Raw genomic sequence first — 57671 nt, 5'->3', positions numbered from 1 at the left:
GCCCCAATGACTGGAATGTTTTCTTTAAAATCTGATGTTCTGAAATGCTCATCCATTTTATGAGCTCCACTTAGAAGATTTTCAAAATTATCATATCCTAAAGCAAGGCTTATTGACAAGCCAACAGCGCTCCATAATGAAAAACGTCCACCAACCCAATCTTTCATTGGGAAAATATTTGCTTCATCTATACCAAAAGCCTTTACACTTTCAATATTTGTAGATACCGCTACAAAATGATTAGCTATTGCCTCTTTTGGTAATGTTTGTAAAAACCAATCTCTAATTGAGTTAGCATTAGACAATGTTTCTTGTGTTGTAAATGTTTTAGACACAATTACAAAAAGTGTCGTTTCTGGATTTAGATTTTTCACTATTTCTTGATAGTGATCACCATCAACATTACTTACAAAATAAGTACTAAGATGGTTTTTATAAAACTTAAGCGAGTCTACCACCATTGCTGGCCCTAAGTCAGACCCGCCAATACCAATATTTACTACATCTGTAATTTGTTTCCCAGTAAAACCTCTATGGATACCACTAGTTATACTATTTGTGAAATCTTTAATTTTTTCTTTTACAGCAAAAACTCCAGGAATAACATTTTCTCCACCAACAAATACTTCAGCACTTTCAGGAGCTCTAAGTGCGGTATGAAGAACAGCTCTACCTTCAGTTTTATTAATGATGTCGCCATCGAAATATTTTGAAATAGCATCTTTAAGATGCAACTCTTTTGCCAAATCCGTTAGTAACGAAATGGTTTTTTTAGTAATTCTATTCTTAGAAAAATCAACATAAAAATCATCCCAAATCACAGTCAATTCTTCTGCTCGTTTTGAATTATTCTTAAATAATTCTTTAAGATGAACATCTTTTAATTCAGAAAAATGCGATTGTAAATCTGACCAAGCTTTGGTCGTAGTTGGATTGGTTGATTGTAATGCCATAATTATTGTATCTCTGAAAGTGTCTCTTCAGTTTCTGGAGGAAGTGAATCTTCAACCAAAATAATGTTATCTAATTGTTGCTTTATTGGAACGATGTATTCTAAAAATCTTGCTTTTAAACTATCCGAAATGGGTTTTGCTTCTGGTAATTTTTGTTTAAATGGATCGACTTGTCTTCCGTTTTTCCAAAAACGATAACAAACATGTGGCCCTCCTGTATTACCAGTCATTCCTATCCAACCGATAACATCTCCTTGTTTTACAAATTCACCCTTCTTTACTTTTTGCGCTTTCATATGTAAATACTGGGTCTCATAAGTTGCATTATGCCTAATTTTCACATATTTACCATTACCGCCTCGTCTTGTAGACTCTGTTACTGTTCCATTGGCTGTAGCTAAAATTGGCGTTCCGACTGGTGCTGCAAAATCAGTACCTTTGTGAGGTCGTATCTTATAGCCATAGTATCTTATACGACGCTTTAGATTATATCTTGACGATACTCTACCAAATCGTAATGGAGACTTTAAAAAAGCGCGTCTAAGATTTTTTGCGTCTTCAGTAAAGTAGTCAACTATTCCTTTTACACTATCGGTCTCAAACTCAAAAGCATAAATTGGTTTTTTATTATGCTCAAAATAAGCCGCCTTAACATGATCCACGCCAGCATAAATAGTGTCATCTATATATTTATCTGTGTAAATAACTTTGAATCGATCGCCTGGTTGAAGTCTATTAAAATCAATGGTCCATGCATAAATGTCATTAGCCATTTTATTAGCTAACAATTGACTCAACCCTTTTTTGTCTAAAACCATCGAAATTCCACTACCTTGAGGTATAACACCTGATGCTTCCCGCTCAACATATTTTATTGGTTTTCTACCCATATAAGTCTGAATAGAATCTTGGAAATCTATAACCACATATTCAATTTTATTTGGTTGATAAATAAAACTTTTTGGGGTCTCTAAACTGTCTTTTGCACAAAGCAAAGTATATGGTTTACCCACTTGTAGCTTTCTAATGTCAAATGAATCTTTAGCTTTTTCAGCAATTTGAAAGATTTTTGGATAACCTATATTGTTTCGCTCTAAGATTTCTCCAAAACTGTCACCGCTTTTAATGGTGTCTCTTTTAACAATAAAGTCATCCAGATTGAAGCCAAATTCAAGATTTTCTTTAACCTTTACAACTACTAACTCTTCGGTTATTTCTTCTGGCTTATCCTCTTTACATGTCCAAAAAATTGCAGATATTACTGCTATCCAAACTAATCTTTTAAAATGCATTAATCGTTCTTGGTTTATATATTTGTTCCCCAATTTTTTAATTCTTCTTCACTCCACAAATCTGGAAAGAAAATACGGCGTTGGTATTTTGGATGCATGTATTTCTTCCAATCACTACCGCCAGTAGCTTCACCATCACCAATACCACTTTCTATATAATGTTTTGCTGCATTATAATGTGCCATTACCCATGTTACATTTACTGTATAATCGTAATGTCGCATAGCTTTCACTAAATCTTGGTCTTCTTGGTCTTCTTTTGGTAGCTCTTTAAAGCGTGTCCACAAGTTTTTAGTATTGTAGGTTTCCATAAACCTTAAAAATTCGTCCTTATAACGTTTTTCAAAATTTACTAATAATGTAGATTTTTTTCCTGTCTTATGATCTTTCCCTGCTGCTTGCCAATACAAGTGTTCAAAAGCATGTGTATATGGCGTATTTCTATCAATATTTTTTCTGAATCTATAGTCTATAAGATTAATTAATTCTGTAGAAGCAAATTCTATAAAACGATACTGAGCACTTTGGAAACCACTTGCTGGTGTTAATGTATATCTAAATTTCATGTACTGCTCTACTTCCATACCTTCTCTCATAATATTAAAAGATGTGGTAAGCATATCAAAATATCTAGAAACTCGCATGATTTTACTTTCAAAAAAATCTGCTTTTAGATTTTCTTTTCCAGCAACTTGAGATATTTCCCAAAGAATCATCTTAAAAATAAGTTCATTGATTTGATGATAGGCAATAAAAACCATCTCATCAGGCAAGGTCGTTCGCTGAGTTTGTAATCCTAACAACGCATCTGTTTGAATATAATCCCAATACGTTATAGGCTTACTATATAAAAGACCTAGAAGATGGTCGTCTGTATCTTGGTCTATACCATTATACTTTTCTTGAAGTGCTTTTATAATATGTGAATAGTCTGGTTGGTTTGACATATGTTTTAATCAAATTGGACTTCAAAAGAATGTTTAAGTCCTTTATACTTTTCTAAGTCTGCACGTAAAGAGCCTACAGCTAAATCTGCTTTTATCTTTAAAGGTATTTTATTTTTATCTGCACTTACCCATAAGGTCAAGCTTTCTTCTTCTTTAAATACACGTCCAGCCATTACATATGGTCTAAATTTAAGTGTTTTAACTTTCACTCTACTACCATTTAATTTGACTTTTATTGTTTCACGACCCAAGAATTTAAGTTTAAATGGATAGTTCTCTTCATCAAAAAACATACTCAGCTTTACAACATCTCCTTTTTTAATACTCTCCGTATTATAGTTATTCCTGAGGTAATAAAATGCAGAAACTAAATCTTGAACATTTGTATCAATATCGACAGATTTTACTGTTTTATATTTTTTGTTATTGACTTTGGCCTTTTTGTTTTTATGATCAAAAGCAATCTCAACATCTTTTTTGTGGCCGCCTTCGTCAATTTTTCTGATAAACTTATATGGCAATCCCGTTTTTGTATCGAAATAACTTTCGTAACGATCTCTTACTTTAAAAAACCAATTTATAGCACCTGTTGTTTTTCCTTTGCCTACAACATGATAAACCGGCTTTCCGTCTAGACTTTTTTCTTTAATATTTAATGTAGCTTCACCAGCTTTAAGCCATCCACTATAACTCATACGAAACTTGAACCACTCTCCGCTTTTAAAGGCTGATTCTTGCTGAGCTACTACAAGTTGTAAGCTAACTATGGTAATAAAAAACAGTAAACACTTTTTCATAAAAATCTATAATGCAAATGTAACTTTTATATCTACATTTTATTAGTAATAGTATAACAATTACAATTACTATTCCAAAAGTATTAAAAGTAAAAAACACCGTCAATAGTTGACGGTGTTTTAACGTAAATACAACATTGTATATTATAATGTTCCGCGTTTGGCTTGTTCGCGTTCAATAGACTCAAACAAAGCCTTAAAGTTTCCTGCTCCAAAGCCTTGTGCTCCCATGCGTTGAATAATTTCAAAAAATAAGGTTGGTCTGTCCTCAACTGGTTTTGTAAAAATTTGCAGTAAATAACCTTCTTCATCTGCATCTACCAAAATAGATAATCGCTGTAGCTCAGCAATATCTTCTTTCATCATATCCATATGCACACCTAATCGTTCCGGAATCATATCGTAATAGGATTGCGGTGGTGGTGGTAAAAATTCAACACCTCGTGCTCTTAATTGAGCAACCGTTTTTATGATATCATCTGTTGCTACAGCAATATGCTGTACACCTGAATCTTCATAAAAATCTAAATATTCTTCTATTTGTGATTTTTTTGCTGCTTTGGCTGGTTCATTTATTGGAAACTTAATTCGCCCATTGCCATTACTCATTACCTTGCTCATTAAGGCTGAATATTCTGTATGAATTTGCTTGTCGTCAAAAGATAAAAAGTTAACAAAACCCATAACATCTTCGTACCATTTTACCCATTTGTTCATTTGCCCCCAACCTACATTACCAACCATGTGATCTATGTATTTTAAGCCAACAGGTTCTGGATTATAATCACTTTTCCACTCCGCAAAACCTGGTAAAAACGCACCTTTATAATTTTTACGCTCTACAAACATATGTACAGTTTCTCCATAAGTATATATACCAGCTCTCACTACCTCTCCAAAATCATCTGACTCAACTCTTGGTTCCATAAACGATTTTGCACCACGCTTAGTGGTTTCTTCGTAAGACTTTTTAGCATCATCCACCCATAATGCTACAACTTTCACGCCATCACCATGCTTTACGATATGGTCATTTACTGGGGATTTACTATTAAGAGGCGTCGTTAAGACAATTCTTATTTTATCTTGTTTTAACACATAACTCACCTCATCTTTTGACCCTGTTTCTAAACCTTTGTATGCATAGGATTGAAAACCAAATGCTGTTTTATAAAAATGTGCGGATTGTTTTGCATTACCTACATAGAACTCTACATAATCTGTTCCTAAAAGTGGTAAAAAATCTTGTGCACCTTCAAATATTTTCTCTAGTCCATAATCGACTGATTTTACTTCTTTTGCCATGATTTAATTTTTAAAATATTTAATCAATTTTTTTGACTGTTGTTTTTATTCTAACCAAGATTTATAGTAATCTTCATCGGCTATTTTTAAAGCTTCTTCTGTAACTTTTAAAGGTTTAAATGTGTCTACCATCACGGCCAGTTCATCTGTTTTTACTTTACCTATACTACGCTCCATAGCTCCTGGATGTGGCCCATGAGGTATGCCCGCTGGATGCAGAGAAATATGACCTTTGTCAATATCATTGCGGCTCATAAAATCTCCATCAACATAATACAATACCTCATCACTATCTATATTGCTATGATTGTATGGTGCAGGCACTGCTAAAGGGTGATAATCATACAATCTTGGCACAAAGCTGCAAACGACAAATGCATCAGTTTCAAAAGTTTGATGTACCGGAGGTGGTTGATGCACACGACCTGTTATAGGCTCAAAATCATGAATCGAAAACGCATATGGATAATTATAACCATCATAACCTACTACATCAAAAGGATGTGAAGCATAGATCATATCAAAAATTTCGTCTTGCTTTTTTACTTTAATTAAAAAATCTCCCGACTCATTATAGGTTTCTAATTCTTGAGGTTGTCTTAAATCGCGCTCACAAAATGGCGAATGCTCTAATAGTTGACCAAACCAATTACGATAACGTTTAGGGGTATAAATAGGACGATAAGATTCTACAATAAATAGACGGTTGTCTTCAGTGTCAAAATCTAGTTTGTATATGATGCCTCGAGGTACTAACAGATAATCTCCATACTTGAAATCTAAATTCCCCAGATGTGTTCTTAATTTACCTGTTCCTTTATGAATAAAAATTAACTCATCTGCATCAGTGTTCTTATAAAAATAATCTTTAGTTGAAGATTTTGGTGCTGATAAAATAATATTACAATCACTATTAGATAATACTATTTTTCGGCTTTGTAGATAATCGTTTTCTGGTTTCACTTTAAAACCATGCAAGCGATAAGACTGCATATTATTTGCCTTAGCAATTTTTGGCGCTACACTATAGTTTCCTTTAATTTCTTTGACTTGAGTTGGACGCTGTTCATGGTAGCTATTTGTTGACATACCATCAAAACCTATAGTTCCAAATAGTTGCTCGTAGTAAAAACTACCATCTGGTTTTTTAAATTGGGTATGTCGTTTAGGAGGGATTTCTCCGAGTTTATGATAAAATGGCATTTTTGAATTGTTTAGATGTTATATTGTTTAGGCATATAAAGTAACACTTACAATACCTGTCTCTAAAGTTACAAAAAATGCATGCTTATTCTGGGTTCCTTTTAATAAGGAAATGAAGATGAAGTTTTAAGTCTTTCCAGAATAGGGTCATAATAGTACAAATATCGGAAAATATGTGAAACCCTAAAACCAAAAACCAACATTAAAAAACCAGTAGCTCTCTTTTAATTCTGGTGAAATCGTGTACTTTGCCTCAATAGGCCCTAAAAATGTTTCAATAGAATAACCTAAAGCATAACCTGTATAATCTGGTACAGATATCCATTCGTCATCATCAAAAATGTTATCTTCTATGTTGGCAAAATTACCTGATAAAATGATATAATGTTTTTTAAACAATTCGTAATCTAGATTAATATCAGCTTTTACAAAGCTATTTCCTACTATTGATAAATAGTCATACCCATAAAAAGAATCTATATTATTAATAAAGTTTTCGCCATAACCACCAAAAGCAAAGTTTAAGAAGTTTGTTGAACGGTCTCCTAACTGAAACCCTCCAGAAGTTTTAAGATTAATAGATAGCTTATCTAATGGGCTAAAGGCATAACCTATTTCAGCTTTTGCAATAGAAAAGGGTTCGAAATCATTATTGAAACCACTAGCTGCCAAATACCAATGTAAATTGCCATCAAACCAAAAGCCATTATTAGGAAAATAACGGTTATCGTAATTGTCAATTTTTAGATTTCCAAATACGCTAAAATAATCCGTATTCTCGAATGTAAAATCTTCTCCTGTATTGTTATTATTTAAGTTCTCGGTTGTGATTTTAAGTCGTTTATGTTCAATACCTGAATTTATAGCAAACTCTTTTGCTAATAGGGTTTGAAAATACAACTGATTGGTTTGGTCTTGTAGCTCAACATCTACTTTGTTTAGGTTAACTAAAAGTGGGTCGTCTGGTTGCAATAGTAAATTTGCATTCACGCGTCTATCAAACTGATTATACCTAGATTTTAGACCTATACTGACATAAAACCCTTTATCTATAAAATAATCAAAGTCATACCTAATATTATCTCCAAGAACAATATCTAAAGCAGCTATATCATTCTTAGACAACAAGCGCTTTTGAGATATATTTATCAAAGCTGCGCTTTTATATAGACCGTCATAGTGCACACCTAATTTAATAAATGTACTTGTTTCCGATTCTTTAATTTTTGCATCTAAATCATAGACGCCTTCTAAATCTGTAGGTAATAATTTGTATCTAAATGCATCAAAATTGTTAGTTGCAACTAAGTTATTTACACCTTTATTTAATTCTTCATAACTAATATCATCGCCTCCCTTAAGTTTTAATTTTCCTAAAACATAAGAACGTGTATAACGTTTATTCCCAGTCACATTTATACTCCTAATCTTAATGCTATCTGTAACGCTAAGGTGTTTTTTTACTGTAAAATCTTTTTGGGCTTCTTTTAATTTCTTAAGAGCTTCTAATTGTTCTTTTGCAGCAACTTCTCCATTTTTAACAATATCTCTACCTTCATTAAATGAAATAACCGAAAAATTAGTGATATCTGGTTTTATATAAATGTCGGTAAGCTTTCGCTTTACTTTCATATCATTAATCGTTCTAAAATTATTTATTTGAAGTAAAATATCTGGAGCAGAATCTAAGGCTTCTCTATCTTTTAAACCATCTTGCACATCCACACCAATAATAATATCCATACCTTTTTCTCTTAACTCTTTAATAGGATAGTTATTAGTAACACCACCATCTATGTATATGTTATCATCAATTATAACGGGCTGAAACAAGGAAGGAAAAGCACCACTGGCAGCAACAACCTCAGCCAAATTACCTGAATCCAAAACTACGGGTTCTCCAGTTTCAATATTAGTTGCAATACAAAAAAAAGGAATTGGTAAATCTTCAAAATTAGAGACGTCATTTACAGGCAGCATCATTTTATATAATAAATTATATACATTTTGTCCTCTAGATAAACCTGAAGGCAAGGAAATTTTAAACTTCTGAAAAGGAAGACTAACCGCATAACGTTCAGAATTATTTCTTTCGGCTAAGGATTTAGATTTTCTAGAAAACTTATCGTTAATCAACATATCAAAATCTATAGTTTTGAATAGTGAGTCTAACTGCTTCCCTGTATATCCTGATGAGTATAAAGATCCAATTATTGCGCCCATACTAGTACCAGCAATATAATCTACTTTGATACCAAGACTATCTATAACTTTTAAGGCTCCAATGTGTGCAAATCCTTTTGCGCCACCTCCACTCAGAACTAAGCCTACTTTTGGTCTTTCGGTATCTTGAGCTTGCAATTGCAGCCCTGAAAACATTAAGACAAGTAATCCAAAAACGATAATATGTTTAGTCTTAATTCTCACTTTATTCTTTATGATAATAGTTATATACTTTATTGGCTCTTGACACACCTACAACAGTCTCAAGTTCATCTAGCTTAGCATTAGCAATTCGCTTTACAGTCTTAAACGCTTTCATCAAATCTACTATTGTTTGTTCACCTACTCCAGGAATATTTTCTAGCTCAGTTTTTAGTGCGCCTTTACTTCTCCTATTCCTATGGTGCTCAATACCAAAACGATGGGCTTCATTTCTGAGTTGTTGAATAATCTTTAGTGTTTCGCTTTTTTTATCTAAATATAATGGAATTGGGTCATCTGGGTAAAATAATTCTTCTAAACGTTTTGCTATGCCGATAATTGCTATTTTTTTTCGTAAACCCAAGAGGTCTAAACTCTTTAATGCCGAAGACAATTGCCCTTTTCCGCCATCTATAATAATGAGCTGTGGTAATGGCTGGTCTTCTTCTAGGAGTCGTTTGTATCTTCTATGCACGACCTCTTCCATAGATGCAAAATCATCTGGACCTTCAACCGTTTTTATATTGAAATGACGATACTCTTTTTTGCTAGGCTTGCCATTTTTAAAAACCACACAAGCAGCTACTGGATGTGTTCCTTGAATATTAGAATTATCAAAACACTCAATATGTCTTGGCTCGTCAGACAAACGCAAATCGGCCTTCATCTGCGCCATAATACGATTTACATGCCGATCTGGATCAGTAATTTTAATCTGTTTCATTTTATCCATACGGTAATACTTAGCGTTACGTATAGACAAATCCAAAATACTTTTCTTATCCCCAAGTTTGGGAATCGTAATTTTAATAGTATCTCCCAACTCTACTTTAAAAGGCACATAGATTTCTTTACTATTAGAATGAAAACGTTGCCTTATTTCTGTAATTGCTATCTCTAGCAATTCTTTATCTGTTTCTTGAAGTTTCTTTTTAATTTCTAAAGTATGCGACCTAATTATAGAGCCGTAAGACAATTGTAAAAAATTGATATAAGCATAACTTTCATCACTTACAATAGAGAAGACATCTACATTACTAATCTTGGGATTAACAACTGTAGATTTTGCTTGGTAATTTTCAAGAATATCTAATTTCTCTTTGACTTTCTGAGCATCTTCAAACTGCATCTGTTCTGCATAAGTCTTCATCTGTTTTCTGAATTGCTGAAGTGAGTCTTTAAAATTTCCTTTTAAAATCTCTCTAATCGCAGAAATGTTTCCATGGTATTGCACTTCAGTTTCTAGACCTTCGCAAGCACCTTTACAGTTTCCTAAATGGTATTCTAAACAAACTTTAAATTTTCCTGTTTCAACCTTTTGTTCAGTTAAATGATAATTACATGTTCTTAATTGGTACAAGCCTTTAATTAAACCTAATAAGGTTTTTACAGTTTTCATACTTGTATATGGCCCAAAATATTCTGACCCATCTCTAATAACCCGACGGGTAGAAAACACTCTAGGAAAACGTTCTTTCTTAATACAAATCCAAGGGTATGATTTGTCGTCCTTAAGCAACACATTATAGCGTGGTTTATACTTTTTTATAAGATTATTCTCTAACAACAGTGCATCACTCTCTGTCTCAACCACAATGTGCTTTACCGAAGCTATTTTCTTCACCAAAACACGGGTCTTTCCATAATCGTGATGTTTGGTAAAATAAGAGCTTACACGCTTTTTTATACTCTTAGCTTTACCAACATAAATTAAATTGTCATCAGCATCAAAATACTGATAGACACCTGGTTGATGAGGTAAGGTTTTTATCTGAATATCTAAAGTAGTTTCGGACATGTATCCAAAGGTATATAAAAGTTAAGAGTTATATAAGTTTGACTAACTCTAAATACTTTTTAACTTTAGCATTTTAAGCATCGGAAAATGAATATCGTAATACTTTCTAGAAATGAAAACTTATATTCCACGAGGCGCCTTATTGAAGAGGGCGAAAATCGTGGTCATGAGATCGAAGTTATAGACCCATTAAAATGCGATATTATTATTGAGCAAGAAAAACCAACCATCTATTACAAGGACCGTTATCTCAATTATGTAGATGCTATCATCCCAAGAATAGGTGCATCTGTTACCTTTTTTGGCTGTGCTGTTGTAAGGCAGTTTGAAATGATGAATGTCTTTACCACTGTGACGTCTGATGCTATTTTAAGGTCAAGAGATAAACTTCGTAGTTTCCAACGTTTATCTAAGGCCGGAATCGGAATGCCTAAAACAGTATTTACCAATTATTCTCGTGATGTTGAAGAAGTATTGAATCATGTTGGTGGGCCTCCTGTAATTATTAAACTTCTAGAAGGTACTCAAGGTTTAGGTGTGGTTTTAGCGGAATCAAAAAATGCAGCTGAATCTGTGCTAGAAGCTTTTAACGGTTTACAAGCTAGAGCTTTAGTACAAGAATATATTGAGGAAGCAAAAGGCGCCGATTTACGTGCATTAGTTGTAGACAACCAAGTCGTTGGTGCTATGAAACGCCAAGGAAAAGATGGTGAATTCCGCTCTAATCTACATCGTGGTGGCCATGCAGATTATATTAGATTATCTGAAAGTGAATTAAAACTTGCAATAAAAGCATCGCGTGCGTTAAAATTACCTGTTTGTGGTGTAGATATGTTACAATCTAATCGCGGCCCTTTAATCATGGAAGTAAATTCTACTCCTGGACTAGAAGGTATTGAAGGTGCTACACAAAAAAACATAGCTAGAGCAATTATTACGTTTATAGAGCGTAATAGAAAATAAAAGAATTAACAACTAAAGAAATTCCTGATTTCGCAGGAAATGCATATGAGTGAAAAAGAAGTTCTAGACATTTTAGGTCAAAAAGTAGGCCTTGGTGAAAGCGCCAAGGTTAGTTTTAATGTGGCCAAACTTCATACCCAAAACAGAATTGATGTCCCAGTCATTATAGAACGTTCCAAAAAACCCGGGCCTACAATTTTAATAACAGCTGGCATCCATGGTGATGAGGTAAATGGTGTAGAAATTGTGCGTCAAGTTATCGCAAAAGGTATTAACAAACCTAAACGAGGTACTATAATCTGTGTGCCTGTAATTAATGTTTTTGGGTTTATCCATATGGACCGTTTGTTTCCAGATGGGCGTGACCTTAATCGCGTTTTTCCTGGCGGAAAAGGTGGCTCCTTAGCTAGTCGTGTGGCACATAAGCTTATGACACAAATTGTACCTCATGCCGATTTAATTTTAGACTTTCATACTGGTGGAGCAGATCGTTTTAATGCAGCGCAAATACGAATCGTAAAAAATGAAGTTGTTTTAGATGAACTTGCACAAGTTTTTGGAGCTCCATTTATATTTAATTCGAAAAATTTAAATAAATCTTTTAGAAACTCTTGTTACAAGTTAGGCATTCCAATGTTATTGTTTGAAGGCGGAAAATCTTTTCATATCGATAATACGATTACAAATACTGGCGTAAATGGTGTTAAACGAGTGTTGAATCATTTAGAAATGCTTAATCGCAAATTCAAAGTATCTCGTCCCAAAAAACAATGTGTAAGAATCACAGAGAGTAAATGGATACGTGCAAAATATTCAGGGATGTTTAAGCCTACAGTAAATGTAACATCAAAAGTTGAAAAAGGTGATGTTATTGGTAATATTACTGACCCATACGGAAGTTTTAATCATTTTATAAAAGCACCAAATAACGGTTATATTTTTAATGTTAATGAGTCTCCCATTATATATCAAGGTGATGCTATTTTTCACATCTCTACAAAACTTGAAGACTAATGTCTAAGTCTGAAATACGTAAAAAATACAAAGCACTTCGTCAAGAATTAAGCTATGACGAGATAGAAAATAGAAGCCTCAGTATTGCCAATCAACTATTACAACTAGATATATGGAATCACTCTTTCTATCATATCTTTTTACCCATCCAAGAGCAGAAGGAAATAAATACAGAATACATCTTAAATATTCTTGCCGGAAAAGATAAAAATATTGTCATCTCTAAAAGCAATTTTGAAGATTCTACCATGTCTCATTTTCTACTTACCGACAATATTACTTTAAAGAAAAACGAATATAATATTCCTGAACCTATTGATGGTATTCCTATTTTGCCTCAACAAATAGACCTTGTTTTTGTCCCACTTTTGGCTTTTGACACTTTTGGAAATCGGGTTGGTTATGGTAAAGGATTTTATGATCGTTTTCTTTCGGGATGCAGACCAGAGACCTTAAAAATTGGATTATCTTTTTTTGAAGCAGAAACTAAAATTGCAGCTTCCGAAAATGACGTTAAGTTGGATTATTGTTTGACTCATAAGAAGAGTTATCAATTTTGATAAAACTATTTACTTCCCTAAAAGCTCTTTTATTAAACACAATCAAAATACCAATACCTGTACTAATAGCCACATCAGCAACATTAAAAACAGGATCAAAAAAGGAGAATTGTTTTCCGCCAAAAAATGGTAACCAATCAGGTAAAATACCATTGTACAACGGAAAGTTAAGCATGTCTACGACTTTACCATAAAATAAACCTGAATACCCACCTTCTTCTGGTAAAAATGTGGCGACTTGCCCATAACTATCACTAAAAAAGACACCATAAAAAACAGAGTCAATAATATTACCTAAAGCTCCTGCAAAGATTAGAGAAATGGCAAAAATTAAGGTTTTTGTTTTTTGTTTTTTTATGACATCGTAAAGCCAATAGCCTATTCCTGTTACTGCTAAAATTCTAAATATGGTCAGAATGAGTTTTGCAGATTTGTCAGTTATGAACGAAAAGATATCACTTAACTTTGTGCCCCAAGCCATTCCGTCATTTTCAATAAAGCTTATTCTAAACCAACTGAAAATTTCTAAATCTTCACCTAATTGAAAATTCATCTTAATGTATAACTTACTGATTTGGTCTATCAGTAAAATAATAATGATAATTAATAAAGACTTTTTTATAGACATATCACCTAAGACTTCTTATTCTTGCTTTTCAACTTTTATATTACCGCCGTTAGTTGTTAATCGCCATACATTAAAGCCTAACATATTACTAGGAAAGTCTACCAATCCATGATGAGAGTCAGTTTCTATTATGGCATTACTAGTCTTTACGTAAATATTACCATCTATGGTTTTTATCGTTGCTAGTTTAGCTATGGCATTAATAGTACAACCACCTTGAAATAAGTTTATGTTCAACTCATTAAACACACCCTTTGCTTCAACAGAACCTACATCACTCTTTATAGAAAGATTTAAGTGTTCTGGCATTTTTATTTGCAATGTAGCAGCAATGACTTTGTGGGCATTTCTTTTGTCATCAGGTGTTTTTTCCAAAGAGACTCGCTCTAACGAGATAAATAATTGATTATTCTTAACTTCTGAAACCACCTGATAATCATTGCCATACTCGCCATCAGACAATGATTTTACAGAAATATCTTCTACAACTTTAGTTTTAACAGAAATATTAAAAATTTGATTACCATCGACTATAACTTCAGAAATATCCTTTGCTTCAAAAAGGTATTCTGATTTATTCTGCGCCAAACTTAACAATGGTGATAAAAAAAGAAGTCCTAATAAAAAAGTCTTGAAATTAGTATTCCAAGACTCAAAGATATTTATATGATTACCCATGCAATACGATTACTTCTGCATGTTCTTAGCTTCAATGCTTAACGTCGCATGAGGTACTAATTTTAATCGTTCTTTATTAATAAGTTTTCCTGTAACTCTACAAACACCATAGGTCTTGTTCTCTATACGAATAATCGCATTTTTTAGGTCACGGATAAACTTCTCTTGGCGGATTGCCAAAGCCGAATTAGCCTCTTTACTCATAGTTGCACTACCTTCTTCAAAAGCTTTGAACGTAGGTGATGTATCATCCGTACCATTATTATGGTCGTTCATATAAGCACTTTTTATGAGCTCTAAATCGTGCTCAGCTTTATCTATTTTTTCTTGAATTAGTACTCTAAATTCTTCTAAAGCTTTATCTGAGTATCTATTTTTAGCGTCTGTTGCCATATTTTAATGTTTTTTAATAGACAATTTGGTATTTACATCATCGAAATTAATCTCTATACCATTGTCTAAGTTATCTACAATTTTTAAATCGTTTGTTAAAGTTTCCGTTTTAATGTAGGCTTCATTATCATTTACAGCTGCAATTACATCTCTATTGCTTAACAATTGCACATCAATTCTGTCAGTAACTTCAAATCCTGAATCTTTACGCAAATTTTGAATACGATTTACAAGTTCTCTTGCAATACCTTCTCTACGCAAATCTTCATTTATTGTAACATCTAATGCTACTGTTAATAAGCCTTCATTGGCTACAAGCCATCCTTCAATGTCTTGTGACGTAATCTCAACATCGTCTAGCTCTAATGTAATATTTTTTCCATTAATGTCAAGTTCAAAAGCACCTTTTTGCTCCATTTTGTTGATATCTTCTGAAGTGAAATTATTTACTGCACTGGCAATCAACTTCATATCCTTACCAAAACGAGGGCCCAAAGTTTTAAAATTTGGCTTAATTTGTTTTACTAGTATATCTGAAGCATCTGCTAAAAGCTCTATTTCTTTGATATTAACTTCATGTTTTATTAAATCTGCTACGGCTTCAATTTCTTGTTTCTGTTGACTATTTGTCACAGGAATCATAATTTTCTGAAGCGGTTGACGTACTTTTATTTTCTCCTTTGCTCTTAATGACAATACTAAAGATGATATAGTTTGCGCATTTTCCATTTTGCGTTCTAATGACTTATCTATCGCATTTTCATCACACACAGGGAATTCTGCCAAATGTACACTTTCAAAATTTTCCTTTTTGGTCACTGCATTCAGATCTAAATACAAACGATCCATAAAGAACGGTGCAATTGGAGCACCTAATTTTGACAAGGTAAGCATACATGTATAAAGCGTTTGGTATGCCGAAATTTTATCTGTTTGGTAATCCCCTTTCCAGAAACGTCTTCTACTTAAACGTACATACCAGTTACTTAAGTATTCTTGTGTGAAATTTGAGATAGCTCTTGCCGCTTTTGTTGGTTCATATTCTGCATAAAATGCATCTACTTTTTTGATTAAGGTGTTTAATTCTGAAAGTATCCAACGGTCTATTTCTGGTCTTTTGCTTAATGGAATATCTGCTTCAGAATAATCGAAACCATCTAGATTGGTATATAATGAAAAGAATGAATAGGTATTGTATAATGTTCCGAAGAACTTACGTTTTACCTCTTCTATCCCATCAACATCAAATTTTAAGTTATCCCATGGATTAGCATTGCTTATCATATACCAACGCGTAGCATCCGCACCGTATTTAGACAAGGTCTCAAAAGGATCTGTTGCGTTACCTAAACGCTTAGACATTTTCTGCCCGTTTTTATCTAAAACTAATCCGTTTGATACAACATTTTTGTAAGCTACAGAATCAAAAACCATAGTCCCGATGGCATGCAATGTATAAAACCACCCTCTTGTTTGGTCTACACCTTCTGCAATAAAATCTGCTGGGAATGATCTATTCTCATCAATTAAGGCTTTGTTTTCAAATGGGTAATGCCATTGTGCATACGGCATAGAACCAGAATCGAACCAGACATCTATTAAATCGCTTTCGCGTTTCATTGGTTTTCCTGAGTTAGAAACTAATACAATCTTGTCAACAACATTTTTATGAAGGTCTATTTTCTCGTAGTTGTCTTCAGACATATTACCTACTTCGAAATCGGCAAAGATATCTTCAGAAAGCACTCCGGCATTTATTGATTTTTCCATTTCGGCTTTAAGCTCTTTCATAGAGCCTATACAGATTTGTTCTTTACCATCTTCCGTTCTCCAAATTGGTAATGGAATTCCCCAAAAACGAGAGCGTGATAAATTCCAATCATTAGCATTTGCTAACCAGTTGCCAAAACGGCCTTCACCTGTAGATTTTGGTTTCCAGTTAATACCCATATTAAGCTCATGCATACGTCCTTTGACATCTGTAACTTTAATAAACCAAGAATCTAATGGGTAGTATAAAATTGGTTTATCCGTACGCCAGCAATTTGGATAACTGTGCTTATATTTTTCAACCTTAAAGGCTTTATTTTCTGTCTTAAGTTTAATCGCAAGCTCAACATCCACAGATTTTTCAGGTGCTTCACCATCAGCATAATATTCGTTCTTTACATATTTGCCTGCAAATTCTCCCAACTCTGGTCTAAATCTTCCTTGTAAATCCACAAGTGGCACCAAGTTATCATTATCGTCTTTAACTAAAAGTGGCGGCACTTCTGGTGAGGCTTGCTTAGCTACTAAAGCATCATCCGCTCCAAATGTTGGTGCTGTGTGTACAATGCCTGTGCCGTCTTCAGTCGTTACGAAATCTCCAGAAATTACTCTAAAGGCATTTTCAGGATTGTCATTTGGCAAGGCGTAGTCTAAAAGTTGCTCGTAAGTGATGCCTACCAAATCAGCGCCTTTAAATTCTTTGACAATGTAAAACGGAATTTTTTTATCGTCAGAATTGTATGCTAGTAATTCTGATTTCTCTTCAACTTGATTGAACTTTCCAGAAAATTGTTTTCCTACTAAGTTTTTCGCCAATATTACATTCATAGGTTTAAATGTATATTGGTTGTAGGTTTCAACCAATACATAATCAATTTTTGGCCCAACAGCTAATGCGGTGTTACTTGGCAGAGTCCAAGGTGTTGTTGTCCAAGCCAAGAAATAAATATCGCCTTCGTTTAGTAAAAAATCTGGTAAACTATCTTCATTGGCTTTAAACTGCGCCACAACTGTTGTATCTGTAACATCTTGATAGGTGCCTGGCTGATTTAACTCATGTGAGCTTAAGCCAGTTCCAGCTTTTGGAGAATACGGCTGAATAGTATAACCCTTGTATAATAAATCTTTATCATAAATCTGTTTTAGTAACCACCAAACAGATTCCATGTATTTAGACTTGTAAGTAATATATGGGTCATCCATATTCACCCAATAGCCCATTTTCTGAGTGAGGTCATTCCAGATGTCTGTATAACGCATTACTGCTTTTTTACAAGCAGCGTTGTACTCTTCTACTGTAATTTTTGTACCAATATCTTCTTTGGTAATGCCAAGTTCTTTCTCAACACCAAGCTCAATTGGTAAACCGTGGGTATCCCAACCTGCTTTACGTTTTACCTGAAACCCTTTCATGGTTTTATAACGTGGAAAAATATCCTTAATCGCTCGCGCTAAAACATGGTGAACACCTGGTAACCCATTTGCAGATGGTGGTCCTTCGAAAAAGACATAAGGTGGTTTACCTTCTCTTGTGGTTACACTTTTATTGAAGATATCATTTGCTTCCCAATAGTTACTGATTTCATCAGCAATATTTGGTAAGTTAAGTCCTTTATATTCAGGGAACTTTTGGCTCATTACTCGCATTTATTATAAGGATGCGAAAATACTAATTTTTGAGTAATTTATGGATGAGATAAGCTCAAAAAACAACTATTTCTTAACGAGCAATGGGCATTAATCAAAAGAGAAATCGGTTTCTATATTGATGATTTTATTTTTTATCGCATAAACCACCAATCCAGCAATGTTTTTTGACTGTGTTTTTAACAGCAGACTACTTCGATGAACTTCAACGGTTCTTGAACTTATTTCCAGAGTTTCTGCAATATCTTTAGCCGTATGTTGTTTACAAATAAGCTCTAGCACTTGAAGCTCTCTCTTGGAAAAAAATTTAGGGTCAAAATTAGACTTTACAGTTTTTCTTCTTGATTTTTTACCACTTTCTTTAATATAATTGTAGACGACTTTGTCGTAATAGAATCCTTTTTTATCAACCTCAACAATAGTTTTAATCATCAACTTAGGTGTGCTGTTCTTAGCTAAATAAGCTACTGCACCTGTAGAAATCATATTTAGAATAAAAGGTTTGCTAAAATAACTAGTCAAAGCAATAACTTTAATTTCTGGAAATTCTTTTCTAATAATTTTTGTGACTTCCACACCATTCAATTCAGGCATTTTTAAATCTGTAACAACAATACTAGGTTTAATTTTAGTGGCTCTTAATTTAGTTAATAAATCGTTTCCGTTTTTGGCATCAAAAAGAATATTAATGTTATCTTCTTTTTGAAGAATTGCCATCAACCCTTGACGAAACAACAACTCGTCATCTGCAATAGCTATTTTTATTTCATTCTCCATAGTTACATTGTATTACAAACAAACTACCATTGTCTTTACTACTCTCAATTTTAATTTCACCATTTAAAATTCTAACCCGGCTATTTATATTTTGTATGCCAATACCAGGTTTTTCACTAACATCTGTAATATTGAAGCCAATACCATTGTCTTGAAACTTTAGAACAAACCCTTTTTCATGTTCTTCCATAAATATTTCTAATACATTGGCCTTTCCGTGCCGTATAGAATTATTTATTAGCTCTTGAAATATTCTAAAAACATGGAGTTGATTTGTCCCAGACAAGCTTAAGTCTTCAATCTCATAGTCTATATCTATGTCGGTATTTTTACTAAACTCTTCAAATAACTCTTCGAGCGCCGCTTTTAGTCCAAATTTTGCTAAAATTGGAGGTAATAAATCATGGGCTATTTTTCTTGAACTCTCTAAGGTAGTTGACGTAATATCTAATATTTGCTCTAAAGAATCTTTCTGTTTTTTGTTGATGTTCTCATCCGCTAAAAGCACGTTAGTTGATAAGCTAACCACATTAAGCTTCGCGCTAATGGCATCATGAAGATCTTGCGCGATTCGTTTACGTTCTAACTCTTGTATTGCAATTGATGTCTGCAATATTTTTTGTTGATGCTCAATTCTTAAATCTGCCTTTTCACGTTCTTTTTGAATAATTTTTTTTCTTGAGAAAACAAAAAAAAGAATTAATCCTAAGCAGACTAAAAACAGAAAAAAAACACCAAAAATTAAGGCAAAAACTATTTTACTTTTATCCATTGGAATTTTTTAAGCCATTCTACAAAAATCAATACGTGGTATAATAAAAAAAATGCACTATTAAATTCCCAAAGTATATCAACAACTTGCATAGAATAAGATTCTGGATTATTCAATACACTAGCTAAAATAAATACCAATGTACTTATAGATATATATACAAGTATTCCTGTATTAACATAAGCGTAATTAAGGGTATTGTTTAATGAATTATACAAATGAATGATAGAGTAAACTATGATTGGAAATGAACAAATAAAAACTTCTAATGGATTAAAAGGCTCTACAGAATAATATGCTATTTCTCCTGTTAAGTATAAGATAGCTAAAGTAAAAACTACTATTCCAGTAAATTTAACAACTAATTTCTTCTGTCTCTTTTGAAATAATTCATAAAAAAACCAGGATAATAAAATGAACTGTACAACAAAGTAATAGTGTGATAGAAAAAGATTGTTTTCTTCATAAGAAGCCAAATAAGACATTATACCTGATATTACAGATATACTTATTAAGTATATAGTAAAAACATAATATTCTTTCTTATTTTTTGCTTTTTTCAAACCAACTAAAAAAAGAACTGTATTTACTATTAAAAAAAAAAATCCAATATCCTCTAGAGAAAAACTCATTTCTTAAAGCTTAATTATCCTCCTAATGGACTATCTCCATCACAATTATAAGGACATGGCCTCGTAAAATTATATGTATTACCATCTCCATCTTCTGATGATTTACTTCCAGGTTTAGAAACCATATCTCTATAAACTCCTTTTGCATCACGCTTTGTGCCTACAAAGACTAGTTTTTGCCCGTTAGCTTCGGATTGCGAAGAATCAACAGCCATATATGCTCTTAAAAATTCATTTTCAGTGCTATTTATTGTGAATTTTCCTCCACCATTATCTATGACAACCTTCATTTCTTTCAAAATATCCAACACAGTAGATGCATGAATTAGAAATGCTGATGCATCTCCTTCTCGCATTGTTTTTCTATAATTAGCAGTCCATTCAATAGCATCTTTAATAGGAACGATGGTTGATTTTTTACTCATAATATTTAATTTTTGGGATTAATCATCTTCTAAAATACAGAAAAATTCTACAAAAAAAGATTTTAGAATAGAGATTTTAAAGATTAAACCAGAAACTCAACTAAATCTTCAATCTTAGAAATTAATTGAATTTTAATCTTTGTATTCTTAAGACTAATTTTATTGTATTTAGATACAAATATGGTAGAAAACCCTAGTTTTTCAGCTTCTAATATGCGCTGCTCTACACGTTGCACAGGTCTAATTTCACCTGACAAACCTACCTCAGCAGCAAAACAAAAATCACTCTGCAATGCTTCGTCTTCGTTAGAGGACAATATGGCAGCAACTACGGCCAAATCAATTGCTGGATCATCTACAGTAATACCTCCCGTGATATTTAAAAATACATCTTTGGTTCCTAACCTAAAACCTGCTCGCTTCTCCAAAACGGCCAAAAGCATATTAAGGCGTTTGGCATTAAACCCTGTAGCTGAACGTTGAGGTGTTCCGTAAACTGCTGTACTTACTAATGCCTGAACCTCAATCATTAAGGGACGCATCCCTTCTAAAGTTGCGGCTATGGCATTACCAGATAATTCGCCATCCTTTTCTGAAATAAGAATCTCTGACGGATTACTTACTTCGCGTAAACCAGAACCTTGCATTTCGTATATACCAAGTTCATTCGTAGAACCAAATCGGTTTTTATTAGCTCTTAAAATTCTAAAAACATGATTGCGGTCACCTTCAAAATGTAAAACCGTATCGACCATATGCTCCAAAATTTTTGGTCCAGCAATATTTCCATCTTTTGTAATATGCCCTATTAATAATACAGGTGTTGCTGTTTCTTTGGCAAATTTTATGAGCTCAGTAGTACATTCTTTAATTTGTGAGATACTCCCAGCTGAAGACTCAACATAATCACTATGCAATGTCTGTATAGAATCTATTACCAAGATATCTGGCTCTAAAGCTTCAACTTGCTTAAATATGTTCTGAGTTTTGGTCTCAGTAAGAATATAGCAATTTTCGCTATTAGGCTGAATACGCTCGGCACGCATTTTAATCTGTTTCTGACTCTCTTCTCCAGAAACATAAAGTGTTTTATAGGGTAATTTTAAAGCCATTTGTAGTAACAAAGTACTCTTCCCTATTCCAGGTTCTCCACCAAGGAGTATTAATGACCCAGGTACCATACCACCACCCAAAACACGATTAAATTCATTATCAATCATATTTAAGCGAGCATCTGCTGAGCTATCAATCTCATTAATCTTTAATGGTTTTGAAACACGATTAGTTGAGGATGCTGGTAATTTCCAATCACTTTTTTCAGGTTTTTGGATAACCTCTTCTACAATAGTATTCCATTGTTTACAGGCTGTACATTGCCCTTGCCATTTACTATATTGACTACCGCAACTTTGACAGAAAAAGGAGGTCTTTACTTTTGCCATCAATATCCAAAATCTGCTTTAATCTGCTCCGCCTTTTCCAACATTAAATCTTTTGTAATACCACCTATCTCTTCTAGAACATATGCAGACTGAAAGGTTTTCATTGCTTTTTTAGATTCGCCAATATTTTCAAGATATAAGCCTTTATAATAACTAGGTAATACGGTATCAGGATAGTTCTTTTTAGCCAATTTTGAAAGATCTTCATAATACTCCCATTTCTGCTTCTTTTTTATCGCAGCTGCTACAGCCTTAAAATCATTAATAAGGATTTGTTTTTCGATACCGAACATGTTTTTTATTTCTTCGTATTTCTGTTCTAAATATTCTACTGGTGAGCCTTCAAATTTTAAGATAGACTCTTTGTACTCCTTTTTGCTAATAGGTTGAAAAATAGAGAAAATAGATTCCAATGCTTTAGGGATGGCATGAGCTGGCATGGCATAATGTGTCGGACCATCAAATTCCATAAAAGTGTATAGTAAATTACTATTATCTAATGCTTTTAATGTGCTATTTAGAGATGCCGAACCTTCCATTATATGTTTAATATCTGCATTTGAGACTGCCAAATAATAAAAAATCTTTTGCTCGATTGATCTTAATCTTTCTCCCAAATATTGTTCCATATCTATAGCCAAATCCGGGCTTATGGTTACATAAGCATTAAAAACAGGGTTTTGTCTTACGAGATAATAATTAATAAAATTTGCTGTTTCGCCATGACCGACAGCTACTCTAAAAGTTTCGGTTTTGTAATTATCTTCTATATAAGGTATGAGTTCTTTGCCCACAAATTCATAAAAATCGGCGCCACTTCCAACTGGTAATGAATTCTGTTCCGAATAGATTAAATCGTCTTCTCTAGATTCTATTTGATTAATGCCAACGACTATAGACTCCGGAATATCTTCCCAATAGGCATAGTAATCTACATTACCCGCTACAGCTTCAAAAAGATAGTCGCCATCAAAGACATAAATAACAGGATAAGCTTTATCGTCTTCGTCCGAATAACTTCTTGGTAATAATATTTTTAATTCTCGTTCTTCACCTAAAATACTTGAGGAAATTGTTTTGTATTTGGCTTGAGAAAAGCCCATAAATCCAACAAGTAGGATTATAAAAATAACCTTTAGCTTAGTCATGGTTAGTCAAGGTTTGGTTGCTAAGGCAAGGTAAAAAATATTTCTATACTTCTTTAACCTTACGATTATAGATTGGTAAGTAAATTAGAGAAAGACCTCCAAAAATTATAATCATAAACGTTTGAGACGCCCACATAATCCAACCAAAAGCATAACTTGGGTCTTTAGCAATACCAAATATTGAAAAAGCGGCAAAAACAGCAACAGGAAAAGAACCTATTCCTCCATTAGTTGCAGCAATACTAAAACTTGCAGAAATAAAGCCTATAAGAACGGCAGCAAATGGGATGTTTCTTGTTTCCTCTATTGAAAAAGAGGTAAAATAGAACATGAGCACATACATTCCCCAAATAAAAAGCGTATGAAAAATAAATGCCCATTTTTTCTTCATTTTAAAAATACTTAAAGCGCCTTCAATTACACCATTAATAAAATCCCTAATCTTTATTGCCCATTTGGATGAGCTGTTTTTTATAATTCTAAAAACTATTATAAAAACCAATAAAAAAGCACTTAAAGCAATGGCAATTTTAATTGGGTTAAATCTTTCTGTTAAGAACGCATAAATAAACTCGAACTGTAAAAAAAGTGTTATAACTATAATGCCCAAAAATACAATCATGTCTGCTATACGTTCTGCTACAATTGTTCCAAAACCTTTTTCAAAAGGCACACCTTCGTAATTTGTGAGAATAGAAACCCTTGCAATTTCACCAGCTCTCGGAATAGTATAATTAATAAGATACGTTGCAAAAACAGCCATTATACTATTACCTAGTTTAACGTCATAACCCAATGGCTCTAATTGAAATCGCCACCTATATGCTCTTGACAAATGACTTAAAAGTCCTAAAATTGCTCCAAAAATTATCCAGGTTTTATCAGCAGATTTCCAATAGTCTATAATTTTTGAAAGTGGAACATCTGTTAATGCATACCAAACCAAAGCTACACCTAATAAAAGAGGTAGAACTATTTTTAATACGGAAACAGATTTACTCAAAAGAGTTATTTTAATAAGTTGGTGGCTTCATCAGGGAACACTAATGAAGGTTTAAAAACTTTAGCATCTTCAATATCCATAAAAGCATATGTAATAAGTATCAATACATCTCCAGGAGAAACCAGTCTTGCGGCAGCTCCGTTTAATGTTATTTCGCCACTGTTGCGAGGGCCAGGAATTGCATACGTTTCCAGACGTGCGCCATTGTTATTATTAACAATTTGCACTTTCTCACCTTGGATAATATTAGCCGCGTCCATTAAGTCTTCGTCAATGGTAATACTGCCAATGTAATTAAGGTCTGCACCTGTAACTTTTACACGATGAATTTTAGATTTTACAACTTGAATTTGCATGAGGCAAAGGTAATTAATTTAGGGCGATATTGTCTATAAGTCTTATATCGTCTGCATATACTGCAATAAATGCTCTATATACTTTTTTTGTTGATTTTCGTTTTACTGGTTTTAAGGTTTTTACATCTGCAATTAAAAAATATTCTAGCTCTAAAAGCTCATGACTTGCAAACTGCTTATTAACCCATTCCGCTACTGCTTTAGCACTTTTTGTGCCAAACTTTGTTTTGGCAGTTTTAAGCGTTTTGTATATAAATGGAGCTGCAACTCTATATTTTGGCTTTAATCTTTCATTACGAGAACTCATGGCTAAACCATCTGCTGCCCTAAAAATTGGACAGCCTATAATTTCTGTGGGTATTTTATAAAGCTCAACCATCTTTTTGACAATCTGTAATTGCTGAAAATCTTTCTGACCAAAATAAGCTTTATTAGGCTTTACGATTTCTAATAGTCGCTTCACAATTGTACCAACACCGTCAAAATGTCCTGGTCTAAATGCACCTTCCATTTCATGCTCCAATCCATCAAAAGTAAAGCTTTCGGAAGCTATATTATTATCGTATATATCTTCTACACTTGGATTGTAAACAAAGATTTTAGAATCTGAAACAGTCTCTAATAATCTAACATCCCTATCTAATGTTCTTGGGTATTTTTCTAAATCTTCAGTATTATTAAACTGGGTTGGATTAACAAAAATACTTACGACCACAAAGTCATTATCGGAGAGTCCAAAATTCACTAAAGACAGATGCCCATTATGCAATGCGCCCATAGTTGGCACAAAACCAATACTAGCCTCACTTTTCCTTAAGTTCTGAAGGTGAGATGATAAGTCTGTTTTATTATGAAATATTTTCAATTCTGTAACATAAGTTTAACGCGTGCAAACTTAAGATTTTACTAGCAATTGGCATAAATTTTTGTAATTTTGCATGTTTTTTACTTTTAATTTCTAAATCAATCGGTATATGAAAGATAAACGAATATTGTATGTGTCCTCGGAAGTAGTTCCATATTTACCAGAAACCGAAATTTCTTCAATGTCATTTGAAGCACCTCGAATGGTGAATAAACAAGGTGGACAGATACGAATATTTATGCCACGATTTGGAAACATCAATGAACGTAGGCATCAACTTCATGAAGTTATTAGATTGTCAGGTATTAATCTTGTGATTAATGACCTAGATATGCCTCTAATAATTAAAGTAGCCTCTATTCCTAAAGAACGCATTCAAGTTTACTTTATAGATAATGAAGAATATTTTAAACGTAAAGCCACATTAACCGATGAAGATGGTAAGCTTTTCCCAGATAATGATGAGCGCGCTATTTTCTTTGCTAAAGGTGTTATCGAAACTGTTAAAAAATTAAACTGGGCTCCAGATATTATTCATGTTAATGGATGGTTGGCATCATTATTGCCGCTTTATCTTAAAGAATTTTATAAAACTGAGCCATTATTTACTGAGAGTAAAATTGTTACCTCTGTATACAATCAAAACTTTGATGGCACGTTAGATAAAGACATGAAGAAGAAAGTGAGTTTTGACGGGCTTGATGAAGAAGCTATACAAATATTAGATGAGCCTAATTACATTAATTTAATGAAGATTGCTATTGATAATTCTGATGCTGTGATTAAAGGGTCTCAAGAGTTACCAAATGAATTAGATAGCTATATTGACGAGTTAGATAAGCCAACTTTAGGTTATCACTCTCCAGAAGAATTTGCTGAACCGTATTCAGAATTTTACACGAACAGTATATTACAATAGTTAAAATACTTATGAAATTATATAAGAAAAACTTAAGAAACATATTAGTTTTTGGATTTATGACTTGTTTATTTATTGCTTGTGATGAGGAATTTTCAACAATAGATTCTGACATAATTAATGAAGAAACTGCTACTAACTTTAACACCACCTCTGAAAAGTTTGATGTTATTAGTTATACAGACAAACTCGACCCAGTACAAACAAGCGGACTTGGAATAAATATGTTAGGAGTATTTAATGACCCAACTTATGGACAAACTATTGCAAGTTTTTTAACACAGGTTAATACTACACTAGTAGACCCCTCTTTTGGGAGTAATGTCATATTAGATTCCGTTGTTTTAAGTATACCCTTTTTTAGCAGGAATATAGGCTTAGACGAAGACAATAACATTGCTTATGAGATTGATTCTATCTTACCAAGAGATGATATTTACAATCCTATTAAACTTAGCTTATATGAAAACAACTATTTTTTAAGAGATTTCGATCCAAATGAAGAATTTGACGTAGGTCAATCCTACTTTTCCAACAAATCTGCCTCTGCTAATGAACTAATCAGTATATCTGATTTAGAATTTACACTTATTGATGAGATAGAAACTTTAGAAATTAGTAATCAAGAAATTCTTTTAACTGATGGTGATGAGACCGAACCAACTATTAACCAAAGGTTATCACCAAGAATTAGAATTGTATGGGACAAAAACATCCCTGATGATAGCAATGTAATTAATTATTGGACTGAAAAAATCATCAATCAAGAAGGGGAGAGTACTTTAAGTAATATAAATAATTTTAATGACTATTTTAGAGGTTTATATTTTAAAGCAGAGCCTATTAATAATAATGGCTCATTGATGTTACTTAATCTAGCTCAGGAAGATGCAAATATTACTTTATTTTATTCATTTGATTCAACTTCAGTAGATGGAGAACGAGATAATTCTACCTATGTTTTGACTTTTAATCCAACTCGTGTTAATTTTTTTGAAAACAATTACACTCTACCATTTAGTGATGGTAATCAGGATGATGGTGATAGCAGGTTATACCTCAAGGGCGGTCAAGGTGCATTAGCTGGCATCAAACTTTTTAACGGGGAGAATTCTGATAATGATAACACAAATGATAATACTTTTGAAACTTGGAGAAAACAATTTGTAAATCTTGATGAAAATGGGGATTTTGAATCATCTAAAAGACTAATAAATGAAGCTAATCTTGTTTTTTATGTTGACCAAACTCTCGTAGAACAAGGAGAAGAACCTGAAAGGCTTTACATATATAATAAAACTAATAGAGGTCCATTATTTGACTATTTTGAAGATGTTCAAAATAATACCTCTCCTTCTCAATCTATAATAAATCATTTAGGTGTTTTAATTAGGGATCAAAATACCGAAAGAGGAATTCGTTATAAAATGACCATTACTACCCATATAAATAATTTATTAATAAATAATAGTGAAAATGTAGAATTAGGAATTGCTGTTTCTGGTAATGTAAACCTAGAAGGTAGTATACCTCAATATAGAGTACAGACTTCAAATGGTGAAACAGAAACAGTACCGGTAAGTAGTGTAATCAGCCCAAGAGGAACTGTTCTACATGGAAGTAACAGTGAAATTGAAGATAAGCGCCTTTTTCTAGAAATCTTCTACACCTGTTTAGAGACTGATATTGATTGTCCAAATAACTAATAAATAATTTATGTGTGGAATTGTAGGATATATAGGATATAGAGAAGCTTACCCAATCATTCTCAAAGGTCTACAAAGATTAGAATATAGAGGTTACGACAGTGCTGGAATAGCACTTTATGATGGCAATAATATCAAGCTTTCTAAAACTAAAGGTAAAGTTGCCGATTTAAAAGAAAGATTAGAAAATGAAATTCCTACAAATGGAAATTTAGGTATTGGTCATACACGTTGGGCTACACATGGCATCCCTAATGATGTCAACTCTCACCCTCACTATTCAAATTCTGGAGATTTAGTAATTATACATAACGGTATCATAGAAAATTATGAAGCTATTAAGACTGAATTAATTAAACGCGGTTACTCTTTTAATTCAGATACTGATACTGAGGTTTTAATAAACTTAATTGAAGAAGTTAAGAAAAAGCAAGATGTAAAACTTGGAAAAGCAGTACAGATTGCACTTAATGAAGTTGTAGGCGCCTATGCAATTGCTGTTTTTGACAAAAACAAGCCCAACGAAATTGTTGTAGCAAAACTAGGAAGCCCTCTTGCTATAGGTGTTGGTGATGAAGAATTTTTTATAGCTAGTGATGCTTCTCCTTTTATAGAATTTACAAAAAATGCTATTTATTTAGAAGATGAAGAGATGGCAGTTGTAAGATTAGGTAAAAAGATTAAAATCAGAAAAATAAAAGATGACTCTTTAGTTAATCCTTTAATGCAGGAATTGAAATTCAATTTGGAACAAATTGAAAAAGGTGGTTACGAGCATTTTATGTTAAAAGAAATATACGAACAACCACATGCTATAAAAGACACTTATAGAGGACGATTACTTGCTAAAGATGGTATTGTAAGAATGGCTGGTGTCGAGAATCATAAAGAGAAGTTTCTCAATGCTAATCGCATAATTATAGTGGCCTGTGGCACTTCGTGGCACGCTGGTTTAGTTGCAGAATATATATTTGAAGACCTAGCCAGAATTCCTGTAGAAGTCGAATACGCTTCAGAATTTAGATACAGAAATCCTGTAATATCTGATAAAGATGTTGTTATAGCCATTTCCCAATCAGGAGAAACAGCAGATACTCTAGCCGCTATTAAATTAGCTAAAGAACATGGGGCATTTGTCTTTGGAGTATGTAACGTTGTAGGTTCTAGTATTGCAAGAGAAACCGACGCAGGCGCATACACGCATGCCGGACCAGAAATTGGTGTGGCTTCAACAAAAGCATTTACAACTCAGATTACTGTTCTTACTTTAATTGCTTTAAAATTAGCCAAAGAGAAAGGAGCTATCTCAAATTCTGATTTTCATTATCACCTAGAGCAGTTAGAGTTAATCCCAGATAAAGTTGCTAGAGCACTTGAGTCAGATAAACATATTAAAGCAGTTGCTGAAACATATAAAGATGCTTCAAATTGCCTATACCTAGGACGTGGATATAATTTCCCTGTAGCTCTAGAGGGTGCATTAAAGTTAAAAGAAATATCTTACATCCATGCTGAAGGATACCCTGCTGCTGAGATGAAACATGGCCCTATTGCTCTAATTGATGAACAAATGCCAGTTTTTGTTATAGCAACTAAAAAAGGACATTACGAAAAGGTAGTCAGTAACATTCAAGAAATAAAATCTAGAAAAGGTAAAATCATTGCTATTGTTACAGAAGGTGATGTTGATGTAAAGAAACTTGCTGACCATACAATTGAAGTTCCGGAGACTTTGGAATCTTTAAGTCCGCTTTTAACAACAATACCTTTGCAACTTTTATCATATCATATTGCAGTAATGCTAAATAAAAATGTTGATCAACCTCGAAATTTAGCAAAATCAGTTACTGTAGAATAAAATTTAATTATGAATTAGATTTTAAAATCCATATAAAAAGCTCAATTTTTTATGGATTTTTTGATTTTTAAGGTCTTTAATTATCAAAAAATGCTATGCACGCATAATTTTTTAGAAATTTCTTATCAAGTTTTCATATATTTAGTTAAATTGGTCAACTAATAAATTAACTAATTCTTACACATGAAGACAACCCTAAAGCTTTTTGTAATGCTTTTTTCTTTGATTTCGTTTGCACAAACCACAATTAAAGGAAAAATCACAGACAATACAGGTCAACCTTTACCTGGTGCCAATGTTATAATAGAAGGAACAACTACTGGAACAAGTTCTGATTTTGATGGTAATTACATTTTAACAACAGACCAAGTACCTCCTTTCAAAATTATAATTTCCTACACTGGATTTGAAACTCAAACTCTTGACGTTACAGCTAATAACCAAACAGTTGATGTACAATTAAAAGAAGGTAATGAACTAGATGAAATTGTTATCTCAGCATCTCGTACTCCTGAGCGTATTTTTGAATCTCCTGTAACGGTAGAACGTTTTGGTTTGAAAGAAATTAAAAATACACCCTCTGCAGATTTTTATGGTGGTTTAGAAAACTTGAAAGGGGTAGACATTAACACTAATAGTTTAACCTTCAAGTCTATTAACACAAGAGGGTTTGCAACTTTTGCAAATACACGTTTTATGCAATTGGTAGATGGTATGGATAATTCTGCTCCTGCACTTAACTTTCCTTTAGGTAACCTTCTAGGTATGGTTGAAACTGATGTACAAAGTGTTGAAATTCTTCCAGGTGCTTCTTCTGCTTTGTATGGAGCTAATGCCTTTAACGGAATCTTATTTATGACTAGTAAAAATCCTTTTGACCATCAGGGTATTAGAGGTTATTTAAAGCAAGGCATAACATCTCAAGAAGCTGCTGGTGATAATTCTTATACTGATTTTGGTATAAGCATGTCTCATAAATTCAGTGATAAGTTTGCTGCTAAAGTAAATTTTGGATATTTAAAAGGAACAGACTGGTTTGCTAACAATATCGATGATAAAAATTTACCAGGAGGTACTAGAGAATCTAATATAAATTACAATGGTGTTAATGTTTATGGAGATGAAGTAGCTGCTAATATCAGAGACCTGTCTGGATTAGGTATTATTCCTGATGTAGTGGTTAGCCGTACAGGATTTACAGAACAACAATTAACAGACTACTCTGCAGAAAGTGTAAAAGCTGATTGGGGCTTATATTTCCGCCCTTGGGAAAATGATTTCGAAATCCAATATGTTGGTAAAGTTGGTACTGGTTCTACTATATATCAAGGTGCACAACGCTACAGAATTGATGGTTTTTCTTTACAACAACATAAGCTAGAAGTAAGAAATGATAACTTCTTTGTAAGAGGGTATGTCACTTCTGACAAGGCTGGAGACACCTATGTTATGGATGTTTTAGGACCTAACTTATTAAACGAATTAAAATCGCATGCAGACTGGTTTGGAGATTACATCGCTACATATGCGGGTATTGAACTTTCAGGTAACCCTCAAGGATTAACAGATGCTGAAAAACATGCCGCTTCACGTGCCGTAGCTGAAAATGGCATACCAGCAGTTGGATCAGAAGAATTTCAACAAGCATTTGATAAGGTAACTAGTGATACAAATTTCTTAACAGGCGCTGGATTTAAAGACAATTCTAAAATATACCATGGAGATGCAAACTATAATTTTAAAGACACATTCAAGTTTGCTGAAGTTCAAGTTGGTGGTTCTTACAGAACATATAGATTAAACTCTTTTGGAACTATCTATGCAGATGCTGAAGGGCCAATTACGTATTCTGAACTAGGTATATATACACAATTACAACGTTCTTTGGAACTGAATGAAAACTTAGAATTAAAATTAACTGGTTCTATTAGATATGATAAATCAGAATTATTTGATGGTTTCTTTTCGCCAAGAATTTCTGCTGGTTTAACAGTTAATGAAAATCACAACATTCGTGCATCTTTCCAGACAGGATTTAGAAACCCAGATACTCAAGCATTATACATTGGTTTAGAAACTAATGCTGGTACACTAATTGGTGGTGCTACAGATATAGGAAGCCTTTTTGAGAGAAACTATACTGTAAGCCAAGCTGCACAGAATACTTTTGGTGAACCAAACAGTCTCCCTCAAACAGGTGCTGCGGCCTACACAAATTCTTTTGCCCAAGATCAAGATGGTAATATTGTTGTTGGTAATTCAAACTTTACAGAGCCTGAACAAGTAGCTTCTTTTGAGTTGGGTTACCGCGGTAAAGTAGAAGGTTTTGTTATTGATGCATCAGCATATTATAGTACTTATAACGACTTCTTAGCCAATGAAAATGTCATTGCGCCTTTATATGGAGAAGTAGATCCAGATGGAGATGGTGTTTTAGATGTTACAAACCCAGAAACACAAAGAGCACTATTTGCTATACAAAATGGTGACTCTGTAGGTTACCAAACTTATACAAATGCTGATGAGACTGTTAATTCATACGGTGCTTCTGTTTCGGTCTCTAAAAAAGTTTTTGGTGGTTTTGATTTAAGTGCTAACTACACATGGTCAAGATTAGATTTTGATGTTGCGGGTAATCCAAACTTCCAGACTAATTTTAATACCCCAGAGCACAAAGTAAAATTAGGATTTGGAAAAACAGAAGTAGTCAAAAATTTAGGATTTAATGTGGCATGGCGTTGGAGTGATAATTACTTCTGGGAAGCTTCATTTGGTAATGGAGAGGTTCCAGCTTTTAATGTCTTAGACGCACAAATAAACTATAGAATCCCAAGCATAAAAACTACACTAAAAGCAGGAGCTACAAATCTCTTGGCTAAAGAATACTTTACAGCTTTTGGTACAGGTTTAATAGGTTCTCAATATTACCTGTCATTAACTATTAACAATCTATAAATATAACGTGATGAAAAAAATAAAATATATACTATTATCGGTACTCACATTTAGTTTTATGGCTTGTGAGAATGAAGAGTTACAAGAATTAAGAGATCGCGCCAACCAAGAAGAGCCCACTGTTGATTTACCAGATTTAATTACAGGTACTGCAGATTTTTCAAATTATGTAGCTATTGGTCCTTCTTTTACAGCAGGAGTTTCTGATGGGTCATTGTTCATTGCTTCTCAACAAAACTCGTTCCCTAGCATTATTGCTTCTCAATTTGCCAATGCAGGAGGCGGTGCTTTTGTTCAGCCATTAGTTAATGATAATTTTGGAGGTTTAGCCTTAGGTGGAAACAGAATTGTAGAACCGAGGTTGGTGTTTGGAGGTGCAGGCCCTGTGCCTTTAGAATCTGTTGTTGGACCAGTTACTGTCGCTACAGATATTCTAAATAATCCTACTGGCCCTTTTAATAATCTTGGTGTACCTGGACTCAAGAGTTTTCATACTATTGCAGCTGGATATGGTAATATTGCTAATGTCCAAGCAGGCTTAGCCAATCCTTATGCTGTTAGACTAACGGGTAGTACACCTGATGCAACCATATTACAATTAGCCGTTGACCAAAATCCTACTTTCTTTACTTTAGGAGTAATTGGAGGTAACGACGTTTTAGGCTATGCAACTTCAGGAGGAGATGGTTCTAATCCTATAACAGATCAAGGTACTTTTGATTTTGCAATGACAACATTAATTAATGGATTAGTTGCTACAGGAGCTAAAGGTGCTATTGGTAACACTCCAAATGTTTCTAGTCTACCGTTTTTTACTACTGTACCTCACAACCCTGTACCATTGGATGCAGCTACAGCTGGAGCTGTTAATCAAGCCTATGCAGATTATAATGGAGGTTTACAATTAGCAGCTGCAAATAATATCATTTCTGCATCTGAGGCAACTGCAAGAACCATAAACTTTGAAGCGTCAGAAACCAACGCTGTAGTTATAGAAGATGAAAATCTTACTACAGTAACTTTGCCAACTGGCCCAAGTACATTTATAACATTACCAAATATAAGACAGGCCACTTCTGATGATTTATTGGTATTACCAGCTGCAAGTTTTATAGGTACTGAAGCTGTCCCTGGTAATCCGTTAACTGTTAATGGTGTTGCTATTCCGTTAGCTGATAATTGGGTACTTACTCCTGAAGAACAAGAGGAAATTAACATTGCTACAGCAGGGCATAATGCAACTCTACAAGCGTTGGCAGATGCAAATGGTTTAGCGTTAGTTGATTTAAATGCCATCCTAGAAGAAGCTGGCGGTGGTATTCAATTTGATGAATTTAATTTAGATACAGCTTTAGTATTTGGAGGATTAGTTAGTTTAGACGGTATACACTTGACTGCAAGAGGCTATGCACTTATGGCTAATAAATATTTAGAAAAAATAGATGAAGTATATGGTTCAAACTTTGTTGCATCTGGTAATGTTGCCAAAGCTGCTGATTTTCCTACCAACTACTCACCTTTATTACAATAAAATTATATAAAAATAAATGCTTAAAGCGCGTTCTATTAGAACGCGCTTTTTTTATCTAAAAAAGCTTCGTAAAAAAGTCTTTGTTTTTTAAATAAAACTATATCTTTGCAGCGCGAAAAACGAGCTGTTTTTCATATTTAAATTATTGCAAAACAAAAACATATAAGTAATGTCAAAAGTTACAGGTAAAGTTGCACAAATCGTAGGTCCAGTTATCGATGTAGAATTCGCTGCTGGTTCAGAGCTTCCAAAGATTTATGATTCATTAGAAATTAACAACCAAGATGGTTCAAAATTAGTATTAGAAGTACAATCTCACATTGGTGAAGATACTGTACGAACAATTGCTATGGATTCTTCTGATGGTTTAAGTAGAGGGACAGAAGTTCATGCAACTGGTGCTCCAATCCAAATGCCAATTGGAGAAGATGTTTACGGACGTCTTTTTAATGTAATTGGTGATGCTATTGATGGATTAGGTGATTTACCTAAAGCTGATAAAGACGGACTTCCTATTCACAGAAGTGCGCCAAAATTTGAAGAATTATCTACCTCAACTGAAGTTTTATTTACAGGGATTAAAGTAATTGATCTTATTGAGCCTTACGCAAAAGGTGGTAAGATTGGGTTATTTGGTGGTGCTGGTGTAGGTAAAACAGTATTAATCCAAGAGTTGATTAACAATATTGCAAAAGGACACGGCGGACTTTCTGTATTCGCAGGAGTAGGTGAAAGAACACGTGAAGGAAACGATTTACTTCGTGAGATGTTAGAGTCTGGAATTATCAAATATGGTGATGACTTTATGCACTCTATGGAAGAAGGCGGATGGGATCTTCAAAAAGTAGACAAAGCTGCTATGAAAGATTCTAAAGCAACTTTCGTATTTGGTCAGATGAATGAGCCTCCTGGAGCACGTGCACGTGTTGCCTTATCCGGTTTAACTATTGCTGAATATTTCCGTGATGGTGCTGGAGACGGACAAGGAAAAGATGTACTTTTCTTCGTAGATAACATATTCCGTTTTACACAAGCTGGTTCTGAAGTATCGGCATTACTTGGCCGTATGCCATCAGCCGTAGGTTACCAACCAACATTAGCAACAGAGATGGGTGCGATGCAAGAGCGTATTACTTCAACAAAAAAAGGTTCTATTACATCTGTACAAGCGGTTTACGTACCTGCTGATGATTTAACGGATCCTGCACCAGCAACAACGTTTGCTCACTTAGATGCAACAACAGTATTATCTCGTAAGATTGCTGAGTTAGGTATATATCCTGCGGTAGATCCATTAGATTCTACATCTCGTATTTTAACAGCTGATATCTTAGGGGATGAGCATTACGATTGTGCACAACGTGTAAAAGAGTTATTACAACGTTATAAAGAGTTACAAGACATTATTGCTATCCTTGGTATGGAAGAATTATCTGAAGAAGATAAAATGGCTGTGGGTAGAGCAAGACGTGTACAACGTTTCTTATCACAACCTTTCCACGTAGCTGAGCAATTTACAGGTATACCAGGTGTCTTAGTAGATATTAAAGAAACTATCAAAGGTTTTAACATGATTATGGATGGTGAATTAGACCACTTGCCAGAAGCTGCTTTTAACCTTAAAGGTTCTATTGAAGAGGCTATTGAAGCTGGAGAGAAAATGTTAGCTGAAGCGTAAAACTGCTATAAGCTTTAAGCTATAAGCAACATGCTTTATAGTCTTAAAGCCTAAAGCCTAAAGCACACAAACTATGTATTTAGAAATTGTATCACCAGAAGCTACATTATTTAGTGGAGAAGTAACAAGCGTTGCTGTACCAGGTGTTAATGGAGAGTTTGAAATGTTAACAAATCACGCTCCTATTGTATCTATCCTTAAATCAGGAAATGTAACTATTAATGGAGATGTCACTCTTGAAGAGGAAGTTGCTGAAAAGTTTTCAAAACAAGATGGGAAAACACTACTAGCTATCAATTCTGGTACTATAGAAATGAAAGACAATAAGCTAATTATTTTAGCGGATTAATTTAATCTAGTTATTACATAACAAAAAACGCGAAGCTAATGCTTCGCGTTTTTTGTTATAATCTCTTAATCACATTAGTAACAATTCCCCAAATCAAAAAATTGTTATCTTCCGTTATTTTTATAATGGGGTAATCCGGATTTTCTGGTTGAAGCCAAACTCCATCTTTAGAGACCTTTAAGCGTTTTACTGTAAACTCGCCATCCAAAAAACAAACAGCTATCTTATTATTTTCTGGTTCAAGACTTCTGTCTATAACTAATAAATCATTATCATCTAAACCTGCACCAATCATAGACTGTCCGCTAACGCGTGCATAAAAAGTAGCTTCTTTATTTTTTACTAACTCATCATCTAAAGATAAACGCCGTTCCTTAAAATCATCCGCTGGCGAAGGAAAACCTGCTGAAATCCCTGTATCAAAAAAATTAGCTCCAGCTCCTTCTATAGATTCTGGAATAAAAAATGTTAAGTTATCGGCTTGTTGTACTATCATTTTACAGTAATAATATCATTAATATTTGTTGTATATCTTGGAGAGAGTCGTTCTTGACGCATTTTCCAAGTACGTTCTAAATCTTGATTCCCTATTTTAATCTTGTCGCCTTTATACTTTCTATTAATCGTATCTATTGCAGACATTAAAGGTTTATGCTTAGGGTCTTCTTTACTAAACATATCTAATTGATAGTTATCTGTAGGCACTAAACCTGTAACAATAACTCCTGCTCTTTTATATTTAATGCCAGGTTTGTAAATCGATTCTATCGCATTAACAGCTTCGCTACTAATTAATAATGAAGAATCTGTAGGATACGGAAAACTCACTATTGTACTTGCACGATGCTGCTCTTCTTCTTTCTTATGCCTATTACTGCTTAAAGTTACAATAATCATATGGCAACTAGAACCCTGTTTACGTAATTTTTCTGCACAACTTGTAGCAAAAGTAGAAACGCGTTCTTTAATATAATTAATATCATCGTAAGTGTAATCAAAGCTTCTGGTTGTAGCAATAGCTCGCTTACGAGTAGGTTCTTCTAACTTTATTTTAGAAATGCCTTCTAAATCTTTTTTTAGTTTCCATTCCGTTATAGAAAATATCTTACGGACCCATTCATCATTAAGTTGCGTAAAATCATATGCTGTTTTACAACCTTTAGCTTTTAATCGTTTTTGTATGCCTCGACCTATTCCCCAAACATCTTCTAATTTTATCCATTTTAAGGCTTTAATCCGACTTTCTTCAGAATCTATAACATAGCTCCCTTTTGTTTTTTCAGGAAATTTTCTAGCAATCTTATTAGCAACTTTACTCAATGCCTTTGTTGGAGCTATCCCTACACAAGTGGGAATGCCAGTCCATTTTAATATGCGCTGTCTTATTTGCATGCCATAATCTTCAAAATCATAGTTTCCAAAACCTTTGAATTGAAGAAAAGCCTCATCTATACTATAAACTTCAACATCTGGCGTAAACTGTTCAAGTATTTTCATTACACGACTACTCATATCGCCATACAAAGGATAATTTGAAGATAATATTTCTATCTCGTTTAATTTACAAAAGCCTTCCCACTTAAATATTGGTGCTCCAAATGGTAAGTTTATTGCTTTGGCTTCATCACTCATAGAAATAACACAGCCATCATTATTACTAAGAATAGCAACTGGTTTCCCTTCGAGGTTTGGATTAAAAACTCGCTCACAAGAAGTATAAAAGTTATTGCAGTCTACTAAAGCATACATAGATGTAAAGATAAAAAGTCTATTCCATTTTTTAAGCTTAGAATTGGCTTAACACTAGACTAAAATCAGTCTAAATGTTTTAGCGTTTCAATGTAAAATGTGAAGTGAATGTTCTTAAACTTCCATCATTTCCTAAATAATCTACTCTAAACCAATAATCACTGGTAGGCATTAGTGCACCATTGTAAGTCCCATTCCAACCCATTCCTCTCGGGCTTATGGTTTTTAATAATTTACCAAATCTATCGAATATATATATTCGAGCTGCTACTTGATTACTTAGACATTCGATATTCCATAAGTCATTAAAACCATCTCCGTTAGGTGTAAAAAACTTTGGATAGTCTAACACACGGAATATTTCTATAGCATCTATGCTACAATTATTGATTTGACGTGCTCTAATGACATGTTCATCACAACCTCTAATATTAGAAAATGTATTTTGAGTCGTCCAAATACCATTGTCTAATTGATACTCATACATACCATCTCCACCAGTTGCGGTAGCAACTACAATTTGATTGTCGCTAAATGGTTCTGAAATCAATTCAACAGAAAGCTCCAATTCATTTACTGGCAAAACCTCTATTTCTTTCTCAACCATCGAAGCACATTGGTTAGGATCTGGTGTAAAAACATAAATTGTCGTAGTCTGATTATTTATTGGCTCTGACCAGTTTCCTGTAATCCCTTCGTTAGAGACATTAGGCAAAATCAAATCTGTATCGCCTTGACATATAAAATCTGGTAAACTGAAAGATGGTATTGTAGGCTGAAGCACTTCAATCACTAACGAGCTACTAGCTACACAACCTTGACCGGAATCTGGAGTAAAGGTATACTCTGTGGTATTTTGATTATCTAGTGCTGGTGACCATGCGCCAGTAATCCCATTATTTGAAACCAAAGGTAAATCTTGTAAAACCTCTCCTGGGCAAATAGGATTAACGACGTCAAATTCTGGAATACTATTAGGAATAACCGTAATTGTCAAATCTGTATTACTAGCACATTCACCTGCATTTGGCGTAAATGTATAAGTCGTGGTAGCTGTGTTGTTTAGACTTGGTGACCACGTCCCGGCAATTCCATTATTGGAAGTTGTTGGCAATGGTGCTAATGTTTCGCCTTCACAAACAGGGTTGATGGCATCAAAAATTGGTAATATAGGTATATCCACTACAATATCTAGTGTGGTGGTAATGGCACATTCGCCTGCATTTGGTGTAAACGTATATGTGGTTGTAGTCGTATTATCTAAAGCCGGAGACCAAGTGCCGGTAATTCCGTTAGTAGATGTTGTTGGTAGTGGTGCTAAAGTGTCTCCTTCACAAATAGAATCAACTGCATTGAAAATTGGTAATATTGGCGCATTAACTATAATGTCTAGTGTAGTAGGTATTGCACATTCGCCTACATTTGGTGTAAATGTATACGTGGTTGTAGTCATATTATCTAAAGCCGGAGACCATGTGCCGGTAATGCCATCGTTAGAAATCGTCGGCAATGCTGCTAAAGTGTCTCCTTCGCAAATAGGAGTCACAGTATCAAAACTGGGAGTAATTGGCGCTATAACATCAATTTGCAGTGTGGCAGTATCCACACAACCTTGCCCAGTGTCTGGCATAAACGTATAGACTGTTGTTGCCATATTATTAAGCGCTGGTGACCATGTTCCTATGATGCCGTTATTAGAAGTCGTTGGTAATGTCGCCAATGTTTCGCCCTGACAAATGGGAGTTACAGCATTAAATGTAGGTACTGTAAGTGGAATGACAACAATGTCTGTAGTAATGGAATTGGAACAGCTATCATCTGGAGTAAATGTATAGGTAGTCGTTTGTGTATTATTTAAGGCTGGCGACCATGTTCCCGTTATACCCTCAAGAGATGTTGTTGGTAAAGAGGTTAATGAGCCGCCTTCACAAATTTGAGAAACAACATTAAAAGTAGGTGTCTCAACCGGCAAAACTGTTAATATAAAGTCATCTACAGTTGTATCACCACAAACATCACCAATTGTGACAGTATATGTTGTAGTACTATTTGGAGAAAATAATGGATTTGCAATATTAGGATTACTTACGCCGTTTGTTGGTGACCAAGAATAGGTAACACCACTTGGAATAGTAGCATCTACTTGGACATCATCATTTTCACAAATGGTTTCATCTTGAAGCTGCAAATTATCTACAAATGAAATACTATTAAAACATACTTGATGCAAGTTGGATAAACCTCCTGTTGAGCCAACAAAACCAAAGAATACAGTATCATCACCAGAAAAAATAGTGTTTTTAACATTTTGATTTATACTCAACCTGAGCACACAATCAAAATAGACGTTAAGCGTAGTTGTAGAAGCAATCCACTCAATTTTTATTTCATGAGTGAGTCCATCTTCAATATTAATAGATCCATTACTCGCTTGCACAGGACCGGCCAAATTATCGGCACTATTATGAAATGGATTGCCATTACGCATTATAGCAATATGGTCAAAAAACGGATCATCTAACAAACCCTCAGAGGGAATATTATTCTGATAGGTGTCAAATTCTATAATTAATGATTCAGAAATTCCTTGATAACCCATACCTCCACCAGCATTTCCTAATTGGGGCGTTGGATCCCTTTTAAACACCAAGGCCATCCCATCAGCTCCCGTACCATCTTTACTTCCAAAATTATTTTGATAATTAATAGTGAAATCATTATCAAAATCTATGGCATTGTCATACCAAACACCTCCAGCCTGATTTAGTAAATCTTGGGTAATAATATAGCAATTACCACCTTGATCAATGGCATTGCCAACTACTGCTGCATTGAGTTGCGCATAGCCTATTGAGAAAGAAATAGTAAGTATTACTAAGATTAAATATTTTATCTTTTTCAATCATTTTAATTTAGTTTTATGAAGATATTAAACTATAGATCTATCTACAATAGAATTAACGTGTTGTATAGTTTTTGTATAGTTAAAAAAGGAAACTAATCTTCTATATACTCTAAAATATCACTTGGTTGACAATCTAGAGCTTTGCAAATAGCCTCTAAAGTAGAAAACCGAATCGCTTTTGCTTTCCCTGATTTTAGGATAGAAAGATTGGCGGTGGTTATGCCAATAATCTCTGCAAGTTCTTTGCTTTTCATATTACGCTCCACAAGCACTATATCTAAATTTACTTTTATAGACATCGTTTAGATAGTTAAGTCGTTTTCTTGTTGAATTTCATTGCCTTTATCTAAAACTTTAGAGAACAACAAAAGAAAAAATCCTAAAATCATTAGCATGATATAAAGACTTTTAGAATCTATATTCAAGTAAGCTTGACTACCAAAATCTTTAATAATTGCTATATTAAGTATGCCACATATTGATGCCAAAAAACCAACAATACCAGAAAAAAAGAAGAGTTTTCCTGATTTTGAAAAACATTGAACAAGTTTATTATTAAAAAAATCGCGTCTCACTAAGAATTTTAGATTTCTAATTAGAATATAAACACTATAAATAAACATTAGTAGTGCAAAAGCTTTTGCCATAAAAATAAGCTTAATATTAAGCGATGCCTCGTAACCATTTGCATACACTCCTGTATTAAAGACATCATGATTAAAGAAAAGTCCTATTGCAGAAATAGTTATGTTTCCAATTATAGCAATAACCAAAAAAAGAAACAATATGAGAATTGGCGTCGTGTAATTTTTCATGATTTATATCGTTAGGTCATTCTCTTCTTCAACTTCTTTTCCTCTTTTAAAGATTTCAGCTAAAATAAAAAATGTTAATCCTGAAGGGATTAAAAATGTAAACTCAGCTTTAAGTTCATTAAAGAAGTCAAATTTAGTATCCCCAATTGCTGCCATAAGAAACCTTAAAACTAGAACACTAATTGTATATTGAATAAAGATATTTCCTATCCTTCTAAAATATCTAATATTATTATCGCTAAAGTAACTTCCCCTATCAATCTCTTTCAGAATAGATAAAAAATAAGAAAATCCATAAATAAGGTAACTCCTCCAAAAAAATAAACCAGCACTAATTATATAATAACTCCATTGAATTGTATTCTCTGAAGTTAACCAAGTCTCATTCTTTTCCGTAACTTTTGCCCAGTTTTGAAACTCTTTAAACTGATTAAAATTGAACTCATATATATCGTTGAGTAATACTGAAATTGACGTGAGTAGAGTTACCCAAGTAATGATTATTAAAATAATGGTGTTGTCTTTCATCTGTTTAAAAATTTGTTTTGCTTTTATTTTATTATTGTTTAACGATAACAAATATATAAAAATTATTGATAAACAATAATTTTATTCGTTAAAAGACAAACTCATTTAACAATGGTATATCATTATATTTGATTAATGAATTCAAAACTAATTATCACTGGTAGCAAAAAATCATTATGGCAAACTATAGTTGCTGCCTTTATATATACGCTTGCAATCCTATTAATTTTTTTATCCATAAATAATGGGAAAATGGATTTAGAACACATAAATCGTATTGCTGATGACTCATATTTAATTGTAATCATTATATCGATTGCAGTTGGATTCTCATCAATAAAAAGAATATATGTTGATATTGAAAATTCTAGATTCAGACCTACATTTGAAGTTTTATTTATGAAATTTGGAAAATGGAAAACCATAAATAATTATGAATATATCTCCGTATTTCGACAACCATTAAAAAACGGAGATTATATATTTGACGTCAACTTATGGTTTGATAGAAATAAGCATATTAAATTATATGATGAACACAATTATGTTGACGCTTTTAAAGTCGGGTTTTTACTCTCTGAAGAATTAGAAATTGATATATTAGACTCTACCACACCTAATAATTATAAATGGGTGGATAAGGAAAAATATAGATTTACAAAAGAAGTCAAGTATACTGATTAATGCTACCCAAAAAACTACATAAAAAATTAGAAGAACGTAAAGCTAATAATGCTTTTAGACTGTTGGGGATACCATCCGATATGGTAGATTTCTCATCTAACGATTATCTAGGATTCTCAAAGTCTAAATCCATTTTTGAGAATACAAAAGCTTTTCTTGATTCAACTAATTTTAATGTAAATGGTGCTACAGGTTCAAGACTGCTTTCTGGAAATCATAAGTTATATGAAAAACTAGAAGATACACTTTGTAACTTCCATAATTCCGAAACTGCATTAGTTTATAATTCAGGGTATGATGCTAATTTGGGATTCTTTTCAGCAGTACCACAACGTGGCGATATTATATGCTATGACGAATACAGTCATGCCTCTATTAGAGATGGCATTCAGCTGAGTAATGCAAAAGCCTATAAATTTAAACACAATGATTTAGAGGATTTAAATATGATGCTGAAACGCGTTCAGCATGATTCAAGTGACCTATATATAGTTACAGAATCCGTATTTTCGATGGATGGTGATTCTCCAAATATGGAAGCCCTTTTAGAACTCTCAAAAAAACATGATGCGCACTTAGTTGTAGACGAGGCTCATGCAGTTGGTGTGTTTCATCAAGGGCTAGTTAATATTCCTGTTTTTGCCCGTATTATTACTTTTGGGAAAGCTTTAGGTTGTCACGGTGCTGCAATTTTAGGATCTCAAGATTTAAAAAACTATTTAGTCAATTTTTCTAGAGCATTGATTTATACAACTGCTTTACCTCCACATTCGGTGGCGACAATTACAATGTCTTATAAAGAGTTGCAAACTAATACAGAAGCTCAGGAAAAACTTCAAAGTAATATTGAGTTTTTTCAATCTGAATTAAAACGACTTAGACTTCAATCCAAATTTGTAGCTAGTCATTCTGCTATTCATTGTTGTATAATTTCTGGTAATGAATCTGTCAAAAATATAGCTCATCAACTTCAAAATAAAAGATTTGATGTAAAACCCATCCTATCACCTACTGTACCTTCGGGTAAGGAACGTTTACGTTTTTGCCTACACAGCTATAATTCTGAGCAAGACATAACGCAAGTCTTAGAGTTACTTGCTACCTTTGCTTTATGATAGAAAAGACTTTTGTTACTATAGCCAAATACCAATATTCATCCGAAGCCCAAATTGCTAAAGGACGATTAGAAGCTGATGGCATAAAAGTCTTTTTAGCAGACAACTTAACAATTGATACTGATCCGTTGGTTAGTAATGCAATTGGCGGTGTAAAACTAAAAGTATACACTGAAGATGAGCTTGAGGCTAGAAAGATTTTGAAATCTATAAAAGCATATTCCTTGGATAATAACGGACAACCCATAGAATGCCCAAACTGTAAACAACATCATGTAGAACTGTTTTCTTCAATTGATAGCTTTAAATCATTACTAGCATTTTTATTTGGGATATTGACTTTTACATTGCCATTTCATACGCGTTATAAATATGTTTGTGAAGATTGTAAAAGCGAGTTTCCTGTAAAAAAAGAGTATCCCTTCAAAGGCAAGCGCATATGAACACTTATTTTGTTACAGGAATATCTACAGACGTAGGCAAAACCATTGCTTCTGCAATTTTAGTTGAAGCCTTAGAGGCAGATTACTGGAAACCTATCCAGGCTGGTGATTTAGATAATAGCGACACACATAAGGTAAAGCGTTATGTGTCTAACTCTAAATCTGTATGTCATCCTAATAGTTATGCTTTAAAAACACCTATGAGTCCTCATGGTGCCGCTGAATTAGATGGTTTGACTATTAATCTAAAAGAAATTCAACTACCAAAAACAAACAATGATTTGGTAATTGAAGGTGCTGGTGGGTTGATGGTGCCGCTAAATAATACGGACACGATTTTAGATATTATCCAACCAGATTATAAAGTTATTGTAGTTTCTAGGCATTATTTAGGTAGTATCAATCATACGCTTTTAACCATAAACACATTAAAGGAAAAAGGATTTGATGTGAGTTTGATTTATAGTGGTGATGAATACAAATCCACCGAAAGCATTATCAAAAAAATGACCGGCGTAAAGGTTCTTGGACGTATTGAAGACGAACCCTATTTTGATAAGACTGTAATTAGGGAATATGCTGAAAAGTTTAGAAAGAACTTATGACTTTAAAAGAACGCGATAAAAAACACCTTTGGCATCCGCTTAAACAACACCAAACTCATCCCGAAAGCTTGGCTATTGTAAAAGCAAAAGGTTGTATATTAACAGATGAAGATGGCAATGAATATATCGATGCTATTTCATCTTGGTACACCTGTATGTTTGGGCATTGCAACCACTATATCGTTGATAAAGTGTCACAACAAATGCGTCAGCTAGACCAGATTATGTTCAGTGATTTTACACATGAGCCAGCAGTAAAGCTATCAGAAGAACTCATTAAAATATTACCTCAAGGCCAAGCAAAAATATTTTTTAATGATAATGGGTCTACTGCGGTCGAAGCTGGCATCAAAATGGCGCTTCAGTATTATTACAATAAAGGTGAAAAACGCTCTACATTCATAGCTTTCGAAAACGGATTTCATGGTGATACTTTTGGAGCAATGAGTGTTTCAGGCTTGTCCGTGTACAATGGCCCTTTTGAAGATTTTTTAATTGATGTCAAACGGATTCCAACACCAGATGGAACAAATCATCTATCCATTTTAAAACAACTCGAAACATATGCCAAAGATTTTGGCATTGCTGGTTTTATTTACGAACCTTTAGTTCAAGGTGCAGCTGGCATGAAAATTCATAATGCCGAAGGCCTAAATCAAATTCTAAAATTCTGTAAAGACAAGCATATCTTAACTATCGCCGATGAAGTAATGACTGGTTTTGGCAAAACAGGTAAAAATTTTGCTTCAGATTATATCGATACTAAACCTGATATTATATGTTTAAGCAAAGCCTTAACAGCAGGTTTAGTTCCTATGGCTATTACGTCTTGTACTCAAGATATTTACGATGCGTTTTTAAGTAACGAAATGGTAAAAGGCTTTTTCCATTGCCACACCTATTCTGCAAATCCAATTGCTTGCTCCGCAGCCATAGCGACTATAGAATTACTAACTTCTAAAGAAATTAAACACAGTATAAGTCGTATATCAAAAATGCATCAGCATTTTTCCGAACGTATTTCTAAACATCCAAAAGTAAAATCAACCAGACATATCGGCGTTATTTTTGCCTTAGATTTAGACATCAATGTACCGCGCTATGGTGATTTACGAGATAAGCTTTTAAAGTTTTTTATGGATAATGGCGTTTTTCTAAGACCTCTTGGCAATACGATTTATATCCAGCCGCCGTATATAATTTCAGAATCAGAATTAGAAAAAGTTTACCATACAATTGAGACTGCTTTAGATACCCTCTAAATCTTTTTCCAAAAGATTAATTTCTTCTTGTGTTTCCTTTATTTGAACAAATAGTCTCTCATAGGTCCAATCACCGTTAGTTTTTATTGCCACTACCACAATTCTTGCCTCTGCTTTTGGCCCCTTTATAGGTATTTTAAAATCTGCTTCTCCATCATCCCCATTTAAAGTAATATTACCATTCATTATACCATCTTTCTCGATAGGTTCTCCAAGAATACTAATCACTTTTTCGTTAGCAGAGGCTTGCTCAATAGCATATTTGTATGGTGTTGATGAGGTAAACATTTTCGAAACACCAAAAACTATACTGCCAATAAAAACTACAAAAACAATGATTAATGTTAGACAACCACCACCAAGTACCCAGCCCCAATTCCTGCTAAACCAGCTCTTTTTTATTTGTTCCTCCATAATATTTCGATTGATTTCTTAATGTAAGTAAACTAAAACTAGAATATGTTACAGTCAAATAATAAATTGTAGATGTTCATTTTTAGACTTGGGTATAAGTCTTACTTTTGTTTCAAATATTTTTTTGATTGAAACAACCAATTTCTATAACCGCTATTTCATCCATTTCTCCTTTAGGTTTCGACACAGAAACTATTTGGAAAAACTACCAATCAGAGTCTCATTTTTTTTCTAAAAAAGAAGGCAACTGGGTCGCACAATTACAAGAACATACCAAAAATGAAATAGACTCTCTTCGCCATTCTAACTCTAAATACAAGCAACTTGATGATTCGGTTTTATTCGGAATATATTCTGCAAGGCAAGCCATAAAATCTGCAGGTTGGGATACTAAAGATAATTTTGGAATAAACATTGGGTCTTCACGAGGAGCCACAGGTTTATTTGAAACCTATTTCGAAGATTTCTTAGAACATAAAAAAGCACAAACCTTAAGTTCTCCAACAACAACTCTAGGAAACATCTCATCTTGGGTTGCTCACGATTTACAAACCAAAGGTCCTGAGATTTCGCATTCTATTACATGTTCTACCGCACTTCATGCTATGCTAAATGGAGTAGCTTGGTTAAACTCTGGTATGTGCGATAAATTTTTAGTTGGTGGCAGTGAAGCGCCATTAACACCTTTCACTATTGCACAAATGAAAGCACTAAAAATCTATTCTAAAGAATCTGACAATAGACCCTGTAAGGCTTTAGATTTTAGCAAAACAAAAAACACCATGATTCTTAGTGAAGCTGCTGCAATGGCTTGTTTAGAAATCGGAAAGACTAATAAAACTCTAGCTCAAATTGAAGGTATTGGCTACGGTACTGAGTTATTAGAACATAACGCTTCATTATCTACAAATGCTGATTGTTTTCAACGTTCAATGGCAATGGCTTTAGGTGACTCAAACCCCGATGACGTTGATGTCATTGTCACGCATACTCCTGGAACAATTAAAGGTGATTTGGCTGAGCACAATGCAATAAAAGCGATTTTTTGTAACAAAATTCCTGCTTTAACTACTAATAAATTGAAAGTAGGTCACAGTCTCGGCGCTTCGGGATTGCTAAGTATAGAAATGGCCGTACTTATGCTTAACCATCAAACCTTTATTGACATCCCGTATTTGGAACAATCGTCTCCAAAAAAGATTTCAAAAATTATGATTAACGCTGTAGGTTTTGGCGGTAACGCAGTATCCGTTTTACTTTCAAAATAATCTAAATGTAATATATGTCTATATTCACTTTTAAAAGAAAGCTTCCTATCTGGAAACTTATTTTAGGTCCCTTAGCTTTAATTGTTGGCAGTGTTTCCCTATTTACAGATTTTACTGGATTTATTATAATAGGTATGGGTATTTTTCTGCTTCTAATAAATGGCTCCGAATTTGATTTTGAAAAAAATAAATACAGAAAAATTAAATCCATTTTAGGAATTGACATCGGAAAATGGGAGCCTCTTCCAGATATTGAATACGTTTCCGTTTTTAAAACAAATGAAACCACTACCTTAAGGCAAACATCTGCTGAAGCAACTATTACAAATGAGGTTATTAAGCTAAACCTGTTCTATAACAATAATAAAAGAATTGAAGCTTACAGGACTTATGACACTGAAGATGCTTTTAAAAAAGCTAAAGAAATAGCATCTTTATTAAATGTTGATATTTTAGATGCTACCGAGCGAGAATCTAAATGGATATAACTATTTTTGTTTTATAAATACTTGACATTTATGAGTACAGTAAGACACAATTGGACCAAAGAAGAAATCCTTGAGATATACAACAAACCGTTTATGGATTTGTTATACGAAGCTGCATCCGTGCACCGCTTACATCATGACCCAAATACGGTTCAAGTTTCTACACTATTGTCTATAAAAACTGGAGGCTGTCCAGAAGATTGTGGTTATTGCCCTCAAGCTGCACGCTATCATACAGATATCGAAGGCAACGATTTAATGTCTGTTCAGCAAGTAAAAGCACAAGCTTTACGTGCAAAATCTTCAGGAAGTTCTCGGGTTTGTATGGGTGCTGCTTGGCGGAATGTAAAAGACGGACCAGAATTTGACCAAGTCTTAGAAATGGTACGCACGATTAACAAACTAGATATGGAAGTGTGTTGTACACTTGGTATGGTAACAGAAAACCAGGCACAACGTTTGGCAGAAGCTGGTTTGTATGCCTATAACCATAACCTAGACTCTTCAGAAGAATATTATAAAGAAGTGATTTCTACTCGTGGTTTTAAAGACCGTTTAGAAACTATAGATAACGTTCGTAAAACCAATGTAACCGTGTGTTCAGGTGGAATTATTGGTATGGGTGAAAAAACTGAAGACCGTGCAGGAATGCTTGTAGCACTTTCAACTTTAGACCCTCAACCAGAATCTACACCAATTAACGCATTAGTTGCTGTTGATGGCACACCACTAGAAGACCAGCAACCAGTTTCAATCTGGGATATGGTCCGTATGGTTGCTACAACGCGTATTGTCTTACCAGAAACTCAAGTGCGCTTAAGCGCTGGTCGTACGCAAATGAGTAGAGAAGGTCAAGCAATGTGCTTCTTTGCAGGTGCAAATTCAATTTTTTCTGGAGATAAATTACTGACAACACCAAATCCTGATGTTAATGAGGATATGGAGATGTTTAAGTTATTAGGCTTAAACCCTCAGAAACCATTTACTAAAAAGGTACAACCGCAGACAGTTGAAGCATCCGATTCTCAATTTGAAGCTTTAGGTGAAAAACCTAAGTGGTCAAGACCTGAACACAAGATTGAGCGTAACGAAGAAGCTAAGCAAAAAGCAAAGGCATTAAAATAATCGTTAAAGTTCGTTTTACAATTTCTTAATTTTAGTCACGTTTTATTAACTTTGAACTACTAATTAGAACCTAACTTGGAATTAAATCTACAAGACATTCCTCGTGTAAAAACGATTACTAAAGAGGATTTCATTAAAAACTACTTTAAACCTCAAAAACCTGTGGTGATTGAGCGTTTTATTGAAGATTGGCCTGCGTATTCTAAATGGAACCTAGACTACATGAAAGAAATTGCAGGGGATATCACTGTGCCACTTTATGATGACAGACCTGTAGATTATAAAGACGGTTTCAATGAAGCACACGCCAAAATGAAGATGAGTGACTATATAGATTTATTAAAGCGTGAACCTACCAAATACCGCATTTTCCTTTGGAATATATTAAAAGAAGTACCTCAACTTCAAAAGGATTTTAGTTTTCCAGATTTTGGTTTGCGACTCATGAAAGGCTTGCCAATGCTATTTTTTGGCGGAAGAGATTCCTATACTTTTATGCATTATGATATTGATTTAGCCAATATTTTTCATTTTCATTTTGAAGGTGAGAAACAGTGCATTTTATTCGACCAAAAACAGAATAAGCATTTGTACAAGATTCCTCATTCATTAATCACGCGTGAAGATATCAATTTTGCCAATCCTGATTTAAAAAAATGGCCAGCACTTAAAAATGCTAAGGGTTGGGTTTGTAATCTTAATCATGGAGAAGTTTTGTATATGCCCGAAGGCTACTGGCATTATATGCGCTATATCACTCCAGGTTTTTCTATGAGTTTACGTGCCATTGCTCGTAATCCTAAAAACTTAGGTAAAGCTATTTACAATGTTTTTATTATGCGAAGTTTTGACAATATTATGCGTCGTATTAAAGGACAAAAATGGATAGATTGGAAAAATGAACAAGCAATTATAAGAACCAATAAGGCTCAAAGTATTACTTAATCAATTCATTTACTTTTTCGTAAACTAAGTTAGACTCCCATCCACGGTAAAGTAAGTAATCTGCAACTTTCTTTTTCTTTTTATAGATGTTCTTTTCCTTAACCTGAGCTATTCGCTTTTGAGTTAATTCATGTAATGTTTCGGAATAATCATCCGAATCAATTTCTTTTAAAGCAGAATCTATACTATATTTTGAAACTTGACGAAATTTTAATTCTCTTATAATTCTATTCTTTCCCCATTTCTTAATTCGGAATTTACCTCTTGCAAAAGCTTTTGCAAACCGCTCTTCATTAAGATAATTGTTTTCAATAAGATGTACCACAATAGTATCTACTGCCTCTGGTATCATCCTCATATTTCTCAGTTTATCGGTAACTTCTTTGTGACATCTTTCCTGATAAGCACAATAGTTTTCCAGAATTTTCTGCGCTTCATCGAGAGAATAGGGTTTTTGAAGGTTCATGACACAAAAATAGGTTGTAATTACCTTACTTTGTGTCTAGTGTGACAAAAAAACCAAATCGTTATGTTTAAAAAACTACCTATTCTCATATTTGCTCTTTTTTCCTTTTCTATGATAGGATTTGGGCAAACAACTATATATAGCGAAGATTTTACTGGTCAAGATGGCAAAGGTGCCGTTGGGCCTAGCAATTTTGTGGATACTTCAGGCGTAACATGGAGTGTGGATATTAGTTCTGCATCATTAACAGCTACAAATGATTACTTCCAAGTTAGAAGTGAAATGTTAGAAGGAAGAGACTTAGATACCGAGGCTACGTGGTTATCTCCAGTTATAGATATTACAAATTTTACGAATGTTCAATTCTCTTTAGAAGCTTCTGAAAATGATACATCAGATACTCTTGAAGACGCTGATACGTATGTAACAGAATACAGAATTGATGGAGGTGCTTGGACGGTTGCTGCAAATAATGGTACAATCATTAATGATTTTCCACTTACTGTAGTATCCGACACTGGCCTGTCTGGTTCTACTATAGAACTTAGGGTTACTATGACTGTAAATGGAAACAATGAAAGACCATTATTAGATAATATATTGGTAGAAGGTACAGCACCTGTTACACCTACAGTAAATGTTAGCCCAACTTCTGTATCAGGATTAGGTTATGTTGAAGGAGACGTTTCATTAACAGAAGCTGTTTTTGCAGTGCAAGGTTATGCATTAACAACAGATATTGTAATAACTGCTCCTACTAACTTTGAAATATCAACAACTTCTGGTGCGGGATTTACAAATAGTATTAATTTAACTCCTACTACAGGAACTGTAGCCCCAACTACAATTTACGTCAAGTTAATATCTGGCTTAACAGAAAACACTTATAATGATAACATTACAATAGCTACTACCGGTGTTACTACAATAAATGTAAATACTGATGCAGAAGTTACTGCTCCAATCCCCGATTGCTCTGAGTTATTCATAAGTGAATACCATGAACCTCAAGGTGCCGGGACAGGAAATAACAAATATATAGAATTATACAATCCAACTAATGGTGCCATTGATCTTAGCGGTTATAGGTTAGGCCGATATGTAGATGATGGTCCATTAAATAATATAGCAAACTTATCAGGTACTATAAATGCCTATTCTACTTTTGTAATAGGTCGTGATAATTCTGATTTATGTAATGCTGGTACTGCAGATTTCTGTATTAATGGTGGTGTAATGAATTTTAATGGAAATGACCCTATAGCACTTCAAACAGTTGCAGGAGTTAACATAGATGTTATTGGTGTAATTGGAGTTGACTCTAATTTTGCACAAAATACAGTGATAAGAAGAAATCAAGATGTATTAATCCCTACAGTTGCTTACGATGCGTCTCAGTGGACTGTTGCTACAGTTAATGACACATCTGATTTTGGAATGCATGTAAATGATTGTTCTTGCCCTAATACAACAACTTGGGATGGTTCAACATGGAGTGCAGGCGTTCCAGATTCTTCTACAGCCGCAATACTAGATGGAAATTATACTGTTAATGCAACTAACCCTAGTTTTACTGCCTGCAGTTTAACAATAAACGCTGGAGGAAGTTTAAGAGTCACCAATGGTTATTACATCGAGATTATAAACAATATAACGGTCACTGATGATGGCGATACAGCAACAAATGAAATTATTGTAGAAACACAAGGAAGTTTTGTACAACGTGGTGATGGCAGTTTAGCTGGGTCTTTTACATTAGGCACAGATGCGACTTCTGTTGTAAACAAAACCACATCTCCTCTCACCAATTGGTATGATGTTACTTTTTGGAGTTCTCCAGTAGTTGGCGAAAGTACGGATGGTGCACTATTTGATAGTAGCAGAGTTTTTTGGTTTAATGCAAATAATTTTCTAGATGCAGATGGAGATGGCTTAGATGATGATGCAAATGCCTGGACAAGAGAACAAGGAGATTTCCCTATGACTCCTGGTCAAGGTTTTTCAGGGAGTCATAACCAAATTGGTTTTCTTGGTGCTGGATTTTCATACAGTTATGTTTTTGAAGGCGCATACAATACAGGAGATATTACATATCCTGTTTTTAATGACCCAACAAATGGTTTACACTGGAATTTAATTGGAAACCCATATCCTTCTGCAATAGATATTGACGAATTTTTTGCTCAAAACGGCACTGTTGCACCAGGAAATAATACGGTTTACGAGGTCTTATACATGTGGTCTCAAGTAAACCCAGTCGATGCTGCAAATCCAGGTAATGAAGTTCTTAATTACAACCAAAACGACTATATCACTGTAAATACTTTAGGTGAAGCTGGTAACGGAACTACTGCTGCTCCATCTAGACAAGTACCTTCTGGGCAAGCATTTTTTATACCTTCTGCATCTTCTGGAAACGTCGTGTTTACTAATAGTATGCGCGTAAGTGGTAATAATGCTAATGATGAGTTTTTTAGGACTAGTAATTCAAGTGTTGTTAGCACTTCTAATTCAGTAGAAAAATTACATTTAAATCTAAGTTCGGATATAGGGATTTATAGTCAAATCTGTGTTGCTTATGCAGATATTGCCACTGATGGATATGATGGCAACGCTATAGATACAAATAGAAATTATGCTGGTAACGCTGGTGTGCTTTACTCTTTAGACAATAATGGTGACGGCTTTTATGTTATTCAAGGAAAAGCAAAATCTAGTCTTACCGAAGATGAAGTTATTAAATTAGGCTTTGGAGCTTACATCACTACAAACGAAACCTATACATTAGAAGCTATTGGTCGTGAAGGTGATTTCTTGAGTAGTAATCCTGTTTACTTAAAAGATAATGATTTAAATATTATTCATGATTTAACGACTTCTGGCTATACATTTACTTCTGATGGAGGTACTTTTAATGAGAGGTTTGAAATAGTGTTTAAAAGTCAAGCACTCTCTATTGATGATGATATCCTTAATGAAAATGATTTAATTATCACTGAGCTTAATGATGGAAATGTTAAATTTGAATTGAAAAATGCATCACTTTCAATAAATAATATTTCTATCTATGACTTGCAAGGTAGACGTGTATATAATTTAGATGGAGATTCCTCTTCTGAAACTTATAATCTTTCAAATCTAAAGTCACAGGTATTTATTGCTAAAGTTGAGTTAGCCAATGGACTAACAATTACTAAAAAATCGATAAAAAAATAGGCTAAATAATATAGTCATTAAAAAACTCCAGACATTGTTTGGAGTTTTTTTATAGGCTATACTTAACAGAAACTATAAGATTTCTTCCTGCTGCTGCAATACCCGAAGAATACGGTCTATAACGTTGATCTGTAATGTTTTCTAAACTTGTAGTTAATTCAAAATTATCATTGATTATGAACTGGGTTCTTAAGTTTAAAGTATACCATGAAGGCGAAAAAGGATTTCCATTTTCGTCTCTAGCATAGAGATAATCTTTACTAATTTCTGATGGTGCCAATTCATTAAAGTTTAACTCGTTATTGTATATCGCAAAAGCATCAAATATCCATTTCTTATGTTTGTATGTTAAGTGTGTACGGCCAAAACTTGGAGCAATATGCCTTACTGGCACTTCTAATCCATTAGCTTCTTCGGTACCACCTATAATGTTGTATTGCGACCTTAGCTGTAATTTTTTAGAAAAATTAACCTCAGCACCTATTTCAAAACCATAAATATACTCTTGAGACGCATTTTGAATGGCTTGCACAGTACTTAACTCCCCATCATAAAGAATTTCACTTTGCCCATTTAGTGTAAAATCACGACGTATTAAAGCATTATCCAAAAACGTATAATATGTCGCAAAGTCTAATCTTACTTTATCATTAAAGTTAAGCTTAAGACCAAGTTCGCCTCCGTATGCATATTCTGGTTTTAAGTTATTGTTAGGAACAACCACTGAACCTGGTTCTGAATCAAAAACTTTACCTATATCATCTATATTAGGTGCTCTAAATGCTGTTGATGCGTTTAAATTCCACTCTAATAAGTCACTGGGTATCCATCTAATACCTGCAGTTCCCGTTAGAGCTCCCGAATTTATTTTAGATGTATTAAAAGGAAGGTTTAAAAACGCATTATTAGATTCAAAATTTGCATTAGATATTATGTGATTATATCGCAATCCCGACTGGAAAACAAACTTCTTATTGGGTTTATACTTATAGCTTGTGTAAGCTGCAATAGATTGCCATGAAGCACCATCTGGATACCTTGACAAAGATGCAGTATTTTGCCCTGTACCTATATTTGTTTCTAATCCATCGGAACCAACAATATTATACAGGTACTCTAATCCGTAAAATAAACTTGAGGTTTTACCCAATCTCTTTTCTAAATCTAAATTAAATGAAAATGCATCAACTTGCTCAGAACGTGTTCTTCGGATTTCTGATTGGAAGTTTCTATCAATTCTACTTTCTTTAAAATTTTGATATGCTGCTGTCGCCTGAATCTTATCATAAAAAGTAGAACTACTACTTAACTTAGTTACTGTAAGATTGCTCATAAACCATTTTTGTGGCCCATAATACCATTCCGCAGAACGTAATCCATTATCGCTAGGTCTAATAAGTCTATCATATCTTGCAAAATCTGATGTGCCTGAGTAATGCAAGCCTAAATCGAATTTTAAATTATCAGCAGGTTCAAAATGTACCTTTTGCATCAAATTAATCTGGTTATAACCTGTAGAGTTTTGTACTAATGGATCAGAATTATTAACCAAAATATCTGTTCCATTTACAGTCTCTACAAACTGTGTCCTTAAATATTCGTCTGGGCCATGACGACCCATTCTTAAATCTTCAAAATCTGTAAAACTTACACTAGATAGAAAACCCCATTTATTATACCCAAGATTAACATCCGCATGTATTGTTTTTTCATTATTTGCAGTTGCATATCTTGTAACCGCATTAGCTTTTATAAATGCATCATCTTTATAAGATAATTGCGGCTTTTTGGTATAAAAACTCATAACACCTCCAATAGCATCACTTCCATATACTACAGAACCTGCACCAAGAGTTACCTCTGTATTTTGAATAGCAAATGGATCTATGGAAATAACATTTTGCAAATTTCCACCTCTAAATATAGCGTTGTTCATACGAACACCATCAACTGCAATAAGCAATCTGTTGGTTGAAAAACCTCTGATAATAGGACTACCTCCACCTAGTTGGCTTTTCTGCACAAATATATTTCCTGTAGCTGCTAACGCATCTGCGCTAGTCTGAGGGTTTGCTAATGCAATATCACTTGCACTAACACTAACTATCGATTGTGGTATATCTCTCTTGTTTTGTTCAAACTTTGAAGCTGAGATAACTACTTGATTTAAATCCTCAACACTTAGAGTCATAAAAACTTCAAATCCACTCTTTGCAATTTCACCTTTTGTTAGTTGCATTTTGGTATAAAGAAAATTCTGAAAATAGATAACTTCATTTTCTGAAAACACATCTATTACTACCTTACCATCAATATCAGTAATTACTGATTTATTTTTTTTTAGATTGTAAAGAACCACACCTGGAATTGGTTCTTTTGAAGCTTTTTCTTTTACAACAACTGTCTGTGCATGGCCTATTAAGCCTAACATTAAAAAGATAATTACTATAATCTTTGCACGTAAAAAATTCAACCTAAAAATTTGATTTGTTAGCGAAAAACCTCGCCTAAGATTTTTAATGATTTTGGTTTTTTAAAACCCTCCAAATGTAACTCAAAATATAACAATAGCATATCTAAAAAACTATGCCTTTCAAGTGCATTAATTTTTATGGTAGAAATAGCATCAAAATTTATGCCTAGTAGTTGTTTTAACAATGTTAAATTCTTCCCCGAAACTGAATAGTGCCCCTTTGATTGTGTTTCAAAATAGCCTGTTCTTAAATTAAAAAAGCACGTATTCTCCTTTGGTTCATCTGGCTGAAAACCTAAATATCGGCTTAATTTTAAAAGAAATAATAAATGGAAATTGGCATAATCATCTTCACTATCTAAATATTGAAACGCCGTCTCTA

At 33.8% G+C, this 57671-nt stretch carries 51 protein-coding genes (2 of these 51 only partly in view); 20 read left to right on the top strand and 31 right to left on the bottom strand.

Annotation, left to right across the window (positions count from 1 at the left end; genetic code table 11):
- The 8 genes from pgi to uvrC all read right to left on the bottom strand — a co-directional run.
- A protein-coding gene (pgi, locus tag IEV10_RS04180) for a glucose-6-phosphate isomerase (protein ID WP_188373435.1) crosses the window boundary here: on the bottom strand, positions 1-953 show its 5' portion. Its footprint begins 682 nt before the window's first position; 953 of the gene's 1635 nt are visible here — the first part of the coding sequence; its start codon is at positions 951-953; its stop codon lies beyond the left edge, outside the window.
- 2 nt (positions 954-955) lie between these two features.
- Positions 956-2245: a M23 family metallopeptidase gene (locus IEV10_RS04175; RefSeq protein WP_188373434.1), complete on the bottom strand. Its 1290-nt coding sequence runs from the start codon at positions 2243-2245 to the stop codon at positions 956-958.
- Between the two features lie 14 nt (positions 2246-2259).
- Positions 2260-3192 carry a tryptophan 2,3-dioxygenase family protein gene (locus IEV10_RS04170; protein ID WP_188373433.1) on the bottom strand — a complete coding sequence of 311 codons (933 nt, stop codon included), beginning with the start codon at positions 3190-3192 and terminating at the stop codon, positions 2260-2262.
- A 5-nt stretch (positions 3193-3197) separates the two neighbouring features.
- Positions 3198-3989 carry a DUF3108 domain-containing protein gene (locus tag IEV10_RS04165; protein ID WP_188373432.1) on the bottom strand — a complete coding sequence of 264 codons (792 nt, stop codon included), beginning with the start codon at positions 3987-3989 and terminating at the stop codon, positions 3198-3200.
- Between the two features lie 144 nt (positions 3990-4133).
- The gene (gene hppD, locus IEV10_RS04160; protein ID WP_188373431.1) at positions 4134-5294 is read right to left on the bottom strand and encodes a 4-hydroxyphenylpyruvate dioxygenase; all 1161 of its coding nucleotides are present in this window, start codon (positions 5292-5294) and stop codon (positions 4134-4136) included.
- Between the two features lie 45 nt (positions 5295-5339).
- Positions 5340-6497 (bottom strand): homogentisate 1,2-dioxygenase, encoded by a 1158-nt coding sequence (locus tag IEV10_RS04155; RefSeq protein WP_188373430.1) that lies wholly within the window; start codon positions 6495-6497, stop codon positions 5340-5342.
- A gap of 183 nt (positions 6498-6680) precedes the next feature.
- Positions 6681-8924, bottom strand: a complete 2244-nt coding sequence (locus IEV10_RS04150; protein WP_229719584.1) for a patatin-like phospholipase family protein — start codon at positions 8922-8924, stop codon at positions 6681-6683.
- 1 nt (position 8925) lies between these two features.
- Complete coding sequence (gene uvrC / locus IEV10_RS04145) at positions 8926-10719, bottom strand: excinuclease ABC subunit UvrC (RefSeq protein WP_188373429.1); 1794 nt, start codon at positions 10717-10719, stop codon at positions 8926-8928.
- 87 nt (positions 10720-10806) lie between these two features.
- Here uvrC and rimK point away from each other — a divergent pair, with 87 nt between their 5' ends.
- The 3 genes from rimK to IEV10_RS04130 are packed head-to-tail and all read left to right on the top strand — an operon-like array spanning position 10807 to position 13256.
- Complete coding sequence (gene rimK / locus IEV10_RS04140) at positions 10807-11682, top strand: 30S ribosomal protein S6--L-glutamate ligase (protein ID WP_188373428.1); 876 nt, start codon at positions 10807-10809, stop codon at positions 11680-11682.
- Between the two features lie 45 nt (positions 11683-11727).
- Complete coding sequence (locus IEV10_RS04135) at positions 11728-12696, top strand: succinylglutamate desuccinylase/aspartoacylase family protein (RefSeq protein ID WP_188373427.1); 969 nt, start codon at positions 11728-11730, stop codon at positions 12694-12696.
- Positions 12696-13256 (top strand): 5-formyltetrahydrofolate cyclo-ligase, encoded by a 561-nt coding sequence (locus IEV10_RS04130; RefSeq protein ID WP_188373426.1) that lies wholly within the window; start codon positions 12696-12698, stop codon positions 13254-13256. Before IEV10_RS04135 ends, IEV10_RS04130 begins: the two co-directional genes overlap by 1 nt.
- Here the strand turns inward: IEV10_RS04130 and IEV10_RS04125 are convergent.
- The 13 genes from IEV10_RS04125 to panC form a co-directional block, all read right to left on the bottom strand.
- Entirely contained in the window at positions 13210-13884 is a 675-nt protein-coding gene (locus IEV10_RS04125; protein WP_188373425.1) for a lipoprotein signal peptidase, read from the bottom strand. The two genes, IEV10_RS04130 and IEV10_RS04125, sit on opposite strands and share 47 nt — an antisense overlap.
- A gap of 15 nt (positions 13885-13899) precedes the next feature.
- Positions 13900-14562: a hypothetical protein gene (locus tag IEV10_RS04120; protein WP_188373424.1), complete on the bottom strand. Its 663-nt coding sequence runs from the start codon at positions 14560-14562 to the stop codon at positions 13900-13902.
- A 9-nt stretch (positions 14563-14571) separates the two neighbouring features.
- The gene (locus IEV10_RS04115; RefSeq protein ID WP_188373423.1) at positions 14572-14955 is read right to left on the bottom strand and encodes a TraR/DksA family transcriptional regulator; all 384 of its coding nucleotides are present in this window, start codon (positions 14953-14955) and stop codon (positions 14572-14574) included.
- 3 nt (positions 14956-14958) lie between these two features.
- Positions 14959-18363, bottom strand: a complete 3405-nt coding sequence (ileS, locus tag IEV10_RS04110) for an isoleucine--tRNA ligase (RefSeq protein WP_188373422.1) — start codon at positions 18361-18363, stop codon at positions 14959-14961.
- Between the two features lie 99 nt (positions 18364-18462).
- Positions 18463-19149, bottom strand: a complete 687-nt coding sequence (locus tag IEV10_RS04105) for a response regulator transcription factor (protein WP_188373421.1) — start codon at positions 19147-19149, stop codon at positions 18463-18465.
- Positions 19139-19921, bottom strand: a complete 783-nt coding sequence (locus tag IEV10_RS04100; RefSeq protein WP_188373420.1) for a sensor histidine kinase — start codon at positions 19919-19921, stop codon at positions 19139-19141. Before IEV10_RS04100 ends, IEV10_RS04105 begins: the two co-directional genes overlap by 11 nt.
- Positions 19903-20553 (bottom strand): hypothetical protein, encoded by a 651-nt coding sequence (locus tag IEV10_RS04095; RefSeq protein ID WP_188373419.1) that lies wholly within the window; start codon positions 20551-20553, stop codon positions 19903-19905. The genes IEV10_RS04100 and IEV10_RS04095 overlap by 19 nt, the downstream gene beginning before the upstream one ends.
- A gap of 14 nt (positions 20554-20567) precedes the next feature.
- Positions 20568-20978 carry a hypothetical protein gene (locus tag IEV10_RS04090; protein ID WP_188373418.1) on the bottom strand — a complete coding sequence of 137 codons (411 nt, stop codon included), beginning with the start codon at positions 20976-20978 and terminating at the stop codon, positions 20568-20570.
- Between the two features lie 83 nt (positions 20979-21061).
- Complete coding sequence (gene radA / locus IEV10_RS04085) at positions 21062-22420, bottom strand: DNA repair protein RadA (RefSeq protein WP_188373417.1); 1359 nt, start codon at positions 22418-22420, stop codon at positions 21062-21064.
- On the bottom strand, positions 22420-23568 hold the full coding sequence (locus tag IEV10_RS04080) for an alpha/beta hydrolase (RefSeq protein ID WP_188373416.1): 1149 nt from the start codon (positions 23566-23568) through the stop codon (positions 22420-22422). Before IEV10_RS04080 ends, radA begins: the two co-directional genes overlap by 1 nt.
- Positions 23569-23611: 43 nt before the next feature.
- Entirely contained in the window at positions 23612-24571 is a 960-nt protein-coding gene (locus tag IEV10_RS04075) for a lysylphosphatidylglycerol synthase transmembrane domain-containing protein (protein ID WP_188373415.1), read from the bottom strand.
- Between the two features lie 5 nt (positions 24572-24576).
- The gene (panD, locus tag IEV10_RS04070) at positions 24577-24927 is read right to left on the bottom strand and encodes an aspartate 1-decarboxylase (RefSeq protein WP_188373414.1); all 351 of its coding nucleotides are present in this window, start codon (positions 24925-24927) and stop codon (positions 24577-24579) included.
- 13 nt (positions 24928-24940) lie between these two features.
- Positions 24941-25792: a pantoate--beta-alanine ligase gene (panC, locus tag IEV10_RS04065; protein ID WP_188373413.1), complete on the bottom strand. Its 852-nt coding sequence runs from the start codon at positions 25790-25792 to the stop codon at positions 24941-24943.
- Between the two features lie 109 nt (positions 25793-25901).
- On the opposite strand from panC, the gene IEV10_RS04060 reads away from it, so the two are divergent.
- From IEV10_RS04060 to IEV10_RS04030, 7 genes are all read left to right on the top strand, one after another.
- Positions 25902-26711, top strand: a complete 810-nt coding sequence (locus IEV10_RS04060; RefSeq protein ID WP_188373412.1) for a glycogen/starch synthase — start codon at positions 25902-25904, stop codon at positions 26709-26711.
- Between the two features lie 11 nt (positions 26712-26722).
- On the top strand, positions 26723-28417 hold the full coding sequence (gene bamH / locus IEV10_RS04055) for a BamH family beta-barrel-assembly machinery protein (protein ID WP_188373411.1): 1695 nt from the start codon (positions 26723-26725) through the stop codon (positions 28415-28417).
- A 10-nt stretch (positions 28418-28427) separates the two neighbouring features.
- A complete protein-coding gene (gene glmS / locus IEV10_RS04050; protein ID WP_188373410.1) occupies positions 28428-30275 on the top strand; it encodes a glutamine--fructose-6-phosphate transaminase (isomerizing) in 1848 nt (615 codons plus the stop codon).
- A 183-nt stretch (positions 30276-30458) separates the two neighbouring features.
- On the top strand, positions 30459-33230 hold the full coding sequence (locus tag IEV10_RS04045; RefSeq protein ID WP_188373409.1) for a TonB-dependent receptor: 2772 nt from the start codon (positions 30459-30461) through the stop codon (positions 33228-33230).
- Between the two features lie 10 nt (positions 33231-33240).
- Positions 33241-34761, top strand: a complete 1521-nt coding sequence (locus IEV10_RS04040) for an SGNH/GDSL hydrolase family protein (RefSeq protein WP_188373408.1) — start codon at positions 33241-33243, stop codon at positions 34759-34761.
- A gap of 169 nt (positions 34762-34930) precedes the next feature.
- A complete protein-coding gene (atpD, locus tag IEV10_RS04035) occupies positions 34931-36439 on the top strand; it encodes a F0F1 ATP synthase subunit beta (RefSeq protein ID WP_188373407.1) in 1509 nt (502 codons plus the stop codon).
- Between the two features lie 73 nt (positions 36440-36512).
- Complete coding sequence (locus tag IEV10_RS04030) at positions 36513-36788, top strand: F0F1 ATP synthase subunit delta/epsilon (protein WP_188373406.1); 276 nt, start codon at positions 36513-36515, stop codon at positions 36786-36788.
- Positions 36789-36843: 55 nt separating this feature from the next.
- Here the strand turns inward: IEV10_RS04030 and IEV10_RS04025 are convergent, their stop codons facing one another.
- From IEV10_RS04025 to IEV10_RS04000, 6 genes are all read right to left on the bottom strand, one after another.
- Complete coding sequence (locus IEV10_RS04025; protein ID WP_188373405.1) at positions 36844-37284, bottom strand: LexA family protein; 441 nt, start codon at positions 37282-37284, stop codon at positions 36844-36846.
- The gene (locus IEV10_RS04020) at positions 37281-38537 is read right to left on the bottom strand and encodes a Y-family DNA polymerase (RefSeq protein WP_188373404.1); all 1257 of its coding nucleotides are present in this window, start codon (positions 38535-38537) and stop codon (positions 37281-37283) included. Before IEV10_RS04020 ends, IEV10_RS04025 begins: the two co-directional genes overlap by 4 nt.
- 79 nt (positions 38538-38616) lie before the next feature.
- Entirely contained in the window at positions 38617-41439 is a 2823-nt protein-coding gene (locus IEV10_RS04015; protein WP_188373403.1) for a lectin-like domain-containing protein, read from the bottom strand.
- A 95-nt stretch (positions 41440-41534) separates the two neighbouring features.
- A complete protein-coding gene (locus tag IEV10_RS04010) occupies positions 41535-41741 on the bottom strand; it encodes a helix-turn-helix domain-containing protein (RefSeq protein WP_188373402.1) in 207 nt (68 codons plus the stop codon).
- A 3-nt stretch (positions 41742-41744) separates the two neighbouring features.
- A complete protein-coding gene (locus tag IEV10_RS04005; protein ID WP_188373401.1) occupies positions 41745-42257 on the bottom strand; it encodes a DUF2975 domain-containing protein in 513 nt (170 codons plus the stop codon).
- A gap of 3 nt (positions 42258-42260) precedes the next feature.
- Positions 42261-42785 (bottom strand): DUF2975 domain-containing protein, encoded by a 525-nt coding sequence (locus IEV10_RS04000; RefSeq protein ID WP_188373400.1) that lies wholly within the window; start codon positions 42783-42785, stop codon positions 42261-42263.
- A gap of 135 nt (positions 42786-42920) precedes the next feature.
- Here IEV10_RS04000 and IEV10_RS03995 point away from each other — a divergent pair, with 135 nt between their 5' ends.
- Genes IEV10_RS03995 through bioA form a run of 5 tightly spaced genes read left to right on the top strand, consistent with a single transcriptional unit; the run spans position 42921 to position 46894 of the window.
- Positions 42921-43469, top strand: coding sequence for a hypothetical protein (locus IEV10_RS03995; RefSeq protein ID WP_188373399.1), 549 nt, complete (start codon positions 42921-42923; stop codon positions 43467-43469).
- Positions 43469-44584 carry an aminotransferase class I/II-fold pyridoxal phosphate-dependent enzyme gene (locus tag IEV10_RS03990; RefSeq protein WP_188373398.1) on the top strand — a complete coding sequence of 372 codons (1116 nt, stop codon included), beginning with the start codon at positions 43469-43471 and terminating at the stop codon, positions 44582-44584. Before IEV10_RS03995 ends, IEV10_RS03990 begins: the two co-directional genes overlap by 1 nt.
- Positions 44581-45027: a putative signal transducing protein gene (locus IEV10_RS03985; protein WP_308694049.1), complete on the top strand. Its 447-nt coding sequence runs from the start codon at positions 44581-44583 to the stop codon at positions 45025-45027. The genes IEV10_RS03990 and IEV10_RS03985 overlap by 4 nt, the downstream gene beginning before the upstream one ends.
- Entirely contained in the window at positions 45024-45632 is a 609-nt protein-coding gene (bioD, locus tag IEV10_RS03980; RefSeq protein ID WP_188373397.1) for a dethiobiotin synthase, read from the top strand. The genes IEV10_RS03985 and bioD overlap by 4 nt, the downstream gene beginning before the upstream one ends.
- Positions 45629-46894, top strand: coding sequence for an adenosylmethionine--8-amino-7-oxononanoate transaminase (bioA, locus tag IEV10_RS03975; RefSeq protein ID WP_188373396.1), 1266 nt, complete (start codon positions 45629-45631; stop codon positions 46892-46894). The genes bioD and bioA overlap by 4 nt, the downstream gene beginning before the upstream one ends.
- Here the strand turns inward: bioA and IEV10_RS03970 are convergent.
- Positions 46880-47308 (bottom strand): cytochrome c oxidase assembly factor Coa1 family protein, encoded by a 429-nt coding sequence (locus IEV10_RS03970; protein WP_188373395.1) that lies wholly within the window; start codon positions 47306-47308, stop codon positions 46880-46882. The two genes, bioA and IEV10_RS03970, sit on opposite strands and share 15 nt — an antisense overlap.
- A gap of 128 nt (positions 47309-47436) precedes the next feature.
- Between IEV10_RS03970 and IEV10_RS03965 the strand changes: the two genes are divergently transcribed.
- From IEV10_RS03965 to IEV10_RS03950, 4 genes are all read left to right on the top strand, one after another.
- Positions 47437-48576 carry a beta-ketoacyl synthase N-terminal-like domain-containing protein gene (locus IEV10_RS03965; protein ID WP_188373394.1) on the top strand — a complete coding sequence of 380 codons (1140 nt, stop codon included), beginning with the start codon at positions 47437-47439 and terminating at the stop codon, positions 48574-48576.
- A 14-nt stretch (positions 48577-48590) separates the two neighbouring features.
- Positions 48591-49064 carry a hypothetical protein gene (locus IEV10_RS03960; RefSeq protein ID WP_188373393.1) on the top strand — a complete coding sequence of 158 codons (474 nt, stop codon included), beginning with the start codon at positions 48591-48593 and terminating at the stop codon, positions 49062-49064.
- Between the two features lie 30 nt (positions 49065-49094).
- Positions 49095-50189 (top strand): biotin synthase BioB, encoded by a 1095-nt coding sequence (bioB, locus tag IEV10_RS03955; protein WP_188373392.1) that lies wholly within the window; start codon positions 49095-49097, stop codon positions 50187-50189.
- Between the two features lie 75 nt (positions 50190-50264).
- Positions 50265-51134 (top strand): cupin-like domain-containing protein, encoded by an 870-nt coding sequence (locus IEV10_RS03950; RefSeq protein WP_188373391.1) that lies wholly within the window; start codon positions 50265-50267, stop codon positions 51132-51134.
- Here the strand turns inward: IEV10_RS03950 and IEV10_RS03945 are convergent.
- Positions 51127-51600, bottom strand: coding sequence for a regulatory protein RecX (locus tag IEV10_RS03945; protein ID WP_188373390.1), 474 nt, complete (start codon positions 51598-51600; stop codon positions 51127-51129). The two genes, IEV10_RS03950 and IEV10_RS03945, sit on opposite strands and share 8 nt — an antisense overlap.
- A 63-nt stretch (positions 51601-51663) precedes the next feature.
- Here IEV10_RS03945 and IEV10_RS03940 point away from each other — a divergent pair, with 63 nt between their 5' ends.
- The gene (locus IEV10_RS03940; protein ID WP_188373389.1) at positions 51664-54816 is read left to right on the top strand and encodes a RemA C-terminal-like gliding motility protein; all 3153 of its coding nucleotides are present in this window, start codon (positions 51664-51666) and stop codon (positions 54814-54816) included.
- A gap of 49 nt (positions 54817-54865) precedes the next feature.
- On the opposite strand, the gene IEV10_RS03935 is transcribed toward IEV10_RS03940, so the two are convergent.
- Entirely contained in the window at positions 54866-57247 is a 2382-nt protein-coding gene (locus IEV10_RS03935; protein WP_188373388.1) for a TonB-dependent receptor plug domain-containing protein, read from the bottom strand.
- A gap of 59 nt (positions 57248-57306) precedes the next feature.
- Positions 57307-57671, bottom strand: the 3' portion of a protein-coding gene (gene recO / locus IEV10_RS03930; RefSeq protein WP_188373387.1) for a DNA repair protein RecO. 358 nt of this gene lie beyond the right edge of the window; only the last 365 of its 723 coding nucleotides appear in the window; its start codon lies beyond the right edge, outside the window; it ends in the stop codon at positions 57307-57309.

It is taken from the genome of Winogradskyella haliclonae (genome assembly GCF_014635865.1).
Lineage (GTDB): Bacteria > Bacteroidota > Bacteroidia > Flavobacteriales > Flavobacteriaceae > Winogradskyella > Winogradskyella haliclonae.
Note: the sequence above shows the minus strand (reverse complement) of the source record. Positions and strands in the feature narration are given on the sequence as shown.

Bases quoted from the DNA above. Each gene is read 5' to 3' on its own strand.
- IEV10_RS04175 (WP_188373434.1), bottom strand. From the start codon at position 2,245: ATGCATTTTAAAAGATTAGTTTGGATAGCAGTAATATCTGCAATTTTT.
- IEV10_RS04170 (WP_188373433.1), bottom strand. From the start codon at position 3,192: ATGTCAAACCAACCAGACTATTCACATATTATAAAAGCACTTCAAGAA.
- IEV10_RS04165 (WP_188373432.1), bottom strand. From the start codon at position 3,989: ATGAAAAAGTGTTTACTGTTTTTTATTACCATAGTTAGCTTACAACTT.
- hppD (WP_188373431.1), bottom strand. From the start codon at position 5,294: ATGGCAAAAGAAGTAAAATCAGTCGATTATGGACTAGAGAAAATATTT.
- IEV10_RS04155 (WP_188373430.1), bottom strand. From the start codon at position 6,497: ATGCCATTTTATCATAAACTCGGAGAAATCCCTCCTAAACGACATACC.
- uvrC (WP_188373429.1), bottom strand. From the start codon at position 10,719: ATGTCCGAAACTACTTTAGATATTCAGATAAAAACCTTACCTCATCAA.
- rimK (WP_188373428.1), top strand. From the start codon at position 10,807: ATGAATATCGTAATACTTTCTAGAAATGAAAACTTATATTCCACGAGG.
- IEV10_RS04135 (WP_188373427.1), top strand. From the start codon at position 11,728: ATGAGTGAAAAAGAAGTTCTAGACATTTTAGGTCAAAAAGTAGGCCTT.
- IEV10_RS04130 (WP_188373426.1), top strand. From the start codon at position 12,696: ATGTCTAAGTCTGAAATACGTAAAAAATACAAAGCACTTCGTCAAGAA.
- IEV10_RS04125 (WP_188373425.1), bottom strand. From the start codon at position 13,884: ATGTCTATAAAAAAGTCTTTATTAATTATCATTATTATTTTACTGATA.
- IEV10_RS04120 (WP_188373424.1), bottom strand. From the start codon at position 14,562: ATGGGTAATCATATAAATATCTTTGAGTCTTGGAATACTAATTTCAAG.
- IEV10_RS04115 (WP_188373423.1), bottom strand. From the start codon at position 14,955: ATGGCAACAGACGCTAAAAATAGATACTCAGATAAAGCTTTAGAAGAA.
- ileS (WP_188373422.1), bottom strand. From the start codon at position 18,363: ATGAGCCAAAAGTTCCCTGAATATAAAGGACTTAACTTACCAAATATT.
- IEV10_RS04105 (WP_188373421.1), bottom strand. From the start codon at position 19,149: ATGGAGAATGAAATAAAAATAGCTATTGCAGATGACGAGTTGTTGTTT.
- IEV10_RS04100 (WP_188373420.1), bottom strand. From the start codon at position 19,921: ATGGATAAAAGTAAAATAGTTTTTGCCTTAATTTTTGGTGTTTTTTTT.
- IEV10_RS04095 (WP_188373419.1), bottom strand. From the start codon at position 20,553: ATGAGTTTTTCTCTAGAGGATATTGGATTTTTTTTTTTAATAGTAAAT.
- IEV10_RS04090 (WP_188373418.1), bottom strand. From the start codon at position 20,978: ATGAGTAAAAAATCAACCATCGTTCCTATTAAAGATGCTATTGAATGG.
- radA (WP_188373417.1), bottom strand. From the start codon at position 22,420: ATGGCAAAAGTAAAGACCTCCTTTTTCTGTCAAAGTTGCGGTAGTCAA.
- IEV10_RS04080 (WP_188373416.1), bottom strand. From the start codon at position 23,568: ATGACTAAGCTAAAGGTTATTTTTATAATCCTACTTGTTGGATTTATG.
- panD (WP_188373414.1), bottom strand. From the start codon at position 24,927: ATGCAAATTCAAGTTGTAAAATCTAAAATTCATCGTGTAAAAGTTACA.
- IEV10_RS04060 (WP_188373412.1), top strand. From the start codon at position 25,902: ATGAAAGATAAACGAATATTGTATGTGTCCTCGGAAGTAGTTCCATAT.
- bamH (WP_188373411.1), top strand. From the start codon at position 26,723: ATGAAATTATATAAGAAAAACTTAAGAAACATATTAGTTTTTGGATTT.
- glmS (WP_188373410.1), top strand. From the start codon at position 28,428: ATGTGTGGAATTGTAGGATATATAGGATATAGAGAAGCTTACCCAATC.
- IEV10_RS04045 (WP_188373409.1), top strand. From the start codon at position 30,459: ATGAAGACAACCCTAAAGCTTTTTGTAATGCTTTTTTCTTTGATTTCG.
- IEV10_RS04040 (WP_188373408.1), top strand. From the start codon at position 33,241: ATGAAAAAAATAAAATATATACTATTATCGGTACTCACATTTAGTTTT.
- atpD (WP_188373407.1), top strand. From the start codon at position 34,931: ATGTCAAAAGTTACAGGTAAAGTTGCACAAATCGTAGGTCCAGTTATC.
- IEV10_RS04030 (WP_188373406.1), top strand. From the start codon at position 36,513: ATGTATTTAGAAATTGTATCACCAGAAGCTACATTATTTAGTGGAGAA.
- IEV10_RS04025 (WP_188373405.1), bottom strand. From the start codon at position 37,284: ATGATAGTACAACAAGCCGATAACTTAACATTTTTTATTCCAGAATCT.
- IEV10_RS04020 (WP_188373404.1), bottom strand. From the start codon at position 38,537: ATGTATGCTTTAGTAGACTGCAATAACTTTTATACTTCTTGTGAGCGA.
- IEV10_RS04010 (WP_188373402.1), bottom strand. From the start codon at position 41,741: ATGTCTATAAAAGTAAATTTAGATATAGTGCTTGTGGAGCGTAATATG.
- IEV10_RS04005 (WP_188373401.1), bottom strand. From the start codon at position 42,257: ATGAAAAATTACACGACGCCAATTCTCATATTGTTTCTTTTTTTGGTT.
- IEV10_RS04000 (WP_188373400.1), bottom strand. From the start codon at position 42,785: ATGAAAGACAACACCATTATTTTAATAATCATTACTTGGGTAACTCTA.
- IEV10_RS03995 (WP_188373399.1), top strand. From the start codon at position 42,921: ATGAATTCAAAACTAATTATCACTGGTAGCAAAAAATCATTATGGCAA.
- IEV10_RS03990 (WP_188373398.1), top strand. From the start codon at position 43,469: ATGCTACCCAAAAAACTACATAAAAAATTAGAAGAACGTAAAGCTAAT.
- IEV10_RS03985 (WP_308694049.1), top strand. From the start codon at position 44,581: ATGATAGAAAAGACTTTTGTTACTATAGCCAAATACCAATATTCATCC.
- bioD (WP_188373397.1), top strand. From the start codon at position 45,024: ATGAACACTTATTTTGTTACAGGAATATCTACAGACGTAGGCAAAACC.
- bioA (WP_188373396.1), top strand. From the start codon at position 45,629: ATGACTTTAAAAGAACGCGATAAAAAACACCTTTGGCATCCGCTTAAA.
- IEV10_RS03970 (WP_188373395.1), bottom strand. From the start codon at position 47,308: ATGGAGGAACAAATAAAAAAGAGCTGGTTTAGCAGGAATTGGGGCTGG.
- IEV10_RS03960 (WP_188373393.1), top strand. From the start codon at position 48,591: ATGTCTATATTCACTTTTAAAAGAAAGCTTCCTATCTGGAAACTTATT.
- bioB (WP_188373392.1), top strand. From the start codon at position 49,095: ATGAGTACAGTAAGACACAATTGGACCAAAGAAGAAATCCTTGAGATA.
- IEV10_RS03945 (WP_188373390.1), bottom strand. From the start codon at position 51,600: ATGAACCTTCAAAAACCCTATTCTCTCGATGAAGCGCAGAAAATTCTG.
- IEV10_RS03940 (WP_188373389.1), top strand. From the start codon at position 51,664: ATGTTTAAAAAACTACCTATTCTCATATTTGCTCTTTTTTCCTTTTCT.
- IEV10_RS03935 (WP_188373388.1), bottom strand. From the start codon at position 57,247: ATGTTAGGCTTAATAGGCCATGCACAGACAGTTGTTGTAAAAGAAAAA.